General features: G+C 35.3%; 58 protein-coding genes (2 of these 58 cut by a window edge). 46 read left to right on the top strand and 12 right to left on the bottom strand.

What is annotated here, in order from left to right; all coding sequences use genetic code 11:
* From H611_RS0102790 to H611_RS0102650, 29 genes are all read left to right on the top strand, one after another.
* On the top strand, nt 1-1152 hold the 3' portion of the coding sequence (locus tag H611_RS0102790; protein ID WP_051238701.1) for an ABC transporter ATP-binding protein. 78 nt of this gene lie to the left of the window's left edge; the window shows 1152 of its 1230 coding nt (coding positions 79-1230); the start codon falls outside the window, past its left edge; the stop codon is at nt 1150-1152.
* 26 nt (nt 1153-1178) lie between these two features.
* Nucleotides 1179-2249 (top strand): DegT/DnrJ/EryC1/StrS family aminotransferase, encoded by a 1071-nt coding sequence (locus H611_RS0102785; protein WP_027136916.1) that lies wholly within the window; start codon nt 1179-1181, stop codon nt 2247-2249.
* A gap of 3 nt (nt 2250-2252) precedes the next feature.
* The gene (locus H611_RS0102780; protein ID WP_027136915.1) at nt 2253-3074 is read left to right on the top strand and encodes a sulfotransferase family protein; all 822 of its coding nucleotides are present in this window, start codon (nt 2253-2255) and stop codon (nt 3072-3074) included.
* Nucleotides 3064-3927, top strand: coding sequence for a glycosyltransferase family 2 protein (locus tag H611_RS0102775; RefSeq protein WP_027136914.1), 864 nt, complete (start codon nt 3064-3066; stop codon nt 3925-3927). The genes H611_RS0102780 and H611_RS0102775 overlap by 11 nt, the downstream gene beginning before the upstream one ends.
* Entirely contained in the window at nt 3924-4625 is a 702-nt protein-coding gene (locus H611_RS0102770; RefSeq protein ID WP_027136913.1) for a class I SAM-dependent methyltransferase, read from the top strand. Before H611_RS0102775 ends, H611_RS0102770 begins: the two co-directional genes overlap by 4 nt.
* Complete coding sequence (locus H611_RS0102765; RefSeq protein ID WP_027136912.1) at nt 4622-5734, top strand: glycosyltransferase family 4 protein; 1113 nt, start codon at nt 4622-4624, stop codon at nt 5732-5734. Before H611_RS0102770 ends, H611_RS0102765 begins: the two co-directional genes overlap by 4 nt.
* A gap of 77 nt (nt 5735-5811) precedes the next feature.
* On the top strand, nt 5812-6075 hold the full coding sequence (locus tag H611_RS0102760; protein WP_027136911.1) for a hypothetical protein: 264 nt from the start codon (nt 5812-5814) through the stop codon (nt 6073-6075).
* A gap of 111 nt (nt 6076-6186) precedes the next feature.
* Nucleotides 6187-7152: a glycosyltransferase family 2 protein gene (locus H611_RS14440; RefSeq protein ID WP_051238700.1), complete on the top strand. Its 966-nt coding sequence runs from the start codon at nt 6187-6189 to the stop codon at nt 7150-7152.
* Between the two features lie 3 nt (nt 7153-7155).
* Nucleotides 7156-8217 carry a glycosyltransferase family 4 protein gene (locus H611_RS0102750; RefSeq protein ID WP_027136910.1) on the top strand — a complete coding sequence of 354 codons (1062 nt, stop codon included), beginning with the start codon at nt 7156-7158 and terminating at the stop codon, nt 8215-8217.
* Nucleotides 8210-9100 (top strand): glycosyltransferase family 2 protein, encoded by an 891-nt coding sequence (locus H611_RS13885; protein WP_051238699.1) that lies wholly within the window; start codon nt 8210-8212, stop codon nt 9098-9100. Before H611_RS0102750 ends, H611_RS13885 begins: the two co-directional genes overlap by 8 nt.
* Nucleotides 9101-10006 (top strand): glycosyltransferase family 2 protein, encoded by a 906-nt coding sequence (locus tag H611_RS0102740; protein ID WP_027136909.1) that lies wholly within the window; start codon nt 9101-9103, stop codon nt 10004-10006.
* The gene (locus tag H611_RS0102735; protein ID WP_027136908.1) at nt 10003-10944 is read left to right on the top strand and encodes a DUF6625 family protein; all 942 of its coding nucleotides are present in this window, start codon (nt 10003-10005) and stop codon (nt 10942-10944) included. The genes H611_RS0102740 and H611_RS0102735 overlap by 4 nt, the downstream gene beginning before the upstream one ends.
* The gene (locus H611_RS0102730; RefSeq protein WP_027136907.1) at nt 10944-11963 is read left to right on the top strand and encodes an acyltransferase family protein; all 1020 of its coding nucleotides are present in this window, start codon (nt 10944-10946) and stop codon (nt 11961-11963) included. Before H611_RS0102735 ends, H611_RS0102730 begins: the two co-directional genes overlap by 1 nt.
* Nucleotides 11963-12766 (top strand): sulfotransferase family 2 domain-containing protein, encoded by an 804-nt coding sequence (locus H611_RS0102725; RefSeq protein WP_027136906.1) that lies wholly within the window; start codon nt 11963-11965, stop codon nt 12764-12766. Before H611_RS0102730 ends, H611_RS0102725 begins: the two co-directional genes overlap by 1 nt.
* Nucleotides 12763-13908, top strand: coding sequence for a glycosyltransferase family 4 protein (locus H611_RS14435; protein WP_051238698.1), 1146 nt, complete (start codon nt 12763-12765; stop codon nt 13906-13908). The genes H611_RS0102725 and H611_RS14435 overlap by 4 nt, the downstream gene beginning before the upstream one ends.
* A 13-nt stretch (nt 13909-13921) precedes the next feature.
* A complete protein-coding gene (locus H611_RS0102715; protein ID WP_027136905.1) occupies nt 13922-15049 on the top strand; it encodes a hypothetical protein in 1128 nt (375 codons plus the stop codon).
* Nucleotides 15049-16065 (top strand): glycosyltransferase family 4 protein, encoded by a 1017-nt coding sequence (locus H611_RS0102710; protein WP_027136904.1) that lies wholly within the window; start codon nt 15049-15051, stop codon nt 16063-16065. The genes H611_RS0102715 and H611_RS0102710 overlap by 1 nt, the downstream gene beginning before the upstream one ends.
* Entirely contained in the window at nt 16062-17255 is a 1194-nt protein-coding gene (locus tag H611_RS0102705; RefSeq protein ID WP_027136903.1) for a glycosyltransferase family 4 protein, read from the top strand. Before H611_RS0102710 ends, H611_RS0102705 begins: the two co-directional genes overlap by 4 nt.
* Nucleotides 17256-17793: 538 nt before the next feature.
* Nucleotides 17794-19179, top strand: coding sequence for an asparagine synthase-related protein (locus tag H611_RS0102700; protein ID WP_027136902.1), 1386 nt, complete (start codon nt 17794-17796; stop codon nt 19177-19179).
* Between the two features lie 315 nt (nt 19180-19494).
* Nucleotides 19495-20403, top strand: a complete 909-nt coding sequence (locus H611_RS14430; RefSeq protein WP_027136901.1) for a glycosyltransferase family 2 protein — start codon at nt 19495-19497, stop codon at nt 20401-20403.
* 124 nt (nt 20404-20527) lie between these two features.
* Nucleotides 20528-21670: a glycosyltransferase gene (locus H611_RS13870; protein WP_051238697.1), complete on the top strand. Its 1143-nt coding sequence runs from the start codon at nt 20528-20530 to the stop codon at nt 21668-21670.
* 9 nt (nt 21671-21679) lie between these two features.
* Nucleotides 21680-22852, top strand: coding sequence for a glycosyltransferase family 4 protein (locus H611_RS0102685; RefSeq protein WP_027136900.1), 1173 nt, complete (start codon nt 21680-21682; stop codon nt 22850-22852).
* A 4-nt stretch (nt 22853-22856) separates the two neighbouring features.
* Nucleotides 22857-23918 (top strand): glycosyltransferase family 47 protein, encoded by a 1062-nt coding sequence (locus H611_RS14425; RefSeq protein ID WP_027136899.1) that lies wholly within the window; start codon nt 22857-22859, stop codon nt 23916-23918.
* Between the two features lie 87 nt (nt 23919-24005).
* A complete protein-coding gene (locus H611_RS0102675) occupies nt 24006-25271 on the top strand; it encodes a glycosyltransferase family 2 protein (RefSeq protein WP_245574758.1) in 1266 nt (421 codons plus the stop codon).
* Complete coding sequence (locus H611_RS0102670; protein ID WP_035483287.1) at nt 25271-26380, top strand: glycosyltransferase family 4 protein; 1110 nt, start codon at nt 25271-25273, stop codon at nt 26378-26380. Before H611_RS0102675 ends, H611_RS0102670 begins: the two co-directional genes overlap by 1 nt.
* On the top strand, nt 26377-27525 hold the full coding sequence (locus tag H611_RS13860) for a glycosyltransferase (protein ID WP_051238696.1): 1149 nt from the start codon (nt 26377-26379) through the stop codon (nt 27523-27525). The genes H611_RS0102670 and H611_RS13860 overlap by 4 nt, the downstream gene beginning before the upstream one ends.
* 69 nt (nt 27526-27594) lie before the next feature.
* Nucleotides 27595-28947, top strand: a complete 1353-nt coding sequence (locus H611_RS0102660; RefSeq protein ID WP_245574757.1) for an O-antigen ligase family protein — start codon at nt 27595-27597, stop codon at nt 28945-28947.
* Nucleotides 28907-29920, top strand: a complete 1014-nt coding sequence (locus H611_RS0102655) for a glycosyltransferase family 4 protein (RefSeq protein WP_027136895.1) — start codon at nt 28907-28909, stop codon at nt 29918-29920. Before H611_RS0102660 ends, H611_RS0102655 begins: the two co-directional genes overlap by 41 nt.
* A 60-nt stretch (nt 29921-29980) precedes the next feature.
* Nucleotides 29981-31372 carry a sugar transferase gene (locus H611_RS0102650; protein WP_027136894.1) on the top strand — a complete coding sequence of 464 codons (1392 nt, stop codon included), beginning with the start codon at nt 29981-29983 and terminating at the stop codon, nt 31370-31372.
* An 18-nt stretch (nt 31373-31390) separates the two neighbouring features.
* Here the strand turns inward: H611_RS0102650 and H611_RS0102645 are convergent, their stop codons facing one another.
* Both H611_RS0102645 and H611_RS0102640 read right to left on the bottom strand, forming a co-directional pair.
* A complete protein-coding gene (locus H611_RS0102645; RefSeq protein WP_027136893.1) occupies nt 31391-32563 on the bottom strand; it encodes a lipoprotein N-acyltransferase Lnb domain-containing protein in 1173 nt (390 codons plus the stop codon).
* A gap of 11 nt (nt 32564-32574) precedes the next feature.
* Nucleotides 32575-33672, bottom strand: a complete 1098-nt coding sequence (locus H611_RS0102640) for a putative type IX sorting system protein PorV2 (protein ID WP_157515034.1) — start codon at nt 33670-33672, stop codon at nt 32575-32577.
* An 88-nt stretch (nt 33673-33760) separates the two neighbouring features.
* Here H611_RS0102640 and H611_RS0102635 point away from each other — a divergent pair, with 88 nt between their 5' ends.
* On the top strand, nt 33761-34504 hold the full coding sequence (locus tag H611_RS0102635; RefSeq protein ID WP_027136891.1) for a CDP-alcohol phosphatidyltransferase family protein: 744 nt from the start codon (nt 33761-33763) through the stop codon (nt 34502-34504).
* Between the two features lie 8 nt (nt 34505-34512).
* Nucleotides 34513-35376: a DUF808 domain-containing protein gene (locus H611_RS0102630; protein WP_027136890.1), complete on the top strand. Its 864-nt coding sequence runs from the start codon at nt 34513-34515 to the stop codon at nt 35374-35376.
* Nucleotides 35377-35442: 66 nt separating this feature from the next.
* Here H611_RS0102630 and lptB read toward each other — a convergent pair whose 3' ends face one another.
* From lptB to H611_RS0102610, 4 genes are all read right to left on the bottom strand, one after another.
* Nucleotides 35443-36183 (bottom strand): LPS export ABC transporter ATP-binding protein, encoded by a 741-nt coding sequence (gene lptB / locus H611_RS0102625; protein ID WP_027136889.1) that lies wholly within the window; start codon nt 36181-36183, stop codon nt 35443-35445.
* Between the two features lie 69 nt (nt 36184-36252).
* A complete protein-coding gene (locus H611_RS0102620; RefSeq protein WP_027136888.1) occupies nt 36253-36600 on the bottom strand; it encodes a carboxymuconolactone decarboxylase family protein in 348 nt (115 codons plus the stop codon).
* A gap of 8 nt (nt 36601-36608) precedes the next feature.
* A complete protein-coding gene (gene tatC / locus H611_RS0102615; protein ID WP_027136887.1) occupies nt 36609-37439 on the bottom strand; it encodes a twin-arginine translocase subunit TatC in 831 nt (276 codons plus the stop codon).
* Nucleotides 37439-38407, bottom strand: a complete 969-nt coding sequence (locus tag H611_RS0102610; protein WP_027136886.1) for a KpsF/GutQ family sugar-phosphate isomerase — start codon at nt 38405-38407, stop codon at nt 37439-37441. The genes tatC and H611_RS0102610 overlap by 1 nt, the downstream gene beginning before the upstream one ends.
* 203 nt (nt 38408-38610) lie before the next feature.
* On the opposite strand from H611_RS0102610, the gene H611_RS0102605 reads away from it, so the two are divergent.
* The 4 genes from H611_RS0102605 to H611_RS0102590 all read left to right on the top strand — a co-directional run bounded on the left by H611_RS0102605 (nt 38611) and on the right by H611_RS0102590 (nt 43036).
* Nucleotides 38611-40815 carry an ATP-dependent DNA helicase RecQ gene (locus H611_RS0102605; protein WP_027136885.1) on the top strand — a complete coding sequence of 735 codons (2205 nt, stop codon included), beginning with the start codon at nt 38611-38613 and terminating at the stop codon, nt 40813-40815.
* A 179-nt stretch (nt 40816-40994) separates the two neighbouring features.
* Nucleotides 40995-41927, top strand: coding sequence for a peptidylprolyl isomerase (locus H611_RS0102600; protein WP_027136884.1), 933 nt, complete (start codon nt 40995-40997; stop codon nt 41925-41927).
* Nucleotides 41928-41988: 61 nt separating this feature from the next.
* Nucleotides 41989-42534 (top strand): YfiT family bacillithiol transferase, encoded by a 546-nt coding sequence (locus H611_RS0102595; RefSeq protein ID WP_027136883.1) that lies wholly within the window; start codon nt 41989-41991, stop codon nt 42532-42534.
* Nucleotides 42535-42544: 10 nt separating this feature from the next.
* The gene (locus H611_RS0102590) at nt 42545-43036 is read left to right on the top strand and encodes a GNAT family N-acetyltransferase (protein WP_027136882.1); all 492 of its coding nucleotides are present in this window, start codon (nt 42545-42547) and stop codon (nt 43034-43036) included.
* Between the two features lie 58 nt (nt 43037-43094).
* On the opposite strand, the gene H611_RS14720 is transcribed toward H611_RS0102590, so the two are convergent.
* Together H611_RS14720 and H611_RS0102580 are read right to left on the bottom strand one after the other, a co-directional pair.
* A complete protein-coding gene (locus tag H611_RS14720) occupies nt 43095-45173 on the bottom strand; it encodes a hypothetical protein (protein ID WP_027136881.1) in 2079 nt (692 codons plus the stop codon).
* Between the two features lie 127 nt (nt 45174-45300).
* Nucleotides 45301-45858, bottom strand: a complete 558-nt coding sequence (locus H611_RS0102580; protein WP_027136880.1) for a thioredoxin family protein — start codon at nt 45856-45858, stop codon at nt 45301-45303.
* A 47-nt stretch (nt 45859-45905) separates the two neighbouring features.
* Here H611_RS0102580 and H611_RS0102575 point away from each other — a divergent pair, with 47 nt between their 5' ends.
* Nucleotides 45906-46241 carry a tRNA-binding protein gene (locus H611_RS0102575; protein WP_027136879.1) on the top strand — a complete coding sequence of 112 codons (336 nt, stop codon included), beginning with the start codon at nt 45906-45908 and terminating at the stop codon, nt 46239-46241.
* Nucleotides 46242-46288: 47 nt separating this feature from the next.
* Here H611_RS0102575 and H611_RS0102570 read toward each other — a convergent pair whose 3' ends face one another.
* Together H611_RS0102570 and H611_RS0102565 are read right to left on the bottom strand one after the other, a co-directional pair.
* A complete protein-coding gene (locus H611_RS0102570) occupies nt 46289-46669 on the bottom strand; it encodes a PUR family DNA/RNA-binding protein (protein WP_027136878.1) in 381 nt (126 codons plus the stop codon).
* 144 nt (nt 46670-46813) lie between these two features.
* Complete coding sequence (locus tag H611_RS0102565) at nt 46814-48577, bottom strand: ABC transporter ATP-binding protein (RefSeq protein ID WP_027136877.1); 1764 nt, start codon at nt 48575-48577, stop codon at nt 46814-46816.
* Between the two features lie 222 nt (nt 48578-48799).
* Here H611_RS0102565 and nusB point away from each other — a divergent pair, with 222 nt between their 5' ends.
* From nusB to H611_RS0102525, 9 genes are all read left to right on the top strand, one after another.
* A complete protein-coding gene (gene nusB / locus H611_RS0102560; protein WP_245574756.1) occupies nt 48800-49744 on the top strand; it encodes a transcription antitermination factor NusB in 945 nt (314 codons plus the stop codon).
* Between the two features lie 79 nt (nt 49745-49823).
* On the top strand, nt 49824-50270 hold the full coding sequence (locus H611_RS0102555; RefSeq protein ID WP_027136875.1) for a DUF1573 domain-containing protein: 447 nt from the start codon (nt 49824-49826) through the stop codon (nt 50268-50270).
* Between the two features lie 46 nt (nt 50271-50316).
* Nucleotides 50317-50613, top strand: coding sequence for a preprotein translocase subunit YajC (gene yajC / locus H611_RS0102550; protein ID WP_027136874.1), 297 nt, complete (start codon nt 50317-50319; stop codon nt 50611-50613).
* A 160-nt stretch (nt 50614-50773) separates the two neighbouring features.
* A complete protein-coding gene (locus tag H611_RS0102545; RefSeq protein WP_027136873.1) occupies nt 50774-51229 on the top strand; it encodes a hypothetical protein in 456 nt (151 codons plus the stop codon).
* A 388-nt stretch (nt 51230-51617) separates the two neighbouring features.
* The gene (locus H611_RS0102540) at nt 51618-52055 is read left to right on the top strand and encodes a GNAT family N-acetyltransferase (protein ID WP_027136872.1); all 438 of its coding nucleotides are present in this window, start codon (nt 51618-51620) and stop codon (nt 52053-52055) included.
* A 53-nt stretch (nt 52056-52108) separates the two neighbouring features.
* Entirely contained in the window at nt 52109-52300 is a 192-nt protein-coding gene (locus H611_RS14610; RefSeq protein ID WP_084158127.1) for a hypothetical protein, read from the top strand.
* A 43-nt stretch (nt 52301-52343) separates the two neighbouring features.
* Nucleotides 52344-53150: a pyrroline-5-carboxylate reductase gene (gene proC / locus H611_RS0102535; protein ID WP_027136871.1), complete on the top strand. Its 807-nt coding sequence runs from the start codon at nt 52344-52346 to the stop codon at nt 53148-53150.
* Between the two features lie 20 nt (nt 53151-53170).
* On the top strand, nt 53171-53941 hold the full coding sequence (gene proB, locus H611_RS0102530; protein ID WP_027136870.1) for a glutamate 5-kinase: 771 nt from the start codon (nt 53171-53173) through the stop codon (nt 53939-53941).
* A gap of 15 nt (nt 53942-53956) precedes the next feature.
* Nucleotides 53957-55156, top strand: a complete 1200-nt coding sequence (locus H611_RS0102525) for a glutamate-5-semialdehyde dehydrogenase (protein ID WP_027136869.1) — start codon at nt 53957-53959, stop codon at nt 55154-55156.
* 66 nt (nt 55157-55222) lie between these two features.
* Here the strand turns inward: H611_RS0102525 and pepT are convergent, their stop codons facing one another.
* On the bottom strand, nt 55223-56464 hold the full coding sequence (pepT, locus tag H611_RS0102520) for a peptidase T (RefSeq protein ID WP_027136868.1): 1242 nt from the start codon (nt 56462-56464) through the stop codon (nt 55223-55225).
* Between the two features lie 160 nt (nt 56465-56624).
* Here pepT and H611_RS0102515 point away from each other — a divergent pair, with 160 nt between their 5' ends.
* Nucleotides 56625-57659 carry a quinone-dependent dihydroorotate dehydrogenase gene (locus H611_RS0102515; RefSeq protein WP_027136867.1) on the top strand — a complete coding sequence of 345 codons (1035 nt, stop codon included), beginning with the start codon at nt 56625-56627 and terminating at the stop codon, nt 57657-57659.
* Here the strand turns inward: H611_RS0102515 and H611_RS0102510 are convergent.
* Nucleotides 57656-57671, bottom strand: partial view of a T9SS type A sorting domain-containing protein gene (locus tag H611_RS0102510; protein WP_051238694.1) — the final stretch only. 926 nt of this gene lie beyond the right edge of the window; the window shows 16 of its 942 coding nt (coding positions 927-942); its start codon lies beyond the right edge, outside the window — the gene reads right to left on this strand; it ends in the stop codon at nt 57656-57658. The genes H611_RS0102515 and H611_RS0102510 overlap by 4 nt on opposite strands.

Here is a 57671-nt window from a genome sequence, read left to right as displayed (position 1 = left end):
TGCAAAGACCTGAAGACGGGTTTGTGGTATGGGGTGCAGGATTTGTTTTCCAATATGCGTGGTAATATCCATGAACGGTTACTGAGACCTAAGGAGTTCTGGGCGGTTAAGGATGTTAGTTTTGAGCTACGTCGTGGGGAGTGTTTAGGATTGATTGGTCATAACGGGGCAGGTAAAAGTACCTTGCTGAAAATACTAAACGGCTTGATAAACCCCGATGCCGGAAAGGTTACCATAACGGGGCGTGTTGGGGCTTTAATAGAGCTTGGTGCCGGGTTTAACCCCATATTGAGCGGACGTGAAAATATTTATAACAATGGGGCTATTCTGGGCTTTAGCCGACAGGAGATTGATGCCAAATTAGAGACCATTATTGCTTTTGCCGAACTGGAGGAGTTTATCGATATGCCGGTGCAGCATTATAGCAGCGGGATGAAGGTACGTCTGGGTTTTGCTGTTGCGGCACAAATGCAACCCGATGTGTTGATTATAGATGAAGTGCTTGCGGTGGGCGATTTAGGTTTTGTACTAAAGTGTTTTAAAACCATAGACCAGCTTTTACCCAATACCGCTATGGTGTTTGTGAGCCACAGCATGCCTATGGTATCACGCATTTGTAATCAGATTATACTTATGGATCACGGGATAGTGGAATACCAAGGGGCTGATGTTGGTAAGGGGATTGATTTGTATTATACCCGATTTGCTAATAATGATACCAACGTGGTATTTGATGATGGATCTATTAAATTGGAACAAGTTAAAATTTTGGCTGACGTTAATGATCTGGGATTATATTATTTAAATTGGTGCGATGATTTTAAGTTGGAGTTAGTTGTTAATAATCTAGGATTAGATGAATTGCCATTAATAGAAGTTACAATTTATGATAAAGAACAAAGAGAGGTGGCTAGATTTATTCAACAATGCAGCAATAGAAAGCTAATAAAAGGAATTTCCATAATTACTATAAAACATGATAAAATACAACTTTCGAAAGGAATTTATTCTTTAAGTCTAACAATTAACAACAAAAGGAATAATACTCCTCTCATGAGGGTTAATAATATTGCTTCTTTCCAAATTTATCATGATCGAGAAGTGTGGTCACCTTTTCTACTCGATTCAAATTTAGAATTGAACGAATTGTAATTAATTCAATAAAAATAATTAGCTTAATGATAAACGTTACCAAAACTTTTTTACCTCCACAGAACGAGTATCAGGCGATACTAAAAGAAGCCTGGGATGCAGGTTGGATGACCAATCGAGGGGTTTTGGTAAAGGAACTGGAAGCAAGGCTTAAAGATTACTTAGAGGTGCAAGATATAATTGCCATGACTAATGGCACCTTGCCCTTACAAATAGCCATTAAAGCTTTGGGATTACAAGGTGAGATTATCACGACTCCTTTTAGTTATGTAGCCACAACGAGCAGTATTGTTTGGGAGGGTTGTACCCCTGTGTTTGTTGATATACATTCGGAGTATTTAACCATAGATGAGACTAAGATTGAGGCGGCTATTACCGCAGAAACTTCGGCTATACTAGCCACGCATGTGTTTGGAAACCCATGTGACGTAGAAGCTATAGAACAAATTGCTAAAAAACATCATTTAAAAGTAATTTACGATGCCGCGCATTGTTTTGGGGTGCGGTATAAAGGACAGTCTGTTTTTAATTACGGCGATGTAAGTACCTGTAGTTTTCACGCCACCAAGTTGTTTCACACAGGAGAAGGGGGGGCTTTATTTTGTAAACCAGAATTACGAGATGAGATGTATTACCATCATAATTTAGGGCATGACGGCCCCGATGTGTTTAGAAGTTTAGGTATTAATGCTAAAATGAGTGAATTACAGTCCGCCATGGGCTTGGCGGTTTTACCTTATGTCGATACTATAGTTCAACAACGGCGTGAGGCTGTAGATTATTACAAAACTTTAGTGGATGCTTTACCATTAAAAACAATCGAACTACGTGAGCATACCCAATGGAATTACAGCTATTACCCTGTTATTTTTAAAAATGAAATTAAATTGTTACAGGTGAAAATGGCTTTAGAACAAGTTGATATTTATCCGAGACGTTATTTTTATCCGAGTTTAAATCAGTTGCCTTATGTAAAAGACGGTAATTGTCCAATATCAGAAACAGTGGCTTCAAGCATTATGTGCTTGCCACTTTGGGCAGGCATCACAAAATCTGACATTAAAACGATTTGCAAAATTATAAAAACCAGTATATAGTATATGGATTTTTTTATTCTGGGTAACCCACGATCAGGAACAACCTTATTGCGTTTATTATTAAATGCGCATTCGCGCATTGGTGTGCCTCCGGAATGTGGTATGATACAATGGTGGTACAGCACTTATAAAGACTGGGGAACTAATAAACGCTTGCTCGCTCAGGATTTTTTAAGCGATATTTTACGTTCAAAAAAAATTGAAGACTGGCATATTAACCCTGCTGATATTACTTACATATTAGAACAGGATTATAATTATGCTGAGGTGTTTGATGCTATTTACAGACAATATACCGGTAAACCCATTATTGGCGATAAGAATAATTATTATATACACCATCTGGATACATTAAAACACCTTTACCCTAAAGCAAAGTATATTCACCTTATACGTGACGGGCGTGATGTGGCTTGTTCATACTTACAATTGCAAACTTTAGATCAAGGACTTAAATATATGCCTAAAGTTCCCAATGACATAGAACACATTGCCAAAGAGTGGGATGCTAATGTGAGTAGGATTGATAGTTTTTTAGAGACTGAACATGCATTAATAATCCGGTATGAAGATCTGTTATTGGATATAGAAAGGATTTTGCAATTGGTATGTGCCTTTTTAGGAACAGCTTTCGAACCGGATATGCTTAGCTACTACACGAATAATAATGAACCGGAATCTACGCTGCACTGGAAGACTAAAGTTGTGGAACCATTAGATACAAGTAATTTTAATAAATTTAAAACGGTATTATCAGAATCGGAACTCGAGCTGTTTCATGCCGTTGCCGGTAACACCCTAAAAAAATATAACTATGTTACTTAGTGTTAGGTTACAAACGTATAATCATGCTGCGTATATAGAAGCAGCGCTTCAAAGTATTGAAGCTCAGGTGACCGATTTCGGGTTTGAGGTAGTTATAGGAGATGATTTTTCTGCAGATGATACGCCTAGTATTATAAAACAGTTTATTGCTCAGGCTAAAAACCCTAAAATAAGTTATCGCCTTTTAGAACGGGAGCCAGGCGATCCGTATTGGCAGAATCGTCAGGAATTGGGGCGTCTATATAATTTTACGAATATACTGGGACATTGTACTGGTACTTATGTAGCCTTGCTAGATGGCGATGATTACTGGACCGATCCTTTAAAACTACAAAAGCAGGTTGATTTTTTGGAGGAGAACAAGGGTTATAGTTATTGTGGGCATAAATCCAGTGTTTTAAGAAATGGAATTTTAACTAAGATTCCTCTGGGTGTGGTGGAATTTGGCTTTCATGAGTTAATATTTAAAAATGTTTTAAATACAAATACATTGCTTCTAAGAAGAGAAAGCATAAAAGATATTCCAAGTTTCTTCTTTAACGTTCCTGCGGCTGATTGGGCATTGCAGTTATTGGCTATTAAAAATAGTAGAGCCTACATTTTACCTGATTATATGAGTGTTTATAGAGAACACGATACTGGTATTTGGAGTAATTTAGACAATAAGACAAAATGTTTAAACGGAGTAAAGACACAAGAAACCTTAAAGTTATTATATCAAGATACAAACTCAAAACGTTTAATAGATAGGGCAATAAGACAAAGAAAGTTAGCTTTTGGAGTGGATAAGGAGAGTTGCCTGAAGAAATTTATGAAAAGAATTAAACTGAAACTAAATAAAATATTCTATTGAAAGAATTTATAGATATTCCGTTCAGGACTGATACTTTAGATAGATATCTAATTAGGACCTCTATTTTTAGTGCTTTAAAAATTAACTTACCTTCATTTAAAGGAAAACTTTTAGATGTAGGGTGTGGGAAAATGCCTTACAGAGATTATGTTTTAGAACATAGTGATGTTGAAGATTATATTGGTTTAGATATAGAAACTGCTTTAGATTATGATAAAAAAATAAAACCTGATTATACTTGGAATGGTATAATAATGCCTTTTGGAGATAATAGTTTTGATTGCGCTATAGCAACAGAGGTTTTAGAGCATTGTCCTGAACCTGAAGTTACTTTAAAAGAGTTATATAGAGTATTAAAACCAAAAGGTATCTTGTTTTTTACTGTACCTTTTCTCTGGAATTTGCATGAAGTACCCCATGATGAATACCGATTTACGCCTTTTGCTTTGCAAAGGCATTTATTAATGGCAGGGTTTAAGGAAGTAAATCTAAAAGCTACAGGTGGTTGGCATGCTTCTATGGCACAGATGCTTGGTTTATGGGTGAGAAGAAGCCCTATGACAAAAATGAAAAGAAAATATTTATCTATAGTTTTAAAGCCAATTATTAAGTTTTTAATTCGAAAAGATAAAATAAATAAGGTTAGGTTTGTGGAGGGAGAGATGATAACAGGTTTATATGGTACGGTTAAAAAATGAAACATAGAGATCTCAATATAGCTATATTTACACCCAGTAGGAATCCTTATTCCGAAACTTTCATACAGGCGCATAAGCGGTATTTAAAAGGAAATATCTTTTATTTTTATGCCATGGGAGGCAATATTCAGTTAGAAAACCGCCCTCCTTTGGCTACTTTTATTACAAAGGCCTTTTTGAAGTTTTACGAAAAGCTGTTTAAAAAGGGAAGTAATTATGTTTGGGAAACTGTATTGTTAAAAGCTTTAAAAGCCTATAAAATTGAGGCTATTTTAGTAGAATACGGGACACATGCCCATCATTTAAGACGGGTTTTAAAAGCATCGGGTTTGCCAGTCGTAGTGCATTTTCATGGGTTTGATGCCAGTGTACGGCCTACGATAAATGGATGTGATTCTTATAAGGAGGTTTTTGAGATGGCTAACAAGGTAGTTGCTGTATCTCGTGTTATGGAACAAAGCTTATTAACTTTAGGGTGCCCAAGGTATAAGCTTGTTTATAATGTTTATGGTCCCCAACCAGAGTTTATGGAAGTTCAAGCAACATTTGCCAAAAAGCAGTTTGTTGCAATAGGGCGTTTTGTGAATAAAAAAGCACCCTATTATACGATTTTAGCTTTTATATCTGTAATAGAAAAATATCCTGATGCCATGTTATTGATGGCAGGCCAAGGAGAATTATATAACACCTGTAATAATCTAATAAAGTATTATGGTATAGAGCAAAATATAAAGCTTTTGGGTGTTATAAGACCAAAAGATTATAGGGGTTTACTGGAAGAATCTTTAGCATTTGTGCAACACAGTGTTACTGCAATTAACGGCGATATGGAAGGAACGCCATTAGCTGTTTTAGAAGCGAGTGCGGCAGGATTGCCCGTTATTTCTACAAGGCATGCTGGCATTTCTGATGTTGTGGTACATGGAGAAACGGGTTTGCTTTGCGATGAACATGATGTGGAGACTATGAGTAAACATATGTTGATGCTATTAGATGATGTAGAAAAGGCAAAACGTATGGGGGAAAAAGGAAAAAAACGTATACAGGAACTGTTTAGTTTAGAACACCATATTGATGGGTTGCAACAATTGTTGGAGGCATCAGTTTAAATTACATAAATAGCAAATGTCATCTGCCCAAATACATATTAAAAAAAGTATCGGAAGATACGTTGTTCCTTTGGCAGATGGGATATCCAGATGGCAGGCTTAAGCCATGGATGAGTTTACTTTTTAAAAAAGAGATTAGGTTAAGGCATATCGGGTCACCTTGTTTTATGTTTCATTGTAAATATGTGAAGCATGTACAATGGGATGCCTACAAATGTGCTGATTACAGAATTATTAAAGGGCTAAGTATATTGATTCCTAATATCAAGGTAATTGCTAAACTTTTAATTTTATTAAATAATTCGGGAGGCAGGGGGAAGCTTAAGGATATTGAGGTTTAAGGTGCGAGAAGTGTCATGCGTGAGATGCTAGAGGTGTAAGAGATGAAATGTGAATAGTGAAGAGGAGTTTGTAATTACAATTTTCTATCTTAGTCTCGTATTGTATAAACCATGAGTAAAAATCCTTTAGTTTCTATTATTATACCCACATTTAATCGCGCTTACATAATAGGTGAAGCCCTTGATAGTGTATTAGCACAAACTTATATCAACTGGGAATGTTTGGTTATAGATGATGGGAGTAGTGACGAGACGGACATCTTGATGGCAGATTATACGAAAAATGATTCGCGCTTTTTTTATTATCAAAGGCCCTCAGAGATTATAAAAGGGGCTAGTGCCTGTAGAAATTATGGTCTTAGTAAAGCTACTGGAGATTATATTGTTTTTTTGGATTCTGATGATTTGTTACTCGAATATTGCTTAAAGTCTAGAGTTGAAATGTTGAAAAATAATATTTCAAAGGGGTTTTATGTTTTTCCTATGTATATTGAGAACGAGAGTGGTTCTAGAAATGTTTTTGAGATACCTAAAAGTGATTCTTATTTAATAGATTTTTTGTCTTGCAAGGTATATTGGGGTATTATGTGTACTTTTTGGAATGCTAATTTTTTGAAAAAACTAGAGGGATTTAACCCGATTTACCCAAGACTAAATGATCCGGAAATTCATATTAGAGCCATGTTAAATGGACAAAATAGCTTTGTAGTGTATAGGGAAGTTACGCCTGATAGTGTTTACAGGGAGGCCAGAATAAAAGATAAACATAAATTTGCTGTTAATTATGCAAAATCATTATCATTTTTTATACCAGATATAACGAAGAGTTTGAAGCGGTTTAATTTACTTAGTTATCGGTTTTATTTAAAGGGATACCTTAAACACTATTTTTTAAATTTTCACAAATTTAATTCAAAGAAAAATAATAGTAAAGTTGCAGGAATATTTTATAAATACAGAATTATTTCAATCTTTAGCTATTGCAAGCTTTTATCCCATTATTATTTGTTTTTGATATTTAATAAAATTTTAAAAAGGGTGAAACAAACATTAGAAGGATGTTTAAATCAATTATAAGCTATGTTAAAACGGTTTAAGTTAATATTTTTTTTCATTCCTTATCACCATATTGGGGGTGCTGAACGGGTGCATTTAAATATTATCAAAACGTTACATAATAAACCTATTGTTTTTTTTAACAATGCGAAGAAAGAATCGATAAGTTCAGAGTTTAGAAATCATGCTCATTGCTTTAGGGTTGCTAGCAGAAGACAAAAGAAAATAGCTGTAAATTTTGTGCGAATTTCATCTGTTTTTTTTGAGGTTATTGCTTTCGGTAGTAATAGTAATTTATTCTATAAGTTGGTTTCAAAATTAAGATTAAAATTAAAAGTTAAGATTATTGATTTAACCCACGCCTTTTCTTTCCCTGAATTAGGTATGGAACAAACTTCATTACCTTTTATTGATTTAATTGATAAGAGAATTGTGATTAATAAGAAAACAAAGGAAGATTATAAAAAATTATATTTAAAGCATAATATAAGTTTAGAATTTTTAGATCGTTTTATTGTTATACCAAATGGTATAATAATAGGGGAATTTGACGAGAAAGAAATAGATGTTCGTTTTAAAAATTTTACCATAGGATTTGTTGGTAGAAATTCGAAAGAAAAAAGACCAGAAATATTTTTTGATATACTAAGGGAAACGGGAAGTAAAGGTAAAGTTATAGGTGATCATTTTGATAATTTCAAAACATCTTTTTCGGATATAGAGTATTTTGAGAATTGTAATAATCCAAAACAAGTTAGGGAGCATTTTTCTAGAATATCGCTCTTAATTGTTTCTTCTTCTAGAGAAGGGTTTCCATTGGTGATTATGGAGGCTATGGAATTAGGTATACCGGTAATCGCTACAGACGTAGGGAGTATTTCAGATCACGTAAAAAACAATTTTAATGGATTTATAGGGCCGGTTAAAAGTGAACTTTTTATAACTTTTTCTAAAAACTGTATAAATAATCTAATTGGAGATTATAAACTTTACAGAAGTTTGGCAGTGAATGCAAGAAATTATGCAGAAGCCCATTTTGATATAGAAAAATTTAATAGTAATTATAGAGAATTGTTTTATGAATAATTCTTTAGTTTCCATTATTGTGCCCTGTTATAATCAAGCTAATTATTTGGCGGCTTGTTTGCGGTCGGTTTTAGAGCAAACTTATACCAATTGGGAGTGTATTATAATTAATGATGGCAGTACAGATAAAACAGAATTGATTGCTAAAACTTGGATAGACAGAGATCACAGATTTAAGTATGTGTGTCAGGATAACCGTGGTTTAAGCGCTGCGAGAAATGCAGGATTGAGTTTAGTGACAGGTGACTATATTCAGTTTTTAGATGCTGATGATATTTTGGATTCTAACAAGCTAATTTTATCTTTAGAAGAATGTCGAAAATATTCAGGGTCAGAGCGGTGGCATATTGTTATTTGTAATTTTATGATGTTTAAGGGGGATCTTACAAAGGTATTTAAGCCATATTGTGTATTGGAACAAAGTTGTTTTAGTTTTGATAGTCTATTATATGGATGGGAATATGAATTTACCATACCTATACATTGTGGTTTTTTTTCATCGGGTTTATTTAAAGATTTCAGGTTTCCCGAAATGTTAAAAGCTAAAGAAGACTGGGTAATGTGGTTAATGTTGTATAAAAGTGATGTGCAAACCCATTTTATTGATAAGACTTTGGTGTTTTATCGTTTGCATAATAATAGCATGACCCAACAGGTTGAATTTATGGAGGAGAATTATATTAATGCCCTTGGTTACCTAAGAAATATAGTAAATCATGACGATTATGTTGACTATTTGATTTTTGTATTAAAGCAGAAGCAAAATCGTTTGAATCATTTAAAAACGCGTATTGATAATTATAGAAAATCGAGAGGATACAAAATATTAAGAAGTATCAGGGAACAGCGCTTAACCAGATATATTATTAAACTGTTGAAGTAAATGCTGGCTATAATAATTCCCTTTTTTAAACTGGCTTATTTTAAGGCGACCTTAGACTCACTTGCTAAACAAACCAATAAGTGTTTTAAAGTTTATATAGGGGATGATGCGAGTCCGGAAGACTGTACTGTTTTATTAAAACAATATGAAGGACAGTTTGATTTTGTGTATCATAGGTTTGTCGATAATTTAGGGAGTAAAAGTTTAACGCAGCAATGGGCACGTTGTATCGCATTATCGGAAAGCGAGAAATGGCTAGTGATTTTAGGTGATGATGATTGTTTGTCTATCAATTGTGTAGAAGCTTTTTACGAACATTTGGAGGTTATAGAGCACACTACTAATTTGGTGCGTTTTGCTAAAAATATAGTTGATAAAGATACCCAAATAGAACAGCCCGTACAGTATAATCCGGTATTAGAATTTGCAGCAACAGCCTTTTACAGACGTATCACGGGACAAACCACAATAAGCTTATCGGAATATGTTTTTAGAAGAAGGGTTTATCTTAAGTACGGGTTTTATGATTACCCCTTAGCCTGGCATAGTGATAACCGTGCTTGGATAGAGTTTGCGGAAGATAAACCTATATATTCTATAAATGAGGGAGTTGTTGGTGTTGGTCGTTCAAATTTAAGTATTACGGGTAGTCCTTCATATAAAGCCCAGAAAATACAGGCCAGTCTATTATTTTACAAGTATCTTGTTAGAAAAAAGTTGGGTATATTTGATAAGAAACAAGCAGTTCGAGTATTGCATAAATATGAAAACGTTATTGGATTAATTCGAGAACTAACATTAAAAGACCGACTGTTTTTAATGCCTTATTATATGAAAAACTGCGAATCTGTTGCTTTTAAAAATTATTTAAAAAAGGTTATTAAGACGTTATTGAAGATTAATTGAAAAAAATAATACTTATAGTACCCTATTTTGGAAGCTGGCCTGTGTGGTTTGATGCTTTTTTAGTTTCTGTGGCTAAAAACCCTTCGGTACACTGGTTTTGTCCGACGGATTGTGAAATTCCTCAAGCCAAACCAGATAATATTACCTTTTTACAAACGTCTTTAAGGGATTTAAATACAACTATTAATAACAAGTTGGATTTTAAAGTATCTTTAAATATTCGGAAATTTTGTGATTTAAAACCAGCTTATGGTGATATTTTTGGCAAGGTTATTACAGGTTACGATTTTTGGGGAATTTGTGATATGGATATCATCTGGGGTGATATCAGAAGCTTTATGACCGATGAGGTATTGAGCAGTTATGATATTATTTCAAGTCGAAAGGGTGCTATATCCGGGCATTTTACATTGTTTAGGAATGTTGAACCAATAAATATGATATACCGTGAGATTGCTGATTATAAAGAGCTTATGGGAACATCGAAACTCACCCGTTTTGATGAGACTGTTTTAACATATTATATTAGGCATTCCATAGGCTTTAAAGTAGGTGATTTAAAAATTAAATGGGATGCTATATTATGCAACCAAGAACGCGGAAGAGATTCGCATCAGGAGTATTATTTAGATCGCTGGCAATGGCGAGAAGGTAGAATCATTAATACTAAAACCAATAAGGAGTTTATGTATTTGCACTTCATTAACTGGAAACGCACGATGAGGTACAACAAGGTAAAATATTCAGAGCCTTTGCCAAATCAGTTTTATATATCTTATAACGGGATGCATTTTGAAAGACATTCAATGTTTGCGCATGTACTGAATACTATAAAAAATGTGTTTAATGGGTATTATGTTAGGATTAAAATAAAGTTATATGTCAGAAAGTTTAATAGATTCAGTCATAAATTAATTGTGAAATTTAAAAGAAATTGATGTTTGGTACTCTAAGAACTTTTTTAGCGATAAATGTTATTTTATTACATGTTTTTAGTATCCCTACACTTGGGAATTTTTCAGTTTCATTCTTCTTTATTTTATCAGGGTTTCTTATGACTCTGATAATGCATGATAGTTATTCTTATAAAATAAGAGGGATTACTCGTTTTTGGAAAAATAGATTATTGAGATTATTTCCTATTTATCTGATTATTATAGTTTTAACTATTTTTCTTTTAAAATTAGGTTTGAATACATCAAGGCACCGTCATATTTATTTGCCTAATACTTTAGGTGAATGGTTGGCAAATATATCAATGATCTATCCTAATATTGTTCCACATAGGTTTGAGCCAAGATTATCACCCCCATCCTGGGCATTAACCAATGAAATGCTATTTTATTTGCTAATCTCAATAGGGATTTCTAAAACCCAGTTAAGGACATTGTTTTGGTTTATATTGAGTGTAATATATTTTGCGGTAACATATTTTTATTACGATATTCCTACCTTTAGGTATAGTGCTGTATTCGCATCCTCTTTACCATTTTCTATTGGAGCTGTATTGTTCTGGTTAATAAAAAAATACCCTCTAAAAGAAGTAAAGCTATTACATGTTGGCTTTTTATATGTTTTATTTGTTTTAAATGCTGTTTACTGTAATGTGGTTAATGACTTTTTATCTGATTTGAGTATTTATGTTAATATGTTTATATCAACATTAATTATTTATCTTTTGTATTTCATAGATTTGGGAAGTAGCATAAGAAAAATTGATAAGCAGATAGGGTTATATAGTTATCCTTTTTATTTGTCCCATTATTTGGTTTTAATGATGTATTCAGTTTTAATTGGTTATGGTGTAATTGATAATACGTTTAAAATAGGAGTAAAGGCAATGCCTTTTTATTTTTTATTTTTAGCAGGGGTAAATTATTTATTGGTTCATTTTGTAGAAATGAGAGTTGATAGATTTAAATTACAATTGAAAAATAAACAATTTAAAGCATATTAGTGATAGTATTTATTCATATACCTAAAACGGCAGGAACCACTTTTTACGACCTTGTTAAAAAAAATCATAGTCATTTTTTGAAACCTAAGTTAGAGAAAGATGTGTTTAAATATCTAAATAATAATCTCACGAATAAGAATTTAGGTATAAGGTTACCAGGAGGATATATTACAGCACCTGAAACTTTAAATATTTTAGAAGGGATGCTTTTAGATAATATTGACTTTATTGGAGGTCATATAGGTTATGGGTTTCATGAATTAGTAAATAAACAACAGGTTGATTATTTAACTTTTATCAGAAATCCAAAATCTCGATTATTATCTGATTTTAAGGAACACCATAAACCGGGGCGTTTTTTTTATGAAGAATTAAAATCAAATGGTTTTAATCTTAATGATTATTTGCGGCTATTAAAAAAGAAAGGTTTAGATAATATTATGACTCGGCAACTTGCTGGACCTGAAGATTTCTTTTTAAAAGAAAATTATAAAGTTTCAGAGAATACTTTAAGGTTAGCCATTAAAAATAGTAAAAGTGTTTTAATTTTTGATATTAATAGATTTGATGAAGCTGTTTTTTACTTGAGTAAAAGATACAAATGGAAATATACTAATTATAAAAAACAAAATGTATCTGTAGGGTTAGGTTATAATTTAGAATATGATGAACAGTTGTTTTTTGAAGTCATCAAATATGATTTAGAATTATATAGAGAAATGAAAAAAAACGTTTTAAATGATTCAGGATTAAATTTGTTTCAAAGATTACAAATGAAACTTAATAATTTTTTTGTAGTATGATCATTTCTCTTTTACATCCTTTTACGCCTCAAGCAGCCGGTGTAGTTGAGCCAAGTGTGGCAACATACCATAGTCAGCCACATTTAAAAGCCATGCAGCAATTAATGCAAGAGCATGAAAATATAACTTGTACTGTTGACTATTTTACACCAAAATTTAGACGCTATCATTATTGTTTTCAAGCTGTTGATTACCGGTTTTATCCGGTGCAATTAACATGGAGCGGTGACCATAAGAAATGGAAGAAACAGTATTCAAAACCCTGTTTGAAAGCTTATAAAAGAGAAACACCAGATGTGACTATTATTAACATGTCTGGGCATTCCAGTCCGTTTTCTCATGAATTGGCTCAAATCATTTTAAAAGCAGGGAAGCAATATATTGCTATGTTGGGCGGTCAACATTATACCGATACGCCTGATAACAGACAGTATTACAAACGGGCACATCATGTACTGGTACATACGCAGTTACAAAAAGACATGATGCAGCAGATGCCTATGTTTGAGGGTTTGGATATTCGGGTGTTTCCATTGGGTGTGGATACCACAGTTTTTAAACCCTTACCTCACGATTTAAACTTAAATCCCAAATTGCTATATGTGGGGCGAATTGTTGGGTTGAAACAAATTCATTTAGCCATTGAGGCCTTACACGAAGTAGTAACCAATGGATTTGATTATGCGACATTAACCATTATTGGCCCCGTAAGTTCAGAATCCTATTATCAGCAATTACAACAACGGGTAAGAGCGTTGCATTTAGAAACACAGGTGTTGTTTTTAGGACATAAAGAACATGAAGCACTGCCGCGTTATTTTCAGGAAGCCGATTTGTTGTTATTGCCCAGTGATAAGGAAACCTTTGGTATGGTGATGGTGGAGGCTATGGCCTGTGGGACACCTGTTGCAGCATTAAATTGCTCAGGAGGGCCTGCCGATGTGATTGCTCATGGGATTAATGGTTTATTGGGAACTGAAAATACCTATGCGGGGATGGTTTGTGGTTATTTTATGAATGCAGATAAACAAAATGCAATGCGAATTGCTGCTCGTGAAAAAGCAGTTAAAGATTATAGTTTGGAAAAAACGTATGAGGTTTTATTGCAATGTATTAAAGATGTTATGGGGAATAAATTGTAGAAATGTTTAATGTATGGAGGCTAAAGATTTAATATCAAAAATAAAAGACATTACCCTATATGTACCTTTAGATTTAAATCACTACACTTATATTTATGCATCTGTGTTTAAATTTGCCGAAACCTATAATCTTAATGTAAAAATAAAGTATAAAAACTTTAATGCCAGAGGAAGGATATCTGTTCTTAATCATGTGATGGAAGTAAGTAACTCCGTTTATAGGAAGGTGTTTTATGTTAAGTTATCTTTTAAAGACAACACTCCCAATAAAATTCTGGCATTTGACCTGGACGATATACCTTATTATTTTTCAGAGCATTGTTTTCGTCATGCCGATGTTGTTTTTAAACGCAATTTTATTCAAGAGTATATTAGTGTTTTGCCCGATACCTTTAAGGGTAAGTTACGCCCGCTGGGGGTTTCCTATAAATTAAAACCTGCGCAATCATTTTCAATTAGGTTTAAGGGCTTGTTTTTATATTCCAAATTTAGACATGAGTTTAAGCTTGATTGTTTTTTTTTAATGAGAATTCAATCTTTATTTAAATCCAGCTTAATGGCATTTCAAAGGTTAAATCAAGCCAAATCAGAGCATTTGTTTAATGAGTACCACGTTCCTGATAATACAAATATATTCTATCAGAAACGCTTTTTTAAACAAGTAAATTCTCAGGATATTAAGGATGTTCATGGTCAAAGAGTTAGGGTGATTAGGTTGTTAAAGCAACATTTTCCTAAGTATTTTAAGGGAGGTCTTAAAAGAGATGTTTATGTTGCAAAAGCGTATAATGATTGTTTTTCAAACATAGGTAGCGAGCAGGAGTTTATAGAGGCTTCTAGAGCATCAGGTATTTCGGTTTATACACGAGGTATAGCTCAATCGGTAGGTTGGTCTTTACCAGAGCTTATGGCTCAATCAAGATGTATAGTTGCAGAAAAGATTACTAATACGTTGCCATTTAATTTGATTGAAGGAAAAGATATTTTGTTTTTTGAAAACGAAACGAATCTTATTTCTATTTTAGAACAATTAATAAGGGATAAAGAGCAGGTTAAGAGAATAGGAAGTCATGCTCGTAAGACATTTGAAACATATATGAGTACCGATGTTTTTTTTGAAAATGCTTTAACTCAAATTTAATGAAAACCATTATTGTACATCATCGGTCACCACATCATGCCAAACATTCGGGTTATGGTCGCTTAATAGATTATTTAGAGAATGCATATGAAGTTAGAGGCTCTTCATGGCTGCCTTACCGACTGGCAAAATTAATTGGAACTTGGAGCCATCAGCAAGCTGGTTTATACGATTCCAGTAGTGTGTTTAAGGAGCTGGAGTTATATAAAAATTTAAGACAATGCACGGAGCCCACTATAGTACATTATTTGAATGCCGAGCGGGATGTCAGACATTTGGTGAAACATCATAATAAGAGACAGGTAAAGTTTGTAGGGACTTTTCATAAGCCACCACATATTTTAAAGCAAACCATAGCGGATACAAGATATTTAAAGCATTTAAATGGCGCTATTTGTGTGGGAGATAATCAGGTGGATTTTATAAAAAGCTGGTTGGGTCTGGAGCACGTGATGTACATTCCTCACGGGGTAGATACGCAGTTTTTTTTACCAGATATCAGTAAAAGGAGAGAAGAACCACATTTGCTTTTTGTGGGTCAGCATTTAAGAGATTTTGAAACGCTTAATGCCTGTGTTCCCGAGATTATAGCACGCATGCCTCAAACTAAGGTGACTGTTATTCTTAAAAAGGAGTTCGTCGAAAAGGTTTTACCGCATGAAAATATAAGAATTTGTCATGGCTTGCATGATGAGGCTTTGAGAACTGAATATCAAAAAGCACATATCTTGTTATTGCCGCTTTTAGAGGCTACAGCCTGCAATTCAATACTGGAAGCTATGGCTTGCGGTTTGCCGGTTATTACATCGCGTGTGGGCGGCTTGAAGAGCTGTCTTGATGGTACAGGAAATATCTTTTGTGATAATAAAAAGGAATTTATTGATCGTACGATTGCATTACTGGGTGATAATTATCAACAGCATAAAATAGCTGAAGCCTGTAGATTAAAGGCTTTAACTTACGACTGGCATGTTATTGTAGAGCAAGTTAAACAATTTTATAACACCATCTTATGAGGCTTAAAAAGAAGGCTATATTCAATATTGTCATCTTCGACGGCTCGTTTCAAACAACAGCATTTATCAGGCGTTTGATACAGGGTTTGGTAAAGCAGGGGCATCAGGTAACGGTTTTAGGCTTTAATACGAATAATCCTGAGCCGGTTGAAGGTGTGTGTTATAAGTCTTTAGGGAGTAATCAGTCGAAAAGGGCTTTAATAATCACCAGTTTAGGTCTCGCTTTTAAACAATCCGGGATATTGACACTATTTAAAACCATATGGCTTACCATTCAAGGGAACCGTAAAGCCTTGCTGGAACAAAACCTGAATCTCGTCTTGAAGTCTGCAAAACCCGATATAGTTCATGTGCAGTGGCCATCCTTATTGCCTTGGTTGGAATCCTATTTGGAAAATGACAATTTTAAAATCGTCTTGAGTCAGCGCGGATTTCACGTGATGGTGCGTCCTTTTGTAAAACCGGCTAACTTTGAATATTTACAAAGTATATACCCCAGATTAGATGGGTTACATTCGGTATCGCAAGCGATTTCCAAGACAGGTACAACCATAGGTATTCCAAAAACAGGTATTGATCATGTGGTGTATACGGGATTGGCTTTAAAGGATTTAGAATATCAGGCCAAAGTTAAGCGTGGGGATGTTTTACAATTATTGTCGGTGGGTCGTGCGCATTGGGTGAAAGATTATCCAACGGCCTTAAAGGCTTGTGCCTTGCTAAAAGCAGAAGGGTTTAAATTTCAATATACGATTGTAGGAGGCGCAGGAGATGAAGAGCTGCTGTATTTAACTCATGCATTAGGTCTGGAAACAGCTGTGCATTTAATATCTAATATTAATCAAGCACAGGTGTTTCAATACATGCAGGAGGCAGATATATTACTGTCCACAAGTATAGAAGAGGGACTTGCCAATGTGGTGGTAGAAGCTATGGCTTTAGGTACGCCTATTATCAGTACCGATTGTGGCGGGATGCCGGAGTTAATAACCCATGAGGAACATGGCTGGCTGGTGCCTGTGGGTGATCCCCAAGCGTTAAAACAAGTTATTATGAAGTTTCAGAGTTTAACAACTGAGGATATTTGTGCTATAACTAAAGCAGCCCGTTTAAGAGTGGAAGAGCAGCATAATGAACAGACGATGCTATCGGGGATGGAAATATTATATGAGGCTGTTTTAAAATCGTAATACACTTAGTAGATTTTTTAAATCATTGCGATGTTTTGTGAGTTTGAGTTGATGTCGTTTGGTAAGGGAGAAGAGTCTTCGATCCTTTGATAAACTCAGGGCGGGAGGCGCTTAGGTCTTCGACAGGCTCAGACTGACAATGTTTTTTTGTGTGAAGTTTAGCATTTTGTCACACTGGGTGGAGCCTGTCCTGAGCAAAGACGAAGGAACGAAGTGTTTTCTTATAACGCTTTACATGTTGTGTGTAGATGGTATAATATTTTCCTTTTTTGTTTACTATTTAATATTTTAATTTAAGGAGTTCATGAATCTTTTTCGTCGATTTCCGTTGATGAAAAAATCAAATAAATTAATCACAGGGCATTTGTTTTATTAAAATAATAAGGAGCTGGTCTGTAAAGTTTTTGTAAGAAAGGCAGATGAGACAGGTTACTTCTATATGTTCACCTCTACATGTCGTTTTGATTGTAAAGCATATCAATATTTAAACATAACTATTGTCCTGTAAAAACTTAAAAATAATTATCTTCGAACCTGCATGAGTCATATACAAACGCCCATAATTCCTATAACACAACGTTTTGCTTTACGCGAAGGTAAGTCTCATGATGTTAATAAAGAAGCTCTTTGTATTTACATGGCTCTAGGTTTTTTTCTGGAAGGTGATGCTTTTTATAAGGATGAGTGCGTATTGCAACCCGGGAAATATTATACGTTAGATGAAAACAACCATGTTTTAAAGGAGAACACATATTTTAATTGGCATTATACACCCCGAAATATTTCCTTTAAAACGGCCTTGGACGAGTATATCGATTTGTTTGAGACTATTGTAAAGGAGCAATCCTTAGGACAACCCGTGATTTTACCTTTATCGGGAGGTCTAGATAGTAGAACCCAAGCTGTGGCACTGAACTATTTACAAGCCGATGTGCGTAGTTATTCCTATAGGTTTCAGAATGGATTTAAGGAAGATGTTATTGCTAAGCAGATAGCTCAATCCTGTGGATTTAAATTTAAAGCCTTCGAAATTACAAAAGGATATTTATGGCATCAGATTGATGATTTGGCTTGCATTAATGGTTGTTATTCCGATTTTACCCACCCCAGACAGATGGCGGTTTTAGAGGAACTGAAGCAAATGCAGGGCGCGTTTAGCTTAGGGCACTGGGGGGATGTTTTGTTTGATAGCGGAATTAAAAAAACAGAAGCAGGCTTATCGGTTTTAGAGATCGTTTATAAAAAAATCGTCAAGCCGGGCGGACTGGAGCTTGCCAAGAGGTTGTGGAAGCAATGGAAGTTACAAGGTGATTTTGAAACGTATTTAAAATCGCGTCTTCGAGTTTTGCTAGATGGTATTGATATTGAGGATAAAAGTGCTAAGGTAAGAGCCTTCAAGTCACTATACTGGGCACCGCGTTGGACGAGTGTTAACTTGTCGGTATTTCAGGAGGCGCATCCTATACATTTGCCCTATTACGACGACCGTATGTGTCGTTTTATTTGTGAAGTACCGGAGGAACATCTGGCCAATCGTCAATTACAAATTGCATACATAAAACAACGGAATCCTGAGTTGGCAAAAGTTATGTGGCAGGCTCAGAAGCCTTATAACTTGTATAATTATCACAATAATATATCCCCGTGGAATTTAGCTTATCGTATTAAAAATAAGATGTGGCGCAGTTTTAGAGCTGCTATGGGACAACACTATATACAACGAAACTGGGAATTACAGTTTTTAGGGGCGGATAATGATAGTGCCTTGCAACATTATATGTTTGACGAGGCTTTTATAGAATTTGTCGGCGCCGATACGGTTGAATATATTTATAATCAGTTTAAACATGGTGATGCGATTAGTTATGCGCATCCGTTGAGTATGTTACTCACCTTAAGTGTTTGGAGGCAAGGTGAAATGTAAGACGTGAGACATGACACGTGAGGAGTGAGACGTAGGAATGGGCAATTATAAAATAAAAAATGTCAGTTTGAGTGATTTTGAGATTATCGAAATAAAAATTTATTTTGATTGAAGATAGCAAAGTGAAGCTTAAAAAATTGTATCAAGAACTTATTTTAAGTTGAAATCCCTATTTTCGATTTAGTCATGATTACTAATGATGAGAGATGAGAAATTACTATTAATGAACATAGCGATTCACGTTTCACGATTTCCAATTCACTGATTAAGTTGTGGGGAGTCAATACAAAAGAGATTTAAGTATTAAATAAAAAAATGAAAGTATCTGTTATTTTGCCGGTGTATAACGGTGCCAGTACCTTAAAGGAAACCTTGGATAGTTTGGTAAACCAAACCTATCAGGATTTTGAATTATTGGCTTGTATAGATGGCACCACAGATGCTTCTAAGGATATTTTAGAGGCGTACCGCGACCAATTTATGGTATTGAGAATTTTAGAAAATGAGGAAAACCAGGGATTGGGACCAACTATGAACCGTTTGGTTTATGAAGCACAAGGTACTTATCTGGCCGTTGCTGAACAGGATGATTATTATTACCCAGAGCGTCTGGCTTTACAGGTTGATGTGCTGGATACTCAACCAGAGGTAGGCATGGTTTCTGGTATAGCCGAGTTCTGGGATGGTGAACAGGTCACCATGAAATTTCCTGGTTTACTGGTGCATAGCGGACAGTATCCGGAAGAACAAGATATGTTTTTGTTGAATTATAAAGAGCGCATAAAGGTCGTTAATAGCTGTATGATGTTTAGAAAAATGGTACATATTCAAAATGGTTTATATTTTACACGGCATTATCCCAGTATTGGGGTAGACTGGACTTATGTGTTACGATTTTCTTTAATATCTAAAATTTATGGATTACATCATGTATTAGTACGTTTAGATAGAAAAGTAAATAGAAATTCTATTACTAGTAATACGGAGCAAGTGTTTAAAGGTTCGAGAGAGTTACTACGAAGTTTTGCTTATGAATATCCAGATGTTATCACTAAAAAAGATTTTGGGTATGCGATGCGTGGTCAGATATCAAAAGAATTAAATCATCTATCTGGATTAAGGTTTATTTTTATGTCTTTTATGTATATATTGAGATATCCTATGGATGCCCGATTCAGACAGAGCTTTTTCAAACGAATTAAGATGAAATTGAAGAAATTATAGATTGTGAGAGGTGAGAGGTGAGAGGTGAGAGGTGATAGGTGAGGAGTGCGGTCTATTTGTACAATTGTAAAAAATAAATTAAAGCATTAGTTCTAATGATTTATAGTGATTGGTTAACTAAATTATGCCAGAAAGTCAAAAGAAAATAAAAATCCTCTTTACCATCCCCAATTTTGATACGGCGGGCAGTGGTAAGGTGGTGTATGATCTGGCACGAGGTTTAGACAAGGCCTTGTTTGAGGTGCATATTGCCTGTAACCACAAACGCGGGGCGTTTTTTAAAACAGTGGAGGCCTTGGGGGTGCCTATTCATATTATTAAAACAACCATAAACTACAGACCCTATCTGTCTTTATTGAAACGATTGGTTCCTGGTGTTCGTTTTTTTAAATCGCAGCAATTTGATATTATCCATTCCTGGGATTGGAGTAGTGACTGGACCGAAGGGCTTGCAGCACGATTGGCCGGTATTAAATGGGTATATACTAAAAAAGCGATGAGCTGGGGCCATAAGCACTGGAAGATTAGAAGTTTTCTCGCGCATTATATTATTACCATTAATAACCAGATGTGTGACTTTTTTCCTTGGAAGCAGCATCAAAAATTAATTCCATTAGGCATAGATACTCAGTTTTATTCTCCTGATCATTTTAAAGCATCTCAGGAACCCTATAATAATTCAGCATATCATATTATTACGGTAGCGAATCTGGTGCCTGTAAAAGGCATAGAAATTTTAATAAAAGCAGTAAGCTTATTAGAAAACCCTAAAGTTAAGTTAAGTATTATTGGAGATAATACTGGCCATTATGGGGACTATTTAAAAGAATTATGTAAAACAATGAGGTTAGATCAACAGGTCGTTTTTTTAGGAAAGCAAACTGATGTCAGGCCATATCTAGTAACTGCTGATTTATTTGTAATCCCCACATTAAATAAAGGTAGGCGAGAAGGCATGCCCATGGCTTTAGTTGAGGCTATGAGTATGGGAATACCGGTATTGGGGTCGGATATAGCCGGGATTAATTTTGTGTTGAAGGATTTTCCGGAATTGCTTTTCGAGTCAGGAAATGTTGAGGTACTGGCAGATAAAATACGGTTGCAGATGCAATATTCTAAAGCACAACATTTAGCTTTGGGGATGTTGCTCAGGGCGTATTGTAACACCCATTTTACATATGAGTTATTCATAAAACAGCACGAGGACCTGTATTTAGAGATTTTAAGGAAACCTCAGCCTAAAGCAGAAGTTAAACTTTATAACTAAAACCATAGCATGACTATAGCTTTAATACTTCCTGCTCCACCCCGTTATTCGGAAACCTTTTTTACTTCAAAAATAAAGGGGTTACAAGCTCATGGCTATGAGGTGGTTTTGGTTACCAGTGCCACAAGTGATACCTTCCAAGGATGTAAACACGTGAAACATCCTAAGGTGCATAAATCTTTTTTTAAGCAGGTTCTGGCTTTTATTTTAGTATATATAAGTTTGTTACCCCATATAAAACAGGTTTTAAGCTACTGTAGTTTGGAACGCGCCAATAAAACAACTTTTAAGCGTCTCGTTGAAAAGGTGTATATAAATGCCTCTTTGTTAAAGCTTAAAGCAGACTGGGTGCATTTTGGGTTTGCTACTATGGCTATTGAGCGAGAATTGGTTGCTAAGTCTATAGGTGCTAAACTGGCAGTGAGTTTTAGAGGGTATGATATTAATGTGTATCCCTTAAAAAATGAAGATGCTTATAAGTTATTATGGAAAAACGTAGATAAAGTACATAGTATTTCTAATGATTTATTACAGCGGGCTTATGCTTTAGGTCTATTGGAAACAAAACCTTATCAAATAATTACTCCAGCTGTGAATATTAAAAACCTTCCTGTTTTGAGAAAAAGGGAATTATCAGCACCTTTAAAAATGGTTACTATTGCAAGATTACATTATATAAAGGGAATTGATATTTTGTTAGAAGCAGCTGCTAAGCTAAGAGATAAACAATTAGATTTTATTTGGGAAGTTATAGGAAGTGGAGATAAACAAACAGAAGAACGTTATTTATATCAACGTTATAGATTAGGGTTGGAGACTCATGTGTCGTTTTTAGGAAAATTAGATCATAAAAGTACTCTTGAAGCTTTACAATCGGCCGATTTATATGTGCAAACCAGTTTAGTAGAAGGGTTTTGTAATGCCGTGTTAGAATCGCAAAGTATGGGAAAGTTAACTATAGCCTTTGATAAGGGAGGACTTAGAGAAAATATTTTAGAGGAAGAAACCGGCTTTTTAGTGAAAGATCTTGATGCCAAAGCTATGGCCAACAAGATAGAACATGTTTTGAGTTTATCGGATCGTGAAAAAAAAACGATTCAACAGGCAGCGATAGAACGTGTTAAAACCCATTTTAGTTTAAAGCAACAGCAGCAAGCGTTTGTCGAATTTTATACCACTTAGGTTTATGACTATTTATTACCCTAAATCGCATTATGATAAAAACTACCGGTCGGAAGTATTTCCTCTGTTGAAGCCATTTATTAAAGGTACCAGTTTTACTGATGCGGAGCGTATGACCATGTATAGGGTTTCAGAGAAAGATTTTAATATAGCTAATGATATTTTATTGGCTGAGGTTTGTATTTTGCCTATGTCCTGGAATTATTATGTGAAGACGCAGCAAATTCCATTAGCACAGGCATGTATTAATCAGGCAAAAGAAGCGGGTAAAATGGTCTGGTCTTTTATATCCGGGGATCATGGGGTAAAACAGCCGGATTATGACCAGGTTATAATCTTTCGCTTGGGGGGGTATCGATCTAAAAAGGGCCAAAATTATATGGGTATGCCTGTTTTTGTTAGTGATTATCTGTCTAAACATAATCTCTTTGATACCTATTTGCCTCCTGCCTATACAGAGAACCCTTTGGTCGGGTTTTGCGGTCAGGCCAATCCCTCTAAATTTCAGGCTGGTTTGGATTTGATAAATAAGTGCTGGTTTTATTTTAAAAGTGTGGTAGGCTTACATGTTTATGAACCGGAAGCTTTGGTAGCAACCTCTTATTTACGGGCCAAATTATTGCAACGGTTGAGGGATTCTGAAGCGATTACCGATCAATTTATATTAAGAAGTCAGTATCGTGCCGGAGTTACTCAAGGAAAGGGTACACACCAAACGACTCTAGAGTTTTATAATAATATGCTAGCATCTCAGTATGTGTTGTGCGTGCGTGGAGGTGGTAATTTTTCGGTACGCTTTTATGAAACTTTGATGATGGGGCGTATTCCCATTTATGTTCATACCGATGGCTTTTTACCTTTGAGTGATGTTGTTGACTGGAAGCAGCACGTGGTATGGATTGCACCTCATGAGCAAGATCGAATTGCTGAAAAAGTCCTATCTTTTCACAGTCAATTAACCCCCGAAGGTTTGTTAGCGCTTTGTAGACGAAATAGAGAACTTTGGGCGAACCGATTGACTTTAGATGGTTTTTTTAAATCCGTTTGCAAATCTATGACTGTTTAATGATAAAATCGATAAGACTTTTCAATGCCTTTTAGCTTTCTAAATTATTTACAACCTACGCATTATTTTCGTTTGCAAAAAAGCCATTTGAGCTATCTTTTTCCCAAGCTAGAAACATTGAGTCCTGACGTTTTAGCTAAACTTAAACCCGATATAGGTTATAAAACTGAACAGGCGAAAGCTTATGATATGTCATGGCAGGCCATACAGAAGGGGTATATTGGAGATGGCGTATGTTACTCTGCTTTCGAAAGGCTGCCTGTTATTGATGAATATCGATTTATAAGAACCTATTTTAATAAGGTCTGGGTGTTTTATGTATTTATTTTAAGGTTACTCACCTTGCACAATCCTGTAAAAGAATGGGGTGGCTGGTATAAAACACGAGAGGTAAAACGTTTTGATGTTTGTTCTAATCCTCTAGATTATCATCAATGGGATGTTTTTGATTCTAAGTTGTTACATAGGAAGCCTTTGGTGACTGTTGTTATTCCCACCTTGAACCGATATGATTATTTAAAGGATGTTTTAATCGATTTAGAGCGACAGGATTACACTAATTTTGAAGTTATCGTTATAGATCAGTCCACGCCATTTGAAGCATCATTTTACAAGGACTTTTCGTTAGATATACATGTTGAATATCAAGAAGAAAAAGCACTTTGGTTAGCTAGAAACAAGGCTATAAAACAAGCTAAGGGTACTTATATATTGTTGTTTGATGATGATAGCCGGGTTGAAGCAGATTGGATTCGTAATCATTTAAAATGTTTAGATTTTTTTGATGCCCAGATATCTTCGGGAGTGAGTCTTTCCCTGGTAGGAGCAGAAATTCCGGGGCATTATAGCTATTTCAAGGTTAGTGATCAAATAGATACAGGTAATGTTTTAATAAAACGAGGCGTGTTTAATGCCTTAGGACTTTTCGACAGACAGTTTGAGGGGCAACGTATGGGTGATGGAGAATTTGGATTGCGCTGCTATTTGGCGGGATATAAAAACATATCAAATCCTTATGCTAAGCGCTTACATTTAAAAGTAGGCACTGGTGGATTACGAGAGATGGGGAGTTGGGATGCCTTTAGACCTAAGAAGTGGTTGGCGCCAAGACCCATACCAAGTGTGCTGTATTTTTACCGACGTTATTTTGGGAATACTGCGGCTCGTTACGCTTTGCTGCGAACGGTTCCTCTATCTATCTTACCCTATAGATTTAAAAGGAATAAGCCGCTTTTGGTTTTAGGAGGGGTTTTAACCTTGTTTTTTTTACCTGTGGTTTGCTATCAGGTGTTTTGGTCCTGGTATTTGTCAACTAAAAAGTTGAAAACAGGCCCTTTAATTGAACGATTATAATGCCTAGAAGTACAAAACATATTCTTATTATATGCTCTGAGTTTCCCCCGCAGCCCGGAGGGATTGGGACGCATGCATTGTATTTGGCAAAGGCATTGACCGATTCAGGTTTTGAAGTTAGTGTATTAACCGACCAACGTTCTGACAGCGGCGTTCCTGAAGCTGATTTTGATAAGGGCTTGTCGTTTTTTGTACAGCGTATAAAGAAACGTCCGCTTCGTGTTTTTATGTATTTCGATCGGATAGTAAAAACCTTTAAATGGCTAAAACAAGCTGATTCCGTGGTTGCCAGCGGGAAATTTTCCTTGTGGAGTGTTGCTTTCTGTACTATATTTAGGAAGCGTTTAAGTCTGGCGGTTATACATGGAACCGAGGTTAATATGCCTTCTAAAGTGTTAAAAAGGCTTGTAAATTTATCTATAAAACGGTTTGATAAGGTGGTTGCGGTCTCAAACTATACGAAGGCTTTGATGGCGCATTTAAATATCCCGGTACATGTTATACCAAACGGGATTGTGTGTGATGATTGGAAAGTGGTTGATAAGGGTTTAGATGACATCAAGCTTAAAGGTTCCCCTGTGTTTATTACGGTGGGACGTGTGAGTGAACGCAAGGGGCAAAGGGAATTCGTCGAGATGCTTCCGGAATTATTGCCGTATTATCCAGAACTTCATTATCATTGTGTAGGCATAGCAGATGAATCTTTTGCAGTGAAACAACAGGTAGAGACTTTGGGGCTACATAGTCAGGTGAGTTTTCACGGTGTTTTGAGTGAGAACCATTTGAAGGCTTGTTTAAAGCAAAGTGATATTTTTATTATGTTGAGTAAAGCTGAAGCTACTGGCGATGTTGAAGGATTTGGTATTGCTGTTTTGGAGGCTAATGCTATGGGGATTCCTGTAATCGCTGCTAAGGGTACCGGGGTGGAAGATGCCGTTGCCAGCGAACAATCTGGAATTTTAATTCCCTTAGGTGATACCAAGGCTTTGCAAATGGCTGTACAAAGTATTTTAGGTAATAAAGAAACCTTTAAGAAGGGAGCTTTGGCTTGGGCAGAAGCTCATGATTGGAAACATATTGTAAACCAGTATATCGCTCTTTTATCGTGAGGCAGTTAACTATTATTTCGCATACCGAACACTATAAAACGTCTGAAGGGCATATTGTCGGGCTAGGAGCTACAGTAACAGAAATTAATCAGTTATTAGAGATATTTGATACTATAGTGCACGTGGCTGTATTGTATGAAGATAGAGCGCCCTTAAGTGCATTGCCATATTGTTCGAAACGGATTCAATTTGTGGCCCTGCCTTCTGTTGGCGGACACGGTTGGTATGAAAAGATGGAAGTGCTATGGCACGGCCCCCGTATTATAAAAATTATTCGAAAGGCCTTAGAAGAAAGCACCCATTTTCAATTTAGGGCACCTACGGGTATAGGGGTATATGTTATTCCGTATTTAGTGTTGTTTTCTAGTAAACTAGGATGGTTTAAATATGCCGGAAACTGGAAGCAGAGACAGGCTCCTTGGGCATATGGTTTTCAACGTTGGATATTACAAAAACAAAAACGCCCTGTAACAATTAATGGGGCATGGGACGATCAGCCCAAACATTGTTTGACTTTTAAGAATCCTTGTCTAACTCAAGATGAATTTAATGAGGGCATGCTTGTAAGGAGCACCAAAACATTATCTTCTACCGGTATTACTTTGTGTTTTGTAGGGCGTTTAGAACGGGCTAAAGGTTTAGATTTGTTTATCGAAAGTTTAGAGCTGTTGCCCGCGTTGTATCGTTCACAGATTAAGATGGTTCATTTTGCCGGGGAAGGCGTTCTTAAAGAAACGCATCTAAAATGTTTAACAGACTCAGGGATTCCTTATGCTTTTCATGGGGCCTTAGGTAGAAAAGAGGTGCAGGCTATTTATAAACAGAGTCATTTTTTAATACTGCCATCGGAGTCGGAAGGCTTTCCGAAGGTTATTTCTGAAGCTTTAAATTACGGCTGTGTTCCAATCACGTCTAAGGTGTCTGCTATAGACCAGTATATAACCCATGGTGAACAGGGGATGTTATTAAATAATTTATCCAAAACAGCCTTGGCAGCTTGTTTAGAACGTTGTTTGGAGATGTCTCCGGTTGCGTTTAAGAAACTTATAAATCAGCCGACTACCTTTTATGAAGCATTTACCTACGATTATTATAATAGCAGGATCCTTAATTTGATATTAAACGCTCATGAGCAGGAAATATGATAGATTAAGCCTTTAGTTTTAATAGAAATTATATATTTACTTGCAAACTTTTTATAAAAACGTTTCTTGGTGATTAAAGACAGGTACATTAGGAATATACTACTTCATGTGCTCATTGGTATGCTCATTTATTTTAATGAGAGTTTAGCTAAGCTTTATTTTTTTTCAATCATCATTTATTTTTTCTTTAAAATTCTTCGTGCTCCTAATCAGGATAAAACTCTGGAGATCCTGAAAGCCTGTACTTATGTTTTGGGTGCTGAGGTTTTATTGCGTATGACCAAAGGAAGCCTGTTGTATGAAGGAAGTAAATATTTGGTTATTCTGTTTGCAATCATGGGGCTTTTTCACAAAGGATTTAAATTAAAAGCGACCTCGTATGTTTTATATCTTTTATTACTGATTCCAGGGATCTATGTATCGATGTATTTGTTAGACGTTAGTTACAATATTAGAAAAGCCGTAGCTTTTAATTTGAGTGGTCCCGTGTGTTTAGGTATATCGGCCTTATTTTGTATGGGTATTACAGTTTCTAAAAAGCAACTGGAAGCCATTATTAATTATGGTATCTATCCTCTCATAAGTACGGTTATTTATATTGTATTTTATACCCCTGATATTTCAGAGGTTGTAAGCACCACTGGGTCTAATTTTGCGGCATCTGGGGGTTATGGCCCCAACCAGGTCGCTACTGTATTAGGGTTGGGGGCCTTTTTTGCTACGGTGAAATTTTTTAATTATAGTAAAATTTCAACCCTGCGCTATGTGAATCTGGCATTGATTCTGTTGTTTTCCTTTCGAGCTATGACAACTTTTAGTCGTGGCGGTGTGCTTACCGCTATTATTATGATTTTGTGTTTTGTGTTTTTTGAATATAAAAGCATGAATAAAAGGACACGCAGCCAGATGTTTATATCATTATTCCTGTTTTTAAGCGTGATAGCTGCAACTTGGGTTTATTCCTCCATACAAACTAGTGGGTTAATCGAGAAACGTTATGCGAACCAAAATGCCATGGGGGAAGAGAAAGCAGATATTACCACAGGTAGAGTTTACATTTTTATGAAGGAGGTTGAAGAGTTTCTTGAGAGCCCCTTTCTGGGTGTTGGCGTTGGCCGTGTAAAGGATTTACGTTTTCAAGAGACCGGAATTCATGCGGCATCGCATAATGAAATGAGTCGTATTCTTGCGGAGCATGGATTATTAGGTATTATGGCTTTTACTATCTTGTTATTAGTCCCCTTGTTTTTTAGGTTAGGTGATAAAAGTAATACCTTGTTTTTTTCGTTTTATTTTTTCTGGTTTTTAACCATTAACCATTCAGCCATGCGTATAGCCGCGCCAGCCTTTATTTACGGACTGTGTTTATTGAATATTAGATATGAAAAGACTCCTGTATATAGGAAATCAATTGAATCATAAGCAATCGACCGTGACGTCTATTGATGTTCTGGGGCCTTTGTTAGAAAGCGAGGGTTACCAGCTGCGTTATGCTTCGCCTAAAATACATAAGTGGCTACGCCTGCTAGATATGTTAAGGGCCGTTTATGCTAATCGCAAATGGAGTGATTTTGTTTTGATAGACACCTATAGTACGCTTAATTTTTATTACGCCTTTGCTGTGAGTCAATTATGCCGAATGTCTCAACTAAAGTATATTCCTATTTTGCATGGTGGCGATTTGCCCAAACGACTGAAAAGTCATCCCAAGATGTGTTGGGCTATCTTTAAACCGGCTTATGTTAATATAGCCCCTTCAGAATACACTGCCTCCCTTTTTAGAACTTTAGGTTATACTCATATCAAGTGTATTCCCAATAGTATTCGATTGGCGCATTATCCGTTTAAACAGCGAAGTTATGAAGCGATTCATTTATTATGGGTACGTTCGTTCGCAGACATTTATAATCCTCTGTTGGCTATAGATATTCTTAAAACCTTACAAGATCATGGGGTAAAGGCAAGTCTGAGTATGGTTGGCCCTGATAGAGATGGTACGCTTCAAAAGGCACGAGCGCATGCTAAGACCTTGGGGGTTACCGTAAATTTCACAGGAAAGCTATCGAAATCGGATTGGATAGCCTTGTCGCAAACGCATAATGTGTTTATTAATACCACCAATATTGATAATATGCCGGTAAGTGTTATTGAGGCTATGGCTTTAGGTTTGGTCGTTATATCTACCAATGTTGGAGGGTTACCTTATTTGATAAGTCATCAGGAGACGGGGATTTTAGTGCCTCCAAATAGGGTGCAAGGTTTCGTAGAAGGCATTGAACAGATTCAATCGCATCCGGAAAGAGCCAACGAAATGATTAAGAAAGCGCGCGCTCAGGTTGAACAATACGACTGGAACGTTGTACGTAAACAGTGGAATTCTGTATTACAGCCATAAGTGGGGTTCAATTAAATTTAACTTATTATCTTTAAGCGTCTCAAACAAGTTCGGAAACCTATGCCAGGGAAGCGTGTTAATTTTAATATTTCAGAACGAAAGGTATTACTGCGTATTTTTGATATGCTTTTTATTTTGGTGGTGCTTCATCTGGTGAGTCAGTTTTTTCATTTTGATTATTTTACCATTACTAAAGATAAATGGCGTTGGGTATTTGTTCTGCTCTTGTATATATCTGTATTCGGTACGATCTTTGAAATGTACGATTTACAAAAATCGAGCAAAATTGAAAAGATAGCGACCAGTATTGTAGTTACTGTATCCATAACCGTTTTGTTTTATCTGTTAACACCTTTTTTTACGCCGATACTTCCTGGTAATCGTTTGCAAATCCTGTATTTTTATCTGGCTATTTTAATTGCTTTATTTGTCTGGCGCCTTGCTTATTTAACTCTGATTACCTCGCCTCGCTTTTACAGACAAGTATTGTTAGTGGGAGAAACGCAACACGCAAGCAAGATTATTTCGGACTTTAAGAACTCAGACCCCAATTATAATATTGTGGGTATTATTAATTGTGATGTTGATCCTGCCAAGTCTAAAACCATTGAAGGTATTACCGAATATTATCCCGAAGATATAGAAGGCATTATTCAGGATAAATTTATTTCTGAAATTATTGTTACAGGTTGCAATCCTGAGTTGATTAATCCTAAGATTTATCACGGTTTAATCACACTACTGGAAAACGGAATCCCTATTAAGGAGTATACGCAGGTCTATGAAAATATGACCCAACGCGTACCTGTACAATTTATAGGAAAGGATTTTTATCGCTATTTCCCTTTCAGTCGCAGTAATCAGAACCGACTGTATTTGTTTTTTCAACGTTTGTCTGATATCGTTATTTCCATGATTGGGATCTTATCAAGTTTGTTTGTGGTTCCTTTTGTATTTATCGGGAATTTGTTGGGGAATCGAGGTCCTTTATTCTATACGCAGCAGCGTGTGGGTAAGCATGGTCGGGTATTTAAAATTATAAAATTCCGAAGTATGTGTATGGATGCTGAAGCCCAGGGTGCCGTTTGGGCCAGCAAAAATGATTCACGGGCTACACGATTTGGTCGCTTTTTAAGGTATTCCAGATTAGATGAGGTTCCTCAGTTTATAAACGTATTAAAAGGGGATATGAGCATTATTGGCCCCAGACCAGAACGTCCAGTATTTGTAAAGGAATTAACTAAGGTATTACCTTATTATGAAATACGTCATATTATTAAACCAGGGCTTACCGGCTGGGCACAGGTAAAAACACGATATGGTGCATCGGTAGATGATAGTTTGTTGAAACTACAGTATGACTTGTACTATATTAAACATCGTAGTTTTTTATTAGATGCCAATATTTTTATAAAAACCCTGAGTACTATTATTTTTTACAGAGGGCAATAATTCCGTATATGTAATACTTTATTGCGTTTTAAAGTATCGGAGCAAATACCAATATCGTACAAGAAGGGCGACCAAGAAGGGGATAAGGGCTAGAGCAAATACCTGTACTCCCATGATCCAGTGCAGTGTAAGCAGGCAAAGTAATATTACTAATAATTTTAGATAATTTCTGAACCAACGACCTGCTTTCTTTTTGAAAAATTCCCCAATTACCAGGATGTTAAGTGCAAAGGCCCAAAGTAAATTGTAATTTTGGTGGGTGCCTTTGTGATCTGTGGCAAACCAAAGTAACAGAATAAAAATGCCAATGAAACCTGTGATTGAAAATAAGCTAACATCCAGCCAGTTCGTTCTTTTTTGCTTTTTATAATCGTTATAGGTTAACAGAAGTATGCCTAAACTTATTAGGCCAATAATAAAAAACGGACTGCTAAAAAAGTTGGTGGGCGATGGTATGTCACGTTTTTCATAAAGTGTGCGCTCACTGGTTACTAGGGCTTGGTTATTCGATTTAAGCGTGGCATATTTAAAGAATTTGTAAATGTTCTCTGGTAAAAACATTTGCTCTTCAGGGGTTGATTTTTTATCGATAACCGCACCCAAAGCGATATCAATACCTAAGCTTCCCCAGGAATTACTACTTAGATTATTTTGAATGAGTGTTCTAAAGGTAGCCTCCTGATAATTTTCAGGGATATTAAACTTGATGTTGTTATCTAACGATAACTGAGCAACATCTTTAATTTTAGTCGCGCAATTGTCATAAAAAAAGTCGTATAAGTAAGCGCGGTTTTCGGGTTTTAAATTGTTGAGCAGGTAGTGGTAAAGCGTTTGTTTTTCCTCTAAAGTCAGATTTAAGAATTGCTCTTTTATGCTTCTGTTTTGCGCTATGTATGATTCAAAGAAATCTTCATAGTAATTTAATCCTATTAAATAATGGAGTCTTCCTTGAGCAAATTTCAGATAAAAATTGGGTGTATTGAAATCGTATACACCATAATTAAAAACCAGATCGTTTCCTTTAATTGGGTCTTTGATGCGAAATGCACTGTGGCCGAAGGCGTCATTAAGTGAAGTTCCCGGTCCAATAGTTAACACACTTATTTGAGCCGCTTCAGATAATTGTGGGTTTTGAGAGAACGTAATTTGAGAAATGAAGAGAAGAACGAATAAGGCAGTTAGTTTTTTCATCGAGATAAATATTACCTAAATATACTAAAATCCAGTTTCAATGAAAATACATTCGAATAAAGCGCGACACTTTGATCGCCAATATCAGTAAATGCATAGTCTATTTGAATACCATTATATTTAAAACCTAAACCAAAACTAGGCTGAAAGCTTAATTGCTCTGTATTATCGATTTGTAATTCATTTTGAAAATTACCTACTCCGGCGCGCAGGTAAACCAGATCGATATAACCAAACTCGAATCCTAATGCCGGATTAATACTGGCAAAAGACGAAGAAATAACGTCGTTATTTTCTTCAAAACGGACGTTTAAGTTAGCTGAAGCCAATAGCGTATAATCGTAATGAAAGGTCATGAGTTTCGAGACACCTATTTGTAACTTAGGAATTGTGATTTCAGTGGTTTCTGGCAATTCCTGATTTTGCCCTTCCACTGCATCCTGTACTTTTTTAAATTCTTCTTCATCGATAGCCCAGGCATTATAAGTGGTTGTAATATCTCTGGCCATAACCCCAAATTTCCAGTCGTTTCCTGTTTCAAACTGAATACCCAGGTCAAGACCAAACCCCCAGGAGGATGCAAAATCGCCTATAATACGACGAATCACCTTAGCATTGGCGCCATAATTTAAACCTTCAACCGGTAGGGCGCGCGCATAAGAGAAGGTAAATCCGTAATCGGCCGTAGAAAACAAACTAATACGGTCGTAGTTAATATTACCTTGTTCGTCTATAAGTTGTGTGGTATTTAAGATGTCATCTACAGCAAAGCGAATTAGGGAAATCCCCATAACGCTTCGGTCGTCTATCGGCATGGCAAAGGCGGCATAATCATAATTGGCAATATTGGCAAAATAGCTGGAATGCATTAAAGCTAATTGGTTGTCTTCCAGTTGAATTAAACCCGCTGGATTCCAGTAACCCGCATTTACATCGCTTGTGTTTGCCGTAACAGCGCTACTCATACCCAAAGCAGCTGCATCGACTCCTATATTCATAAACTCATTAGAATATTTTCTAGTGGTTTGACTAAATAAGTAGGTCGAGAGCAATAAAAACAGCGCAGTTGTATATATTCTCAATCGTAATTTTTTTACAAAGATGCACATAATTTATAAACCTATAAACTTGAATTTACTGCAGATATTGTTTTAGACCCAATTTGTTTGCTATTTTTACTGCATTAAACTTGCAGCTATGAAAACATACATACCCAATGGGCTCACTCTTTTAAACTTATTAAGTGGATGTATCGCTACTATTTTGGCGGTAAATGGCCTTTTTGTTGCGGCCGCCTTTTTTGTGTTTTTGGGTATCTTTTTTGACTTTTTCGATGGGTTTGCTGCCAGAAAGTTGCAGGTTCAAAGTGACCTGGGGTTGCAGTTGGATTCGTTAGCCGATGTGGTTACCAGTGGTGTTGTACCAGGAATTATCATGTATAAATTATTGGCATTAGCCGTTAACAGTGCCGATTTGCAAGCTGGTTGGGACTTTACCGATTTGCGAATTCATCCGTTACCTCTGGTTGGTTTGTTTATTACCCTTGCCAGTGCTTATAGACTTGCAAAGTTTAATATTGATGAAGAACAGAGTACGTATTTTAAAGGATTACCAACACCGGCAAATGCCCTTTTAATCGTATCACTACCCTTAATTCTAGAATATCAACACAGTGACTTAATAAATACTATTATTATTAATAAATGGTTTCTAATAGCACTGACTGCTTTAAGTTGCTACCTGCTAAATTCGAATATCAAATTGTTCGCTTTAAAATTTAAAGACTTCAGGTTTCAGAATAACGCTATGCGTTATATCTTTTTAATATTGTGTTTAGTATTACTGGTGTTATTACAGTTTGCAGCCATTCCCTTAATTATTATCCTTTATATCGCTTTATCGGTTTTCGATAATTTTAAAACAAGCAATAGTCTTAATTAATATATTTTATGGCCTCAGGATTTTTTGCCCTTTTAGATGATATTGCATCACTTATGGATGATGTGGTAACTATGAGTAAAATAACAACTAAAAAAACTGCCGGTATTTTAGGAGATGATTTAGCTGTTAATGCTGAAAAAGCATCTGGATTTGTATCGTCTAGAGAGTTACCCGTTTTATGGGCTATAACCAAAGGGTCGATGCTTAATAAGTTGATTATTTTACCTGTTGCCTTTTTGTTAAGTGCCTATTTTCCAATAGCTATTACCATAGTTCTGGTGTTGGGAGGATTTTATCTGGCTTATGAGGGGTTTGAAAAAATATATGAGTTTGTAGTGCCTCATAGTCATGAAGCTAAACATGAGGAAGCAGAGAATTCAGAAGATCTTGAAGCTCTTGAAAAGCAACGTATTAAGTCGGCTATTTTCACAGATTTTATTCTGTCGGTTGAAATAGTGATTATTGCTTTAGGAACCGTGTTGGGGGAGCCTATTTTGTTTCAGGTTATGGTGGTTTCTATCGTGGCTGTTATAGCAACTATCGGGGTTTATGGTATTGTAGCTCTTATTGTGCGTATGGACGATATAGGATTTAAATTGATTAAATACAGCCATTCTGAAAGGAGTTTTAGTCATGCATTTGGGAGTTTTTTAGTTAGGGCTTTACCAAAAGTTATTAAGTCGTTAGCCGTTATTGGAACCATTGCCTTGATTCTCGTTGCAGGAGGTATATTTGTACATAATATAGCATTTCTACATCACTTCTTGGATGTATTACCTAGTCTGTTACAAGAGTTTTTGGCAGGGCTTTTTGGTGGCGCCGTGGTATTTATAGTGGTAACTTTAGTAAAACGTTTGTTTAAAAAGACATAACTTTTTAAATATTATCCTATGGATAAATCTGATGGTGACAATAAAATTAATGAGTAGCAACGCGGCTTAGTCTCTAATTTTCTTTTTACGTAACTCAAAGTTTTGACCCAGATAAACCTTACGTACCATTTCATCGTTAGCCAGTTCTTCCGGTTCTCCGGCCTTTAAAATACTACCTTCAAACATTAAATAAGTGCGGTCTGTAATAGCCAAAGTTTCCTGTACGTTGTGATCGGTGATTAATATACCGATATTCTTTTTGGTAAGTTGGGCAACAATACGTTGAATATCTTCTACCGCCACAGGGTCTACCCCTGCAAAAGGTTCGTCCAGAAGAATGAAACTTGGGTCGGTTGCCAGAGCACGTGCAATCTCGGTACGACGACGTTCACCACCCGATAACAAGTCGCCACGGTTTTTTCGTATATGTCCTAAGCTGAACTCTTCAATTAGGGATTCCATCTTATGAAGTTGTTCTTTTTTACTCAATTTAGTAAGCTGGAGTACACTTAAAATATTGTCTTCAATACTTAATTTTCTAAAAACCGATGCCTCTTGTGCTAAATAACCAATACCATTTTGAGCACGCTTATACATTGGAAATGTGGTAATCTCGGTATTATCTAAAAAGATATGACCCCCATTAGGTTTTATTAAGCCTACAATCATATAAAAAGACGTTGTTTTTCCTGCACCATTAGGTCCTAAAAGACCAACAATTTCTCCTTGATTTACTTCAAGAGATACATCTTTTACTACTTTTCGTCCGTTATAGGACTTCATTAAATTTTCGGCTTTTAAAATCATAAGTTATTTAGTAAACGCTAAAAATAGTAAAATCATTTTTTACCGTCATAGCAGATAATTAAATTAATGTTATTGTTGTGTTTCCAGGGCGTCCCAAAATTCGTAGGCACGACGAAGGTGTGGAATCACTATGGTTCCTCCAACTAAGGTTGCAATACTTAGAGCTTCAACAACTTCTTCTTTTGTTAACCCTATTTTATAACTTGTTTCCAGATGGTATTTAACACAATCGTCGCAACGCAAAACGGCAGAAGCTACTAATCCTAAAAGCTCTTTGGTCTTTATATCTAAAGCTCCTTCAGTATAGGCGTTGGTATCTAAGTTGAAAATACGCTTGATAACTTTATTGTTATCACTTAATATTTTATCGTTCATTTTAGAGCGATACTCATTAAATTCTGAAACTAAATCGGACATAATGCTATTTATTTAGTTAAAGCCTGAGACTCTTTTTTGAGTTGATTTCTAACTACTATTTTAGAGATATAAATACTTACCTGATATAAAATGAGAATAGGAATGGCTACAATTACCTGACTGGCAATATCAGGAGGTGTAATAATAGCCGATAAAATAAGTACAATTACCAAAGCAAATTTTCGATACTTTTTTAGTACTTCGGGGGTTACCAAGCCTATTTTAGTTAGGAAGTAAATGACGATTGGTAATTCGAATATTAAACCGGAAGCTAATACAGACGAACGTACCAAACCGATGAATGAACTGATATCGATTTGATTATCGACCTTAGTAGAAATACTATAATTCGCTAAAAAGTTTATCGATAAAGGAGTGATTATATAGTACCCGAATAAGGCGCCTAAAAAGAATAAAAATGAACATATAATAATGAAACCTCGAGAATGTTTACGCTCATTTTCATGTAGCCCCGGACTTATAAAGCTCCATAACTGATAAATAATGTATGGGAAGGATATAATGAAACCAGCTAAAATAGCCGTCCAGATATCGGCAGAAAATTGACCTGCCATGGTTCTGTTTTGCAGAATTAATGGAATCCTGTCGTTACAGAAACTGGTTTCTACATTTAGTAGTTTTCCTGCGTTACAAAGAAATTCATACGTAGGGAAACTCATTTCTAATGGCGCAAAAATAATATCGTCGAAAATAAAGCGGCTAAAGGTATAAGCCAAGGCAGCTACTATAATAACAGCCAGACAAATTCGAATTAAATGCCAGCGTAAATCTTCAAGATGGTCTAAAAAAGACATCTCATTAATATTCTTCTTTGCCATTATATAATGCCTTCTTTTATTAAATCATGTAAATGTACAACACCCGCGTAAGTGCCATTAATGTCTTCAACTAACAGTTGAGAAATCTCATTAGCTTCCATAAGTTCCAGCGCATCGATGGCCATGGCTTTAATACTAATACGTTTTGGGTTGGCACTCATGATATCTTTTGCTGTTAAAGATGTGAAATCATCAATCTTTGTTAGCATTCTACGTAAGTCACCATCGGTTATGATGCCAACAATTTTGTTATCTTCAACTACAGCCGTAACGCCCAGCATCTTATTGCTGATTTCGATAATGATATCTTTTAAATTGGTATCGAGTTTAACCTGAGGTTTTTCATTTACAGAAGAAATGTCTTCTACTCGTAAATAAAGTTTTTTTCCTAAGGCCCCACCAGGATGAAACTTAGCAAAATCGTTACTTGTAAATCCGCGTAATTCTAATAAGCACACAGCTAAAGCATCACCAATAACGAGTTGTGCTGTGGTACTTGTAGTAGGAGCCAGGTTGTTTGGGCATACTTCTTTTTCTACGTAGGCGTTTAAAATATAATCGGCATGCTGACCTAAAAATGATTCTTTATTACCCGTAATGGCAATCATTTTGTTTTGAACGCGTTTAATAAGAGGAACCAATACTTTAATCTCAGGTGTGTTCCCACTTTTAGAAATGCAAATTACCACGTCGTCCTCCAAAATAAGACCAAGGTCACCATGAATAGCATCGGCAGCATGCATAAATACAGCTGGTGTTCCAGTCGAGTTTAAAGTGGCTACAATTTTGTTCGCAATTATGGCACTTTTTCCAATACCGGTAATAATGACGCGTCCTTTAGAATTGTATATGAGGTTTACGGCTTCGGCAAAATCGTTATCGATTAAATTTGATAAATTTAAAATGGCTTCGCTTTCTGAAGCTATGGTCTGTTTTGCCGTCTCGATGATAGCGTTTATGTAACTCAAAATTTAAGAAAAGTTTATGATGCTTATTAAGAAATTATTATCTTTAAAAGTAAATCTAATTTACATTAATTATTGTAATTTCGATTTCCGTTACAAAACTAACGAAAAAACACGAGGGTTTTCTTAATACACTATTAAAGTCAACACATTTTTTTGTCGATTGGTGTATGTGTAATGTAATAAAGTAAATTTTTAAAAAGTTCATGTTAATAGCAAAAAATGAATTACAGTCTGCATTAAAGAAATATTTTGGTTTTGGCCAATTTAAAGGTTTGCAGGAAGATGTCGTAGAAAGTATTCTCTCAGGAAATCATACATTTGTGATTATGCCTACCGGTGGTGGTAAATCGTTATGTTACCAGTTGCCAGCACTTATGCAAGAAGGTACGGCCATTGTGGTTTCTCCCTTAATTGCCTTAATGAAAAATCAGGTAGACGCCATTCGGGGTGTTTCTAACGAGCAGGGTATTGCGCATGTTTTAAACTCTTCATTGAATAAAACAGAGGTTAAACGTGTTAAGGAAGATATTGTAAACGGTGTTACTAAATTATTGTATGTAGCTCCTGAATCTTTGACAAAAGAGGAGAATGTCGAATTTTTACGGTCGGTTAAAATATCATTTTTGGCCATAGATGAAGCTCACTGTATTAGTGAGTGGGGGCATGATTTTAGACCCGAATACCGTAACTTAAGACATATTATTTCTCGTATTGGAGAAAATATTCCAATTATCGGATTAACAGCAACAGCAACACCGAAGGTACAAGAAGATATTATAAAAAACTTAGGTATTACTGGTGCTAATACGTTTAAAGCGTCGTTTAACCGACCTAATTTATATTATGAAGTACGGCCAAAGACTAAAAATGTCGATGCCGATATTATTCGTTTTATAAAACAGAATTCTGGAAAATCGGGAATCGTTTATTGTCTTAGTAGAAAACGAGTTGAAGAACTAGCGCAAGTGTTACAGGTTAACGGTATTAACGCCGTTCCTTATCACGCAGGTTTAGATGCTAAATCACGATCGAAGTATCAGGACCAATTTTTAATGGAGGAAGTTGACGTGGTCGTGGCAACCATTGCCTTTGGTATGGGTATTGATAAGCCAGATGTTCGATTTGTTATTCATCACGATATTCCAAAAAGTATTGAGAGTTATTATCAGGAAACCGGACGCGCGGGTCGTGATGGCGGAGAAGGACATTGTTTGGCCTTCTACGCATATAAAGATATTGAGAAGTTAGAGAAATTCATGTCAGGAAAACCCGTTGCCGAGCAGGAAATCGGGCATGCTTTACTTCAAGAGGTTGTGGCATTTGCAGAAACATCTATTTCTCGTAGGAAATTCATTCTTCATTATTTTGGTGAAGAATTCGATAATGCCACGGGAGAAGGCGGCGATATGGATGATAATGTACGCCATCCAAAAAAGAAACACGAAGCTCAGGAAGATGTTGTTTTGCTTTTGGAAATTATTGAAAAGACCAACGAGAAATATAAAAGTAAAGACCTCGTGAATGTGATTATTGGACACGAAAATGCCATGATTAATTCACATAGAACCAATGAACAACCCTTCTTTGGGAAAGGAAAAGGAAAAGATAAGAAGTACTGGATGGCCTTATTACGCCAAGTTCTTGTAGCTGGTATGCTTAAAAAGGATATTGAAACCTATGGCGTTATTAAACTATCTCCGGAAGGGAAAGCCTTTATTAAAAAGCCTTCTTCCTTTATGATGACTGAAGATCATGAGTTTAATGGTGATCAGGATGATAATACTATTGTAACCGCCTCTAAAGGGCAGGGAGCTGTGGCCGACGAAACTTTAATGAAATTCCTTAAAGATTTACGTAAAAAGAACGCTAAGAAATTAGGGGTGCCACCGTTTGTAATATTTCAGGATCCTTCATTGGAAGATATGGCTCTTAAATATCCTATTACTATTTCAGAACTTGCTAATGTTCATGGGGTAGCCGAAGGGAAAGCCAAGAAATATGGTAAGGGTTTCGTTGAGTTAATTGCAAAGTATGTTGAAGAAAATGATATCATTCGCCCGGATGATATGGTCGTAAAAACTACCGGAACCAACTCGGCGAATAAATTGTATATCATTCAAAATATAGATAGAAAATTACCTTTAGATGATATTGCTTCATCAAAAGGGATGTCTATGGAAGAGTTTATAAAGGAGATGGAAGCTATTGTATATTCCGGAACCAAACTAAATATCGACTACTGGATTGATGAGATATTAGATGAAGACCAGCAGGAAGAAATCCATGATTATTTTATGGAATCGGAATCTGATAATATTTCTGCGGCAATAGATGAGTTTGATGGTGATTATGATGATGAGGAACTTCGATTATACCGTATAAAATTCATAAGTGAGGTAGCAAATTAGAATAGAAATATCTTTTGTTTATTTATATGTATGGCTGTCTAAATTATTTTGACAGCCATTTTTATTTCGTTTAAATATGGCGTTGGTAGTAGCTATAAATATAGGGGTGATAAAAAGCATTCATTATTCGTATTTCTTTAGGAGTTTACTATCTTTGCACTTTCTTAAAAATTAGAACAATGCAAGACGGATTATACGCAAAATTTAATACTTCAAAAGGAGAAATCCTTGTAGCTTTAGAATACAAAAAAACACCAGGTACCGTTGGTAACTTTGTGGCTTTAGCAGAAGGAAACCTGGAAAATAAAGTAAAACCTCAAGGAACCCCGTATTACAACGGATTAAAATTCCACAGAGTGATTCCTGATTTTATGATTCAGGGAGGATGTCCTCAAGGAACAGGTTCTGGTAATCCGGGGTATCAATTTGATGATGAATTTCATCCAGATTTAAAACATGACGGACCAGGAGTATTGTCGATGGCTAATGCTGGCCCTGGAACTAATGGAAGTCAGTTTTTTATCACGCATGTTGAAACGCCTTGGTTAGATAATAACCACACGGTTTTTGGAAAGGTTGTAGAAGGACAAAATGTTGTTGATGCTATAGCTCAGGGTGATACTATTGATACTTTAGAAATAGTAAGAGTAGGCGCTGAAGCTGAAGGTTTTAATGCTGTTGAAGCATTCAGAACATTCGAAGGTTCTAGAGAAAAACGTTTAGCTGAAGAGCAAGCTGCTGCCGAAGCTGAATTAGATAAATTGGCTGCTGGTTTTAATAAAACTGAAAGCGGTTTACGTTACCAGATAATTCAAGAAGGAAACGGAGCCAAAGCTCAAAAGGGACAGAATGTTTCTGTACATTATAAAGGGCAACTGACAGATGGGACGGTTTTCGATTCGTCATATAAAAGAAATCAACCCATAGATTTTCCTGTAGGTGTAGGTCAGGTTATTTCTGGATGGGATGAAGGCATTCAATTATTAAAAGTTGGTGATAAAGCACGTTTTGTAATCCCTAGTCATTTAGGTTACGGAAGTCGTGGTGCAGGTGGTGTTATTCCTCCAAATGCCACTTTAATTTTTGATGTAGAATTAATGAATGTAAAATAATATACATCGATTTTATATAAAATGAAGCACCCCAATTGGGGTGCTTTTTTTATATTTATATATGACTTTAGAAGCATTAGAAAAATTAAAATATCCTATTGGGAAATTTGAGCCACCGGTTAAAATAACAAATGCCATTATAGCGTCCTGGCTAGAAACTTTAGAAACTTTTCCATCAAAGCTTGAATCGTTGGTTTTACCTTTAACCGAAGATCAATTAGATACAACCTATCGTCCCGATGGATGGACGGTGCGGCAAGTGGTTCATCATCTTTCCGATAGTCATCATCATAGTTATACCCGTTTTAAATGGGCTTTAACAGAAGATAAGCCCATGATTAAAGCTTATTTTGAAGATCGATGGGCAGAACTTTTTGATACTAAAACGGCGCCAATCGAAATGTCTTTGGCTCACTTAAAAGCCGTGCATGTAAAGTTGGTGTATTTATTAAAGGGCTTATCCGATGCCGATTTAAATAGATGTTTTATTCATCCTGAAACTAATTCAGAAGTTTCTTTAAAGCGTAATATTGGCGTGTATACCTGGCATAGTAAGCATCATTATGCACATATTGAAAATTTGTTGCAACGCAAGAAATGGCTGTAATTTATTCACTATGATAAGACCTGTAAATATAGATGATGCCGAAGCGTTGTTAGGTATTTATAATTATTATGTAGAACATTCTGCGGTAACTTTCGATTTGGAGCCTATTTCCTTAGAAGCTTTTAAATCGAAGATTGCACTCATTACCGCTAATTACCCATTTATTGTTTTTGAAGATCAAAATGAAATTTTAGGATATGCCTACGGAAGTCAGTTCAGACCCAGACCCGCTTACCGATTTACAGTGGAATCTACCGTTTATGTGAAGCACAATGTCCATGGTAGGCAAATTGGATCGAAATTATATAAAGTCTTATTAGAATTACTTAAAGAAGGAGGATTTCATGTGGTGATTGGTGTTTTAACATTGCCTAATACTGCAAGTGAAAAACTACATGAAAGATTTGGATTTCGTCTTGTAGGACATTTTAAAGAATTGGGTTTAAAATTTGATTCCTGGCATGATATCGGATTATACCAGTTAATGTTACAAAATTACTAATAAGGGTCGTGTTTTTAAAATGAAAGGCATTTAGAACTAACTAAATGCCTTTATTAATTTATCTTCTTCTTGCTCCCATTCCAGATGATCTAGGCATAGGTCTTGCAGTTGGCCTAGCGGTCGGTCTATTCATGGGTCTTGGTGCAGGCCTTGTTGTAGGTCTTGTAGGTCTTGTGATAGGTCGCGTTACCGGTCTGTTATTCGGCCTTTGTGTTGGACGCGTGGTTGGTCTTTGTGTCGGGCGCGTGGTTGGTCTTTGTACAGGTCTGGTGGTCGGTTGTGTGCTCGGGCGCGATGGTCTCGTAGTAACCGGTCTATCAGGTCTACTCGGTCTGTTATTAGGCCTGTCTGGTCTGCTTGGACGATTACCGCCAGGTCTATTAGGTCGGTTTGGTCTATATACAGGTCTGGTATAATGGTGTACCCCAGGGCGTCCCCAGTAAATAGGTCGGTTAGGTCTCCAGTAATAACCAGGTCTCCAGAATGGTGGTCTGTAAAATGGTGGTCCCCAATGGTGCCATCCCGGATGCCAATAAGAGTATCCAAACCAACGGAATGGCGATCCAAAATTAAACCCGAAACTCCAACCATACCAAGGGTTATAGCGTATTGAAAAACCGTAGGAGTATGGGTAATGGTAATAAAAACCATTATACCAAGGGTTGTAATAATACCCTGTACCATATACTATGGTTGGTCCTTCAACATATGAGCCATTATATCCAGGAGTATATCCAACATAAACTGTTGTTGGCGATGTTTCATAGATTTGAACATATTTGGTATTATACCTAGGATTATCTGCTGGAATTTTTTCTATATCAGTAGGTCGGTCATCGGCAACTTGCCAGGGGCCGTTTGGCGTATTCGATGTAAACCAAATCGCGTTATCACATAAGAAATAAGTTTGTCCATCTTTAAATACCGAACTCTCTGTGTTAACTGCATACTGAAGATTTAAGCCTTCAACATTTTTAAATTCAGGATTTCCATTATATGCCACATCGGTAGCTTTCGTGTCCCGTGTTACCGCTGCTGTTTGTGGAATTTGGGCATCATAAACTGCATTTTTAGCTTCATCGGTTCCGGGGACGCTACTTAATACGATTGATTTTTTACTATCCGATGGAATGCTTTTGAAATCTGCCGGCAAATCCTCTATAGATAAATAAGTCCAGTTTCCTTTTAAATTTTGTGTCGTAAACCAGCGGCCAGAGATTAAAACATAGTAAGTTTGAGAGCCAATATGCATAAATATATTACTCTCGGTATTTTCAACATATAACAGATTTGAGTTCTGAATAGGGGTGTATTTGGGTTCCCCGTCGAAAACAATGAGTTCTGAAGGTTCTAAGGCTATCACAATCTTAGGGGCCGGGCCGGAATAGATGTTTTTTTCTCCTTCATCTTCTTTACCTTCAGATTCGGCCTTTTCAGCCAATCGATTAATTTTAGAAGGCACTTTCTTTACATGTTGCCAAGGTCCTTTAGGAGATTTGGCTTCGTACCAAAAATCACCACCTCTAAGGTAAAATGTGTTGTCTTTTTCATTTTTTACTATAAATGCACCCGTGTTTTCCACTAAGGAGTAACCTTTTTCAATCGATTTTAATTTAGGCTCTCCATCAATGGTAATTAAGGCACTCGGTTCGTTAGCAAAAACAATTTTTGGAGGATCATGGTTTAGCTCACCTGTGTATACACTTACTTCTTCAAGACTCTCTATAAGGTCTTCTAAAGAAAACTGAATGTTCCATTTTGGGACTTCACGATCTATAAGGTTTTGTAATTCCTGTTTTTGCGTATCCCTTACTTCTTCGGGTAAACGTACTTCATCCACAATTACCGAAGCTAATGAGGCTTGTCTGGTGGTTCTGTCAACATCAAGAAGCGAGGTTGTCCAAAGCATGCCAAATACGGGTTCTTTAGCTTCTGATTTTAAAGCGAAGGCCATGCTGGATTTTAGCTTATTTTCTATATAACTGGCATTTTCGGGCTGATAAATAGTAATCGTATAAGCACCGGCAAGAATGTCTTTAGGCCATTCTGAGACTTCATTTTCTTGTGCTGATAGGGTACATGTAATCAGGGATAAAAGTAGAAATATCCTTGATAGGTAATGTTTTAACTGTATCATGGGCATTAGTATTTTTAGTAAGAATTTACTAATTCGTAAATTCTATGTAATATACATATTATGCCTACAATAAGGATGTTTTACATTGGTTAATTTATTGTTAATACTTTGATTTCTATAAGTTTAATTATGGTTTCCATTTAATATTACATCCAATGCTTGGTTTTTGATCTAAGGTGTTTTCTTTATGGTTTATTAGGCAATCAAGCGCATTTCTTAAATCATGTCCAGTAACGGGAATATTATTACCAGGTCTGGAATTATCTAATTGACCGCGGTATATTAATGTATCATTATTGTCGAACACATAAAAATCGGGTGTGCAAGCCGCATCATAGGCTTTAGCTACTTCCTGTGTTTCATCATACAAATAAGGGAATGGGTACAGCTGTTGCTGGGCATGAATTTTCATTTTGTCTGGTCCGTCCTGTGGATAATTTTCCACATCATTACTGGAAATAGCTATAAAACCAATGGCTTTGTCCCGATATTGGTTAGCAATAGCCACGATTTCTTTATTAACATGAATCACAAAGGGACAATGATTACAGATAAACATAACAACGGTACCTGTATTTCCTTTGAGGTTATCAAATTTTAAAATGTTTTGACTTACCGTATCGAATAGTTCAAAATAGGGCGCTTTTGTTCCAAGTGGAAGCATATTTGAAGGCGTATTGGCCATAGGAATAGTTTTAAATCAAAGTTCGTAATTATTTATATTTTTGAAAAATGAATGACTTAATAACTTTTGAAGATTTCAATAAAGTTGATCTTCGGGTAGGCACAATAATTGAAGTTCACGATTTCCCACAAGCAAGGAAGCCCTCTTATCAATTAATTATAGATTTCGGGGCATTAGGTATTCGGAAAACATCAGCCCAAATCACTACACTTTACAGGAAAGAAGATTTGCTCAAGAAGCAAATTATAGCAGTTGTTAACTTTCCTGAAAAACAAATAGCTAATTTTATGAGTGAATGTTTAGTGTTAGGTGCTGTTTTTGGAAAAGATGTTATACTGTTAAATCCAGAAATACGCATTAAAAATGGAAGTTCTGTAAACTAAAAAACCGTTAAGATTAACGGTTTTTTAGTTAGAAGTATATTTTAAAATTAAATATCATCAAAATCTATATCTGTGAAATTTTCTGGAGCGTGATTTGTTGATTCATCAGACTCGTTCGCATTGTATTCTTTTTTAAAGTCTTTTTGGTGACGCTCACTAATAACTTCATCTCCTTTTTCTTGGATAATGAAATCGGTCATCTCAGCCAAAATTTCTCTAAACTCGGCGAAATCTTCTTTATAGATATAAATTTTATGTTTTTTATAGTGAAAAGAACCGTCGTCATTGGTAAACTTTTTACTTTCAGTAATTGTTAGGTAGTAATCATCAGCCTTCGTAGATCTTACATCAAAAAAATAAGTACGTCTCCCTGCTCTTAATACTTTAGAAAAAATCTCCTCTTTCTCCATCATGTCATTATTGTTCATAGTTTTATAGAAATTTATTTGATAAACCAAAAATCTAAAAAAAACCTAAACTAACCAACAAATTGTGATATTTCTTTTTTTTATATAAAAATAGCAAATATGAAAGGCAAAGGTATCTCTTATCATTAATAGTAAAAGGGGTGTTTATTTCAGGTTTTCAGACGTTTCGCTAAGTTGCTTTAAGTACAAATGTTTGTAGTAGCCATCTACATTAATTAGGGTGTCGTGGGTGCCTTCCTGGACAATTTTACCATCTTCCAGTACAATAATTTTGTCGGCATTCTTTGCAGATGAAACACGGTGACTAACAATGATAGAGGTTTTATTTTTACTTATTTTGAATAGGTTTTTTAATATTTTCTCTTCAGTTTCGGTGTCAACTGCCGACAAACAATCGTCGAAAAGTAAAATTTTTGGCGATTTTATGATGGCCCGTGCTATGGATATGCGCTGTTTTTGCCCTCCAGATAAGGTTAATCCACGTTCACCCAAAATGGTGTCGTAACCGTTACTAAAATTCATAATGTTTTTGTGAACCTGTGCATTTTTAGCAGCGGTAATAACATCGTCGTCAGTAGCTTCGAAATTACCAAACTTAATATTGTTTTTTATAGAATCTGAAAACAAGAAAGCATCCTGAGGCACATAGCCAATGCTGTTTCTTAAATCCGTTAGATTAAGTTTATCAATAGGCGTGCTGTTTATGGCCAGAGTACCACTTTCAATATCATATAATCTACCAATTAAATCTAATATCGTGGATTTTCCGGATCCTGTTTTTCCAAGAATAGCCAATGTTTCTCCTTCTTTTAGTTGAAAACTAACGCCTTTTAAGGCTTGAATATTGGTGTCGTCATAGGTGAAATAAACATTATCGAAACTAATATCGCCATTAATTTCAGTATGTGTTGCTACTGTATTTTTTATTTCAGGTTTAATTTTCAAAAATTCATTGATTCTTTTCTGAGAAGCTTCTGCCTGTTGTACAATAGATGTTACCCATCCCACCGTTGCTACGGGCCAGGTAAGCATATTTACGTAAATAATAAATTCGGCAATGGTTCCTAAGCTTTCAATTTTTCCATTAATATATTGCATGCCTCCAATATATATAACAATAAGATTACTGGTTCCAATTAGTAAAATCATCATTGGAAAAAACCAGGCCTGAACACGGGTAAGACTGATTTGTTTTTCCTTACTTTCGGCTGCTAAAGTTTCAAAATTAGCAGATGTTTGTGGTTCTATGCCATAGGCTTTAATAACGGAAATACCGCTGAACGATTCCTGAGTAAATGTTGAAAGCTTGGATAAATATTCCTGAACTACAGTACTGCGATTGTGGATTTCTCGGCTCAATTTATAAATGATTACCGATAGAATTGGTAAGGGGATTATTGTGTAAAGCGCCAAGGTGGGAGCTTCATTAAACATATAAATGAGCGCTATAATAAATAGTGTTACTGTATTAATACTATACATAATAGCAGGTCCAAAATACATGCGTACTCGCCCCACATCTTCACTAATGCGATTCATTAAATCACCGGTTCTGTTTTTCTTATAAAAGTTTAGTGAGAGCTTTTGGTATTGTTCATAAATTTCATTCTTTAAATCGAATTCAATATAACGTGATATATTTATAATATACTGGCGCATAAAAAAAGTGAGTAACCCACCAATAATGGCGGCGCCAATAATGATTAAAATAATTTCTATTAACTCACTTTTTATAGCAGTTTCAGAAAGTTTTCCATCTAAATATTTTTCAACAACAACAAAAATTTCTCTTACATAGCGAGGCGTAAATAATAAAAATATTCGCGCAATAATTGTAATTACAATACCTAATGTGAGTTGTGTTTTGTATTTAAAAAAGTACTTGTTTAAGTGTTGTAATTCTTTCATTTATACTTTAAAAGGTTTACCTGTAAATTAAAAAGATAACAAAGATAAGGGTTTAAAAAGATATAGTAGGTAGTAGACTGTAGCCTTATTGTTAAAAATGTTTTAAAGTATTTAACAAATAATAAAGTGAAAAAATTAAAATACTTTTTTAAAATAGTTTTATTTTTGCCGTTCGAAAACGAGTTAATTTTCGATTTTAATTTTTTTAAGTTCATTGTAATTATGCTAAACAGAAGACATATTCGTGTAAAAGTAATGCAAACGCTTTATGCGTTTAAAGGAAGTGAAAGTGATGATTTTAGTAAAGATCAAAAATTCTTATTGTTTAGTATAGATAACATGTACAACTTATATCTGTTACAACTTTCTTTACTTCTGGAAGTTAAAAAGCGCGCAGAGTCTGACTTACAGAAGAAGCAAAATAAAATTCTGGCAACTACAGAGGATAAAAATCCCAATTTAAAATTTGTAAATAACGAATTACTCAATCTTTTAAGTGAAAATCATCAGCTTAAGAATTTAATTGAAGTTCATAATATTAATAACTGGAAATTAGATGACGAGTATGTCGATATTATTTTCAAAGAAATAACCTCTAGTGAATTGTATCATGATTATATGGCGACTCGGGTTTCAACCTTTAAGGAGGATAAACAATTTGTTGTTGATGTATTTAAGGATATCATTGCGCCAAATGAAAAGTTGTATGATTATATAGAAGATAAGAACCTAACGTGGTTAGACGATTTACCAACAGTAAATACCACGATATTAAAGTTGCTTAGGAAAGTTAAGGCAACATCTCCTGAAACCTATTTCACTCCCAAATTGTATAAAGACATCGATGACAAACAATTTGCCATCGATTTGTTTAAAAAAACCTTGTTACAAACATCGACTATAAATAAGGAGATTGAATTAAAAACCAAAAACTGGGATTCTGATCGTATTGCTAACATCGATTATAGTTTGTTACAAATGGCAATTAGTGAAATTAAGAACTTTCCATCCATTCCGGTTAAAGTTACCATTAACGAATATTTAGAAATAGCTAAAGAGTACTCAACGCCAAAGAGTAGTATTTTTATTAATGGTATATTAGATAAGTTGGTAAAGGAATATGAAGAAGCGGGTACTTTAAATAAAGTAGGTCGCGGATTAATTTAAAAGACCATTAAGGGTTTAAAAGTTTTTAATCGATTAAATAATTTATATTTTTACACCATTAACACTAAACAGCTTTCAAATGAAAAAAGTAATTTTTGGTATAAGTGCATTTTGTTTACTTGCTTTTACATCTTGTAAAGATAATGCAGCAAAAAAAATAGATGAAGCTAACGTTGCAGCTGCAGCTGTTAGAGATGCCAATGCTTCAAAATTCCCTGTTTTAGAATTCGAGGAAAAGGAACATGATTTTGGAGAAATTGAAAAAGGAACTCCAGTAGAAACTGTTTTTAAGTATAAAAATACAGGAGATGCTCCTTTAGTAATTACAAATATTAAAAGTTCTTGTGGATGTACGGTACCTCAAGACTGGAGCAGAGAGCCATTGGCGCCAGGAGGAGAAGGTAAGTTCACTGTAAAATTTAATGGTAGTGGGGCTAATAAAGTGTCGAAAACTATTACCGTAACTGCGAATACAGAAAAAGGGTCTGAAATTGTTAAAATTACAGCCTTCGTAAAAGCAGATTAGGCAGCAAAATAATAACCGAACGTAATAGTTCATTAAATAAATAAAAATGGGAGAAGGAGGAATCGGTCAGTTTTTACCGTTCATATTAATGTTTGTGGTAGTGTATTTCTTTATGATTGCACCACAAATGAAACGTGCCAAAAAAGAGAAAAAGTTCAATACCGAATTAAAAAAGGGCGATAAAGTTATTACTAAAAGTGGTTTACACGGTAAAATTTTAGAATTGAATGATAAGGATGGGAGCTGCGTTATAGAGACTCTATCGGGTAAATTAAAGTATGAGCGTTCCGCACTTTCTATGGAATTAAGTACAAAACTTAATGCGCCTGCTACTAAAAAATAAGGATATTATAATTCTTAAATACCAAAAAGCTTCCTAAATGGAAGCTTTTTTTATTGGTGGCATTTAAAAAATAATGTAACTCTGGGGTAGGAAAAATGAGCTTGATCTTGTTTTATTAATAAAAGCTCTAAAATTATTAATGAATTTAAAATCTAGGATCATGAGAAAATTTAATTGTTGTGTTTTTTTATTAGCCTTCGGAATATCATTTTTTAGTGTTGCTCAAGAAGCAGAGGTACAGTCAGAAAGTAAATTGTCTAAAACGGAATATTATCAAAAACGAGCAGCAGAAGATGCTAAATACGAACAAGAATTTGTAGCCGATAATGAAACCGATGAAGAAGCTTTTTGGGAAAGTCAGGAGGCGTATGAGAAGAAATTAAAGAAACGGGACAGAAAGGCTTATAAAGCCTACATGAAAGGGAAAAAAGATGCCTATGCAGAGCATTATAAGTCCTGTAACCATGATTGCCACCATAGTTCACGTTATTATCATCACGCATCATTCTATTATTACCGATATGAACCTTATTATTACCATAGGTACCCACAGCGAAGTACAATAAGTACAGGTGTAAATGTTGGTTTACCAAGGGTAAGTGTTGGGTTGTTTTAAAGGAAATAATACGATTATAAATGGGCTTTCATTGTATGTGAAAGCCCATTTTGTTTAATATGATTTCTGGATTCGTTAAACAATTATTTGCTTTAGGGTATTAGTTTTCATATATTTGCAGTATGAGAATGAAAAAAGGGATTCATGAAAAGCAAAATAATCGAATATTCAACTTCAACTTTCTAGTATTTAGAATCCAGTCGGATAAATTCATTCCTCCTTCACTTTTATAATAAATACCACAACTTAAAAGGATTTTCTTTTAAGGTTGTTAGCTATTTCTAAACTTAGGTGTTTATTAAATAAACGCTTAGGTTGCTGTGTGTTTATTATAAAATTTCTAATGCTAGTTTATTTTAAAAATTAGCGAGATCTAATCTATACATTTATGACTATAAAAACCTTCGATGCATATTCGAGGTTATCTATTATTGATATTAACCGAATAACAAATTTTTTGTACGATCACTCTGGAGAATTTCGCGATAGCAAGAGTGCTATTAAAAAAGCACTAAAGTATGCCATTAAAGAAATTTCCGGTTTGGGAGGGTTTGTACTTGTGATAGAAAATCATAAAGATATTTTAGGGGTTTTAGTTATAAATAAAACCGGGATGAATGAATATATACCAGAAAATATATTGGTGTATGTTGCGGTAAATGAATCTTATAGAAATAAAGGAATAGCCAAGCGACTTATTGATTATGCATTTAGATATTGTAAAGGCGATATTGCATTATACGTCAATAAGGATAATCCTGTTTATAAATTTTTTGAAGATAACGGATTTAAATCTAGAAACATTGAGATGCGTTTAACACGTTGACAATGATTTCGGTTTAAAGTAATGAAGTAGAATAATAAAAAAAAACAGAAAAAATGAAATTATTTCAAATTAAGAGACAAACAAAAACGGAAAAACGATATACGACCCGAATGGGGGAGTTAACCACTAAGGTAACTTACATAAAGAAATATCTTTTTGGTTACCCCATAAAAACCATTCATAAGTATAGGGAAACTTATTATGGAGAGGTTAAAGATTGTGATGATTGCTTACTGTTTATATAATCATTTCAAACAATCATAACCAAGATAAACAAATATAAAAAGAATGAAAGTACTAGTAATAGGCGCCGGTAATATGGGACTAACATATGCTGAGGGAATGTCTAAATCAAAACTGCTTAAAAAGAAAAATATAATGGTTTTAGACACTTCCGAAGAAAAGTTGGAAGAGCTTCATAAGATGTCTCATTTTGACGCCTTTAGTGAATTGAACGAATGCGTTCCGCAAGCAGATATAATATTTATTGCCGTAAAACCTTATCATGCAGAAACTTTATTTAAGGCTATTAAACCTCTAGCAAACACAGGACAAATCATGATTTCTATTATGGCAGGTGTTACAATTGAAACTATGATTGCACAATCAGGTTTGACAAAGGTAGTGCGTGCCATGCCAAATTTACCAGCAAAAATAGGGAAGGGGTTAACTTCCTTTGTAGCATCTAAAGACGTATCTAAAATTGAGCTTTTAACAGTTGAAAGTTTATTAAATACCACAGGAAAATCTATTCAGGTAAGCAACGAAAAGTTAATCGATGCCTCTACTGGAATTTCTGGAAGTGGACCTGCATATGTGTTTTACTTTATGCAAAGTATGATGGAAGCTGCCATGCAAATGGGGTTTTCAAAAAACGATTCAACGGTATTGGTAAGTCAGACATTTACCGGTGCTATCGAGTTATTTAATCAATCAAGTTTGTCTCCAAATTCATGGATGGATCGCGTAGCTTCTAAAGGAGGAACTACAAGAGCAGCTCTTGATTCTATGGAAGATAATAATGTAAATGAATTAATTAAAGAAGCCGCTTACGCTGCTTTTAATCGAGCTATTGAGTTAGGTCAGGAACACTAATCAATGCTAAAAATACAGATATGTATAAAGAAAAAATAGTCATTAAAGTCGGTACTAACGTAATGACTAATAGAGATAATAAAATTGTTAGACCAGTATTAAAAGAATTAGTAAGACAGATTGCTGAATTGTACGAACGTGATATTATGACCTTATTAGTGTCTTCAGGTTCTGTAATTGCCGGAAAAGAAGTCTTAGGAAAATCAGATATTAAAAATAAAACGCAAAAGCGACAAGTTTATTCAGCCATTGGGCAACCAAGGATGATGCGTTTATACTATAACATATTTCATGATTACGGAATGAAATGTGCTCAGGTACTTCCAACAAAACGTGATTTTAGTCCGGGAGTGCATCGTGAAAATATGATTAATTGCTGTGAAGGATTGTTATCTGAGGGTGTAGTGCCTATTGCTAATGAAGATGATGCCGTTTCGGTAACCATGTCGATGTTTTCAGATAATGATGAGCTGGCAAGTTTAATTGCCCAACTTATTGATGCAGACAGATTAATTATTTTAACCGATATAGACGGTGTTTTTACAGGACACCCAGACTCTGATAGCAGTGATCTTATTTCATATATAGAACCTGAAGATAATCTTGATAAATACATTCAAGATAGCAACAAAAGTGAAGGTGAAGGCCGAGGCGGTATGGGTTCAAAATTAGATTATGCACAACAAGCAGCCGCACAAAATATACCTACATATATCGCTAATGGTAAGTATAAAAACACCATTATTGATATTATTGATGGAAAAAATGTAGGTACTAAAGTGGCACTTTAAAAGAATAAAGAAGAAATGAAATTGATAACAACAGATATAAAAAATCATGTGTTAACAAGCATGATAAAATTATTAGAAGAGAATCAGGATGCTTTATTGGAAGCCAATAAATTAGACTTGGAGGCTTTTAATAAGGAAGATCAGGCTATGTATGATCGTTTAATTGTTAACGATAATAAGGTACAGGGCATGATTCAAGCATTAAAAGAAGTGAGGGCGCAAAATGACCCGATAAACCAAACAATAACAGACCGAACACTGGATAGCGGATTGCAAATAATTAATAAAACGGCCCCTTTTGGTACTATTATGATTATTTATGAATCCCGTCCGGATGTAACCATTGAGGCCGCTGCTTTAGCATTTAAAGCCAATAATAAAATTTTATTGAAAGGAGGAAAGGAAGCTTACAATAGTAATAAATTATTGGTAGACTTTTGGCATGAAGCTTTACATGAAAATGGCTTAAGTGTTGATTATATTCAACTATTACATATGAATAGAAAGGAAACGCAAGCTTTCCTTAAAAATCCAACCGAACCATTAGATTTAATCGTTCCAAGAGGCGGAGAGCAATTAATTGCTTTTGTAAAAGAACATGCCAAATGTGCTGTATTAATTAGTGGTCGAGGTAACAACTTTTTGTATGTAGATAAAGATACCAATTGGAATCAAACATTAGAAGTTATCTTAAATGCCAAGACAGCCAAAATATCGGCTTGTAATGCGCTAGATAAAATTTTGGTAAATAGTAATTTGCCAGATTACGAAACGAAGTTAAAAGAATTAAATGAACTTTTAAATGTTAACGGTGTTAAGGTGATGGTTGATGATGTCACATACAAAGTGTTAAAGAATGAAACACTTATTGAAGATAATACTATTTGGTATGAAGAATTTCTTGCTATGAAATGTTGTATTGGTACAGTAGATAGTTTGGATGAGGCGATTGAAAATATTAATAAGTATTCAGGTGGCCATTCCGCAACGATTATGACCACTAATAGTGAAAGAGCTAATATATTCATGGAGCAGGTAGATTGTGCCGCGGTGTACAAAAATTCATCTACACGTTTTACCGATGGTGGTGCCATGGGGGTTGGCGCAGAGTTAGCTATATCGACCGATAAATTACACCATCGTGGTCCTTTAGGATTAAACGAACTTGTAACAAATAAATATTATGTTTACGGAGAAGGGCATGTAAGAGTTTAAGATTCTAATTGCTATGAAATAAAAAATCCTCGCCTTGGCGAGGATTTTTTATTATGTATATTTCGATTATGATTTTTTCTGAGCAGTGAGCTCGGCTATTTTACAAATTACTTCCGTCGCTTTAATCATGCTTTCCACAGGTACATATTCATAACGTCCATGGAAGTTATGCCCACCAGCAAAAATATTCGGACAAGGTAATCCCATGTAACTTAACTGAGAACCGTCGGTACCTCCACGAATAGCCTTAATTAAAGGCTTTATATTTAATTGTTTCATGGCCTCTTCAGCTATATCTACAATATGTTTTACAGGTTCTACTTTTTCTTTCATATTGTAATACTGATCTTTAATTTCAGTAACAATAACTTCTTTTCCATACTGCGAATTTAACTCATTGGTTAATTTCTCCATCACTTCTTTGCGAGCTTCAAAATGTTCCCGGTCGTGATCTCGGATAATATATTCTAAAACAGTTTCTTCAACTTTACCTGTTATACCACATAAATGGAAGAACCCTTCATAACCTTCAGTATGTTCAGGAGTTTCAAATCTAGGAAGTGAATTTATAAACTCTTGAGCAATATACATAGAGTTTATCATTTTACCCTTGGCGTAACCAGGATGTACAATTTTGCCCTTTACTTTTACAACGGCACCTGCGGCATTAAAGTTCTCATATTCCAGTTCACCAATCTGGCTACCGTCCATGGTGTATGCCCAATCGGCACCAAATTTCTCAACGTCAAATTTATGAGCTCCTCTACCAATTTCTTCATCTGGTGTAAATCCAACACGAATTTTACCATGTTTAATTTTGGGATGATTGATTAAGTACTCCATTGCAGAAACAATCTCACAAACACCGGCTTTATCGTCTGCACCTAGTAAGGTTGTGCCGTCGGTAGTAATTAAAGTCTGGCCTTTGTACAGTAATAAATCTTCAAAATAGTCTGGAGATAAAACAATATCTTCGGCTTCATTTAAAACGATATCCTTACCATCGTAATTTTCAATAATTTGAGGCTTTACATTCGCTCCGGTAAAATCTGGCGACGTATCAAAATGTGAAATAAATCCAATGGTAGGCACTTTATAATCTACATTACTTGGTAACGTTGCCATAATATACGCATTGTCATCTATGGTCACGTCTTCCATGCCTATAGCTTTAAGCTCTTCGGCTAATTTGTTAGCTAGATCCCATTGTTTGGCAGAACTAGGTGTAGATTTTGAATTAGGGTCAGCTTCTGTGTCGATCGTAACGTAACTCGTAAAACGTTTTATAATGTGGTCTTTTGAAATCATTTAAATACGGTTTATTTAATTGAAAATATAAGGGGTTTTAAGCAGTGAATTCTTTACTGCTATTCAATTTGCAAAAGTACGATTAATAATTTTTTAGTCTTTTAAATTACATGATTTTTTATTTAAGATAATATAGAGTATTTTTGCACAAATAATACAGATGTACAAATTACTACTTCGCCCTTTATTTTTTAAGTTCGATCCCGAAAGCATTCATCATTTTACTTTTTCACTTATTAAGAATCTTTCAAAAGTCCCAGGTGTAAAGTTTATTTTTAGAAGTTTATATGTTGTTAACGACAAACGCTTAGAACGTAAGTTGTTTGGGCTAACCTTTAAAAATCCTGTAGGATTGGCAGCAGGGTTTGATAAAAACGCAGTGTTATATAATGAACTGGCTAATTTCGGGTTTGGATTTATCGAAATTGGTACGGTAACGCCCAAAGGACAACCTGGAAATCCTAAAAAGCGTTTATTTCGTTTAAAGTCTGATCAAGGGATTATTAACCGTATGGGGTTTAATAATGAAGGCTTAGAAGCTGCTATTATGCAGTTGAAAAAGAATAAAGGCCAGTTAATTATAGGTGGTAATATTGGTAAAAACACGTCTACAAAACCTGAAGGATATACTCAGGATTATTTAGAGTGTTTTAATGCTCTTCATCCTTATGTTGATTATTTTGTTTTAAATGTAAGCTGTCCTAATGTGGGTAGTCACGCCAAATTAAATGATAAGGATTATTTAGAAGAGCTAATAGGCGCGGTACAGGAAGCTAATAAAGCCTTCGATAAGCAGAAACCCATTTTGTTAAAAATAGCACCAGATTTAAATAATATTCAACTAGATGAAATTGTTGATTTGGTTAATGAAACTAAGCTGGATGGCGTAATCGCAAGTAACACCTCCACCGATAGAAGTGGATTGAAAGCTTCTGATGCTCAATTAGAGGAGATTGGAAATGGAGGGCTAAGTGGACAACCTATTAAGGCTAAGAGTACCGGAGTTATAAAATATTTATCCGAAAAGAGTAACAAGTCGTTTCCAATTATTGGGGTAGGCGGTATTCATTCTGCCGAAGATGCATTAGAGAAACTTAACGCAGGTGCCGATTTACTTCAAATTTATACCGGTTTTATCTATGAAGGACCGGGATTGGTGAAGTCTATTAATAAGGCCATACTCGACGCCAGTTAGTTAACAACTAAT

Origin of the sequence: Gaetbulibacter saemankumensis DSM 17032, assembly GCF_000425645.1 — a bacterium.
In the GTDB taxonomy this organism is placed as follows: domain Bacteria; phylum Bacteroidota; class Bacteroidia; order Flavobacteriales; family Flavobacteriaceae; genus Gaetbulibacter; species Gaetbulibacter saemankumensis.
This window is presented reverse-complemented; position numbering and strand designations above follow the sequence as displayed.

Excerpts from the sequence above, each read along its gene's own strand:
- H611_RS0102785 (WP_027136916.1), top strand. The coding sequence starts at position 1,179 with ATGATAAACGTTACCAAAACTTTTTTACCTCCACAGAACGAGTATCAG.
- H611_RS0102780 (WP_027136915.1), top strand. The coding sequence starts at position 2,253 with ATGGATTTTTTTATTCTGGGTAACCCACGATCAGGAACAACCTTATTG.
- H611_RS0102775 (WP_027136914.1), top strand. The coding sequence starts at position 3,064 with ATGTTACTTAGTGTTAGGTTACAAACGTATAATCATGCTGCGTATATA.
- H611_RS0102765 (WP_027136912.1), top strand. The coding sequence starts at position 4,622 with ATGAAACATAGAGATCTCAATATAGCTATATTTACACCCAGTAGGAAT.
- H611_RS0102760 (WP_027136911.1), top strand. The coding sequence starts at position 5,812 with ATGGGATATCCAGATGGCAGGCTTAAGCCATGGATGAGTTTACTTTTT.
- H611_RS14440 (WP_051238700.1), top strand. The coding sequence starts at position 6,187 with ATGAGTAAAAATCCTTTAGTTTCTATTATTATACCCACATTTAATCGC.
- H611_RS0102750 (WP_027136910.1), top strand. The coding sequence starts at position 7,156 with ATGTTAAAACGGTTTAAGTTAATATTTTTTTTCATTCCTTATCACCAT.
- H611_RS13885 (WP_051238699.1), top strand. The coding sequence starts at position 8,210 with ATGAATAATTCTTTAGTTTCCATTATTGTGCCCTGTTATAATCAAGCT.
- H611_RS0102740 (WP_027136909.1), top strand. The coding sequence starts at position 9,101 with ATGCTGGCTATAATAATTCCCTTTTTTAAACTGGCTTATTTTAAGGCG.
- H611_RS0102730 (WP_027136907.1), top strand. The coding sequence starts at position 10,944 with ATGTTTGGTACTCTAAGAACTTTTTTAGCGATAAATGTTATTTTATTA.
- H611_RS14435 (WP_051238698.1), top strand. The coding sequence starts at position 12,763 with ATGATCATTTCTCTTTTACATCCTTTTACGCCTCAAGCAGCCGGTGTA.
- H611_RS0102715 (WP_027136905.1), top strand. The coding sequence starts at position 13,922 with ATGGAGGCTAAAGATTTAATATCAAAAATAAAAGACATTACCCTATAT.
- H611_RS0102710 (WP_027136904.1), top strand. The coding sequence starts at position 15,049 with ATGAAAACCATTATTGTACATCATCGGTCACCACATCATGCCAAACAT.
- H611_RS0102705 (WP_027136903.1), top strand. The coding sequence starts at position 16,062 with ATGAGGCTTAAAAAGAAGGCTATATTCAATATTGTCATCTTCGACGGC.
- H611_RS0102700 (WP_027136902.1), top strand. The coding sequence starts at position 17,794 with ATGAGTCATATACAAACGCCCATAATTCCTATAACACAACGTTTTGCT.
- H611_RS14430 (WP_027136901.1), top strand. The coding sequence starts at position 19,495 with ATGAAAGTATCTGTTATTTTGCCGGTGTATAACGGTGCCAGTACCTTA.
- H611_RS13870 (WP_051238697.1), top strand. The coding sequence starts at position 20,528 with ATGCCAGAAAGTCAAAAGAAAATAAAAATCCTCTTTACCATCCCCAAT.
- H611_RS0102685 (WP_027136900.1), top strand. The coding sequence starts at position 21,680 with ATGACTATAGCTTTAATACTTCCTGCTCCACCCCGTTATTCGGAAACC.
- H611_RS14425 (WP_027136899.1), top strand. The coding sequence starts at position 22,857 with ATGACTATTTATTACCCTAAATCGCATTATGATAAAAACTACCGGTCG.
- H611_RS0102670 (WP_035483287.1), top strand. The coding sequence starts at position 25,271 with ATGCCTAGAAGTACAAAACATATTCTTATTATATGCTCTGAGTTTCCC.
- H611_RS0102655 (WP_027136895.1), top strand. The coding sequence starts at position 28,907 with ATGAAAAGACTCCTGTATATAGGAAATCAATTGAATCATAAGCAATCG.
- H611_RS0102650 (WP_027136894.1), top strand. The coding sequence starts at position 29,981 with ATGCCAGGGAAGCGTGTTAATTTTAATATTTCAGAACGAAAGGTATTA.
- H611_RS0102645 (WP_027136893.1), bottom strand. The coding sequence starts at position 32,563 with ATGAAAAAACTAACTGCCTTATTCGTTCTTCTCTTCATTTCTCAAATT.
- H611_RS0102640 (WP_157515034.1), bottom strand. The coding sequence starts at position 33,672 with ATGTGCATCTTTGTAAAAAAATTACGATTGAGAATATATACAACTGCG.
- H611_RS0102635 (WP_027136891.1), top strand. The coding sequence starts at position 33,761 with ATGAAAACATACATACCCAATGGGCTCACTCTTTTAAACTTATTAAGT.
- H611_RS0102630 (WP_027136890.1), top strand. The coding sequence starts at position 34,513 with ATGGCCTCAGGATTTTTTGCCCTTTTAGATGATATTGCATCACTTATG.
- lptB (WP_027136889.1), bottom strand. The coding sequence starts at position 36,183 with ATGATTTTAAAAGCCGAAAATTTAATGAAGTCCTATAACGGACGAAAA.
- H611_RS0102620 (WP_027136888.1), bottom strand. The coding sequence starts at position 36,600 with ATGTCCGATTTAGTTTCAGAATTTAATGAGTATCGCTCTAAAATGAAC.
- tatC (WP_027136887.1), bottom strand. The coding sequence starts at position 37,439 with ATGGCAAAGAAGAATATTAATGAGATGTCTTTTTTAGACCATCTTGAA.
- H611_RS0102605 (WP_027136885.1), top strand. The coding sequence starts at position 38,611 with ATGTTAATAGCAAAAAATGAATTACAGTCTGCATTAAAGAAATATTTT.
- H611_RS0102600 (WP_027136884.1), top strand. The coding sequence starts at position 40,995 with ATGCAAGACGGATTATACGCAAAATTTAATACTTCAAAAGGAGAAATC.
- H611_RS0102595 (WP_027136883.1), top strand. The coding sequence starts at position 41,989 with ATGACTTTAGAAGCATTAGAAAAATTAAAATATCCTATTGGGAAATTT.
- H611_RS0102590 (WP_027136882.1), top strand. The coding sequence starts at position 42,545 with ATGATAAGACCTGTAAATATAGATGATGCCGAAGCGTTGTTAGGTATT.
- H611_RS14720 (WP_027136881.1), bottom strand. The coding sequence starts at position 45,173 with ATGATACAGTTAAAACATTACCTATCAAGGATATTTCTACTTTTATCC.
- H611_RS0102580 (WP_027136880.1), bottom strand. The coding sequence starts at position 45,858 with ATGGCCAATACGCCTTCAAATATGCTTCCACTTGGAACAAAAGCGCCC.
- H611_RS0102575 (WP_027136879.1), top strand. The coding sequence starts at position 45,906 with ATGAATGACTTAATAACTTTTGAAGATTTCAATAAAGTTGATCTTCGG.
- H611_RS0102570 (WP_027136878.1), bottom strand. The coding sequence starts at position 46,669 with ATGAACAATAATGACATGATGGAGAAAGAGGAGATTTTTTCTAAAGTA.
- H611_RS0102565 (WP_027136877.1), bottom strand. The coding sequence starts at position 48,577 with ATGAAAGAATTACAACACTTAAACAAGTACTTTTTTAAATACAAAACA.
- nusB (WP_245574756.1), top strand. The coding sequence starts at position 48,800 with ATGCTAAACAGAAGACATATTCGTGTAAAAGTAATGCAAACGCTTTAT.
- H611_RS0102555 (WP_027136875.1), top strand. The coding sequence starts at position 49,824 with ATGAAAAAAGTAATTTTTGGTATAAGTGCATTTTGTTTACTTGCTTTT.
- yajC (WP_027136874.1), top strand. The coding sequence starts at position 50,317 with ATGGGAGAAGGAGGAATCGGTCAGTTTTTACCGTTCATATTAATGTTT.
- H611_RS0102545 (WP_027136873.1), top strand. The coding sequence starts at position 50,774 with ATGAGAAAATTTAATTGTTGTGTTTTTTTATTAGCCTTCGGAATATCA.
- H611_RS0102540 (WP_027136872.1), top strand. The coding sequence starts at position 51,618 with ATGACTATAAAAACCTTCGATGCATATTCGAGGTTATCTATTATTGAT.
- H611_RS14610 (WP_084158127.1), top strand. The coding sequence starts at position 52,109 with ATGAAATTATTTCAAATTAAGAGACAAACAAAAACGGAAAAACGATAT.
- proC (WP_027136871.1), top strand. The coding sequence starts at position 52,344 with ATGAAAGTACTAGTAATAGGCGCCGGTAATATGGGACTAACATATGCT.
- proB (WP_027136870.1), top strand. The coding sequence starts at position 53,171 with ATGTATAAAGAAAAAATAGTCATTAAAGTCGGTACTAACGTAATGACT.
- H611_RS0102525 (WP_027136869.1), top strand. The coding sequence starts at position 53,957 with ATGAAATTGATAACAACAGATATAAAAAATCATGTGTTAACAAGCATG.
- pepT (WP_027136868.1), bottom strand. The coding sequence starts at position 56,464 with ATGATTTCAAAAGACCACATTATAAAACGTTTTACGAGTTACGTTACG.
- H611_RS0102515 (WP_027136867.1), top strand. The coding sequence starts at position 56,625 with ATGTACAAATTACTACTTCGCCCTTTATTTTTTAAGTTCGATCCCGAA.